The organism is Staphylococcus sp. HMSC062A01 (assembly GCF_001836805.1).
GTDB classification, from domain to species: Bacteria; Bacillota; Bacilli; order Staphylococcales; family Staphylococcaceae; genus Staphylococcus; species Staphylococcus haemolyticus.
In genome coordinates this window covers 1-57076 of sequence record NZ_KV830607.1, presented here as the reverse complement: position 1 = coordinate 57076, position 57076 = coordinate 1, and the positions used below count along the sequence as shown (strand labels likewise).

The 57076-nt window shown below is 32.6% G+C and carries 64 protein-coding genes, 2 tRNA genes and 1 riboswitch (1 of these 67 cut by a window edge); of the genes, 60 read left to right on the top strand and 6 right to left on the bottom strand.

From position 1 onward, the window contains the following. Together HMPREF2715_RS03210 and HMPREF2715_RS03205 are read left to right on the top strand one after the other, a co-directional pair. Positions 1-631, top strand: the 3' portion of a protein-coding gene (locus tag HMPREF2715_RS03210) for an L-aspartate--L-methionine ligase LdmS (RefSeq protein WP_070580783.1). Its footprint begins 563 nt before the window's first position; the window shows 631 of its 1194 coding nt (coding positions 564-1194); its start codon lies beyond the left edge, outside the window; it ends in the stop codon at positions 629-631. Positions 632-883: 252 nt separating this feature from the next. Next, positions 884-1549 (top strand): DUF2750 domain-containing protein, encoded by a 666-nt coding sequence (locus tag HMPREF2715_RS03205; RefSeq protein WP_070580781.1) that lies wholly within the window; start codon positions 884-886, stop codon positions 1547-1549. Positions 1550-1884: 335 nt separating this feature from the next. Here the strand turns inward: HMPREF2715_RS03205 and coaW are convergent, their stop codons facing one another. Further along, on the bottom strand, positions 1885-2685 hold the full coding sequence (gene coaW, locus HMPREF2715_RS03200) for a type II pantothenate kinase (RefSeq protein ID WP_070580779.1): 801 nt from the start codon (positions 2683-2685) through the stop codon (positions 1885-1887). Positions 2686-2875: 190 nt separating this feature from the next. On the opposite strand from coaW, the gene HMPREF2715_RS03195 reads away from it, so the two are divergent. From HMPREF2715_RS03195 to HMPREF2715_RS03185, 3 genes are all read left to right on the top strand, one after another. Continuing rightward, positions 2876-3736 carry a GNAT family N-acetyltransferase gene (locus HMPREF2715_RS03195; protein ID WP_070839386.1) on the top strand — a complete coding sequence of 287 codons (861 nt, stop codon included), beginning with the start codon at positions 2876-2878 and terminating at the stop codon, positions 3734-3736. Positions 3737-3850: 114 nt separating this feature from the next. Beyond that, positions 3851-4369 (top strand): DNA-directed RNA polymerase subunit delta, encoded by a 519-nt coding sequence (gene rpoE / locus HMPREF2715_RS03190; RefSeq protein WP_053025303.1) that lies wholly within the window; start codon positions 3851-3853, stop codon positions 4367-4369. A 214-nt stretch (positions 4370-4583) separates the two neighbouring features. Beyond that, the gene (locus HMPREF2715_RS03185) at positions 4584-6191 is read left to right on the top strand and encodes a CTP synthase (RefSeq protein WP_070839383.1); all 1608 of its coding nucleotides are present in this window, start codon (positions 4584-4586) and stop codon (positions 6189-6191) included. Positions 6192-6255: 64 nt separating this feature from the next. On the opposite strand, the gene HMPREF2715_RS03180 is transcribed toward HMPREF2715_RS03185, so the two are convergent. Further along, complete coding sequence (locus HMPREF2715_RS03180; protein WP_037551919.1) at positions 6256-6777, bottom strand: DUF2529 family protein; 522 nt, start codon at positions 6775-6777, stop codon at positions 6256-6258. Positions 6778-6977: 200 nt separating this feature from the next. Between HMPREF2715_RS03180 and fdaB the strand changes: the two genes are divergently transcribed. The 27 genes from fdaB to fabZ all read left to right on the top strand — a co-directional run bounded on the left by fdaB (position 6978) and on the right by fabZ (position 30513). After that, positions 6978-7835: a class IIb fructose-bisphosphate aldolase FdaB gene (gene fdaB, locus HMPREF2715_RS03175; RefSeq protein ID WP_011275221.1), complete on the top strand. Its 858-nt coding sequence runs from the start codon at positions 6978-6980 to the stop codon at positions 7833-7835. Positions 7836-8117: 282 nt separating this feature from the next. Beyond that, positions 8118-9389, top strand: a complete 1272-nt coding sequence (locus tag HMPREF2715_RS03170) for a UDP-N-acetylglucosamine 1-carboxyvinyltransferase (protein WP_070580776.1) — start codon at positions 8118-8120, stop codon at positions 9387-9389. Between the two features lie 186 nt (positions 9390-9575). Beyond that, positions 9576-9911 (top strand): winged helix-turn-helix transcriptional regulator, encoded by a 336-nt coding sequence (locus HMPREF2715_RS03165; RefSeq protein ID WP_011275223.1) that lies wholly within the window; start codon positions 9576-9578, stop codon positions 9909-9911. 168 nt (positions 9912-10079) lie between these two features. Beyond that, the gene (locus HMPREF2715_RS03160) at positions 10080-11507 is read left to right on the top strand and encodes an aldehyde dehydrogenase family protein (protein WP_053025300.1); all 1428 of its coding nucleotides are present in this window, start codon (positions 10080-10082) and stop codon (positions 11505-11507) included. Positions 11508-11773: 266 nt separating this feature from the next. Beyond that, complete coding sequence (gene rho, locus HMPREF2715_RS03155) at positions 11774-13090, top strand: transcription termination factor Rho (protein WP_053015856.1); 1317 nt, start codon at positions 11774-11776, stop codon at positions 13088-13090. 119 nt (positions 13091-13209) lie between these two features. Further along, positions 13210-13467, top strand: a complete 258-nt coding sequence (locus HMPREF2715_RS03150; RefSeq protein WP_070839381.1) for a type B 50S ribosomal protein L31 — start codon at positions 13210-13212, stop codon at positions 13465-13467. 150 nt (positions 13468-13617) lie between these two features. Further along, positions 13618-14217 carry a thymidine kinase gene (locus HMPREF2715_RS03145; RefSeq protein ID WP_011275227.1) on the top strand — a complete coding sequence of 200 codons (600 nt, stop codon included), beginning with the start codon at positions 13618-13620 and terminating at the stop codon, positions 14215-14217. Continuing rightward, positions 14217-15293: a peptide chain release factor 1 gene (prfA, locus tag HMPREF2715_RS03140; RefSeq protein ID WP_011275228.1), complete on the top strand. Its 1077-nt coding sequence runs from the start codon at positions 14217-14219 to the stop codon at positions 15291-15293. Before HMPREF2715_RS03145 ends, prfA begins: the two co-directional genes overlap by 1 nt. Then, the gene (prmC, locus tag HMPREF2715_RS03135) at positions 15280-16116 is read left to right on the top strand and encodes a peptide chain release factor N(5)-glutamine methyltransferase (protein ID WP_070580772.1); all 837 of its coding nucleotides are present in this window, start codon (positions 15280-15282) and stop codon (positions 16114-16116) included. Before prfA ends, prmC begins: the two co-directional genes overlap by 14 nt. Positions 16117-16199: 83 nt before the next feature. Beyond that, a complete protein-coding gene (locus HMPREF2715_RS03130; protein ID WP_070580769.1) occupies positions 16200-17243 on the top strand; it encodes an L-threonylcarbamoyladenylate synthase in 1044 nt (347 codons plus the stop codon). Next, positions 17240-17656, top strand: a complete 417-nt coding sequence (locus HMPREF2715_RS03125; protein ID WP_070580767.1) for a low molecular weight protein arginine phosphatase — start codon at positions 17240-17242, stop codon at positions 17654-17656. The genes HMPREF2715_RS03130 and HMPREF2715_RS03125 overlap by 4 nt, the downstream gene beginning before the upstream one ends. Before the next feature lie 110 nt (positions 17657-17766). Beyond that, the gene (locus HMPREF2715_RS03120) at positions 17767-18291 is read left to right on the top strand and encodes a TIGR01440 family protein (RefSeq protein WP_070580765.1); all 525 of its coding nucleotides are present in this window, start codon (positions 17767-17769) and stop codon (positions 18289-18291) included. 26 nt (positions 18292-18317) lie between these two features. After that, the gene (gene glyA, locus HMPREF2715_RS03115) at positions 18318-19556 is read left to right on the top strand and encodes a serine hydroxymethyltransferase (RefSeq protein WP_070580763.1); all 1239 of its coding nucleotides are present in this window, start codon (positions 18318-18320) and stop codon (positions 19554-19556) included. Between the two features lie 26 nt (positions 19557-19582). Continuing rightward, positions 19583-20212 (top strand): uracil phosphoribosyltransferase, encoded by a 630-nt coding sequence (gene upp / locus HMPREF2715_RS03110; RefSeq protein ID WP_037551932.1) that lies wholly within the window; start codon positions 19583-19585, stop codon positions 20210-20212. Between the two features lie 18 nt (positions 20213-20230). Continuing rightward, positions 20231-21364 (top strand): non-hydrolyzing UDP-N-acetylglucosamine 2-epimerase, encoded by a 1134-nt coding sequence (gene wecB, locus HMPREF2715_RS03105; protein WP_070839380.1) that lies wholly within the window; start codon positions 20231-20233, stop codon positions 21362-21364. A 154-nt stretch (positions 21365-21518) separates the two neighbouring features. Continuing rightward, positions 21519-21869, top strand: coding sequence for an ATP synthase subunit I (locus tag HMPREF2715_RS03100; RefSeq protein ID WP_037551936.1), 351 nt, complete (start codon positions 21519-21521; stop codon positions 21867-21869). Between the two features lie 27 nt (positions 21870-21896). Beyond that, positions 21897-22622 (top strand): F0F1 ATP synthase subunit A, encoded by a 726-nt coding sequence (gene atpB / locus HMPREF2715_RS03095; RefSeq protein WP_011275237.1) that lies wholly within the window; start codon positions 21897-21899, stop codon positions 22620-22622. A 32-nt stretch (positions 22623-22654) separates the two neighbouring features. Next, a complete protein-coding gene (gene atpE / locus HMPREF2715_RS03090) occupies positions 22655-22867 on the top strand; it encodes a F0F1 ATP synthase subunit C (RefSeq protein WP_011275238.1) in 213 nt (70 codons plus the stop codon). Between the two features lie 85 nt (positions 22868-22952). Beyond that, positions 22953-23483, top strand: coding sequence for a F0F1 ATP synthase subunit B (locus HMPREF2715_RS03085; RefSeq protein ID WP_070839378.1), 531 nt, complete (start codon positions 22953-22955; stop codon positions 23481-23483). Then, positions 23483-24022: a F0F1 ATP synthase subunit delta gene (locus HMPREF2715_RS03080; RefSeq protein WP_070580756.1), complete on the top strand. Its 540-nt coding sequence runs from the start codon at positions 23483-23485 to the stop codon at positions 24020-24022. Before HMPREF2715_RS03085 ends, HMPREF2715_RS03080 begins: the two co-directional genes overlap by 1 nt. A 20-nt stretch (positions 24023-24042) precedes the next feature. Further along, positions 24043-25551, top strand: coding sequence for a F0F1 ATP synthase subunit alpha (gene atpA, locus HMPREF2715_RS03075; RefSeq protein WP_070440357.1), 1509 nt, complete (start codon positions 24043-24045; stop codon positions 25549-25551). 31 nt (positions 25552-25582) lie between these two features. Further along, a complete protein-coding gene (gene atpG / locus HMPREF2715_RS03070; RefSeq protein WP_070440358.1) occupies positions 25583-26449 on the top strand; it encodes an ATP synthase F1 subunit gamma in 867 nt (288 codons plus the stop codon). A 21-nt stretch (positions 26450-26470) separates the two neighbouring features. Beyond that, entirely contained in the window at positions 26471-27883 is a 1413-nt protein-coding gene (gene atpD / locus HMPREF2715_RS03065) for a F0F1 ATP synthase subunit beta (protein ID WP_070580752.1), read from the top strand. A 20-nt stretch (positions 27884-27903) separates the two neighbouring features. Beyond that, positions 27904-28305, top strand: a complete 402-nt coding sequence (locus tag HMPREF2715_RS03060; RefSeq protein WP_011275244.1) for a F0F1 ATP synthase subunit epsilon — start codon at positions 27904-27906, stop codon at positions 28303-28305. A 127-nt stretch (positions 28306-28432) separates the two neighbouring features. Continuing rightward, on the top strand, positions 28433-28666 hold the full coding sequence (locus HMPREF2715_RS03055) for a DUF1146 family protein (RefSeq protein ID WP_053026877.1): 234 nt from the start codon (positions 28433-28435) through the stop codon (positions 28664-28666). Between the two features lie 104 nt (positions 28667-28770). Further along, a complete protein-coding gene (gene murA, locus HMPREF2715_RS03050) occupies positions 28771-30036 on the top strand; it encodes a UDP-N-acetylglucosamine 1-carboxyvinyltransferase (protein WP_070839376.1) in 1266 nt (421 codons plus the stop codon). 39 nt (positions 30037-30075) lie between these two features. Then, the gene (gene fabZ, locus HMPREF2715_RS03045; protein WP_016931213.1) at positions 30076-30513 is read left to right on the top strand and encodes a 3-hydroxyacyl-ACP dehydratase FabZ; all 438 of its coding nucleotides are present in this window, start codon (positions 30076-30078) and stop codon (positions 30511-30513) included. 49 nt (positions 30514-30562) lie between these two features. Here the strand turns inward: fabZ and HMPREF2715_RS03040 are convergent, their stop codons facing one another. After that, positions 30563-31006, bottom strand: coding sequence for a YwpF-like family protein (locus HMPREF2715_RS03040; protein ID WP_011275248.1), 444 nt, complete (start codon positions 31004-31006; stop codon positions 30563-30565). Positions 31007-31194: 188 nt separating this feature from the next. On the opposite strand from HMPREF2715_RS03040, the gene HMPREF2715_RS03035 reads away from it, so the two are divergent. The 7 genes from HMPREF2715_RS03035 (at position 31195) to yidC (ending at position 36812) form a co-directional block, all read left to right on the top strand. Beyond that, a complete protein-coding gene (locus tag HMPREF2715_RS03035; RefSeq protein WP_070580750.1) occupies positions 31195-31593 on the top strand; it encodes a single-stranded DNA-binding protein in 399 nt (132 codons plus the stop codon). A gap of 337 nt (positions 31594-31930) precedes the next feature. Then, positions 31931-32638 (top strand): transglycosylase family protein, encoded by a 708-nt coding sequence (locus HMPREF2715_RS03030; protein WP_070839374.1) that lies wholly within the window; start codon positions 31931-31933, stop codon positions 32636-32638. A 104-nt stretch (positions 32639-32742) separates the two neighbouring features. After that, positions 32743-32845, top strand: a riboswitch (TPP riboswitch). A 75-nt stretch (positions 32846-32920) separates the two neighbouring features. Further along, complete coding sequence (gene tenA / locus HMPREF2715_RS03025; RefSeq protein WP_070580748.1) at positions 32921-33610, top strand: thiaminase II; 690 nt, start codon at positions 32921-32923, stop codon at positions 33608-33610. Then, positions 33603-34424 (top strand): bifunctional hydroxymethylpyrimidine kinase/phosphomethylpyrimidine kinase, encoded by an 822-nt coding sequence (thiD, locus tag HMPREF2715_RS03020; protein ID WP_070580746.1) that lies wholly within the window; start codon positions 33603-33605, stop codon positions 34422-34424. Before tenA ends, thiD begins: the two co-directional genes overlap by 8 nt. Then, entirely contained in the window at positions 34417-35208 is a 792-nt protein-coding gene (gene thiM, locus HMPREF2715_RS03015) for a hydroxyethylthiazole kinase (protein ID WP_070580744.1), read from the top strand. The genes thiD and thiM overlap by 8 nt, the downstream gene beginning before the upstream one ends. 1 nt (position 35209) lies before the next feature. Further along, entirely contained in the window at positions 35210-35848 is a 639-nt protein-coding gene (thiE, locus tag HMPREF2715_RS03010; protein WP_070580742.1) for a thiamine phosphate synthase, read from the top strand. Positions 35849-35936: 88 nt separating this feature from the next. Further along, the gene (yidC, locus tag HMPREF2715_RS03005; protein WP_070580741.1) at positions 35937-36812 is read left to right on the top strand and encodes a membrane protein insertase YidC; all 876 of its coding nucleotides are present in this window, start codon (positions 35937-35939) and stop codon (positions 36810-36812) included. Positions 36813-36875: 63 nt separating this feature from the next. On the opposite strand, the gene HMPREF2715_RS03000 is transcribed toward yidC, so the two are convergent. Both HMPREF2715_RS03000 and cls read right to left on the bottom strand, forming a co-directional pair. Beyond that, positions 36876-37517 carry an HD domain-containing protein gene (locus HMPREF2715_RS03000; protein ID WP_070580739.1) on the bottom strand — a complete coding sequence of 214 codons (642 nt, stop codon included), beginning with the start codon at positions 37515-37517 and terminating at the stop codon, positions 36876-36878. Positions 37518-37616: 99 nt separating this feature from the next. After that, positions 37617-39101: a cardiolipin synthase gene (gene cls / locus HMPREF2715_RS02995; protein WP_070678228.1), complete on the bottom strand. Its 1485-nt coding sequence runs from the start codon at positions 39099-39101 to the stop codon at positions 37617-37619. A gap of 228 nt (positions 39102-39329) precedes the next feature. On the opposite strand from cls, the gene HMPREF2715_RS02990 reads away from it, so the two are divergent. From HMPREF2715_RS02990 to HMPREF2715_RS11820, 3 genes are all read left to right on the top strand, one after another. Further along, entirely contained in the window at positions 39330-39581 is a 252-nt protein-coding gene (locus HMPREF2715_RS02990; RefSeq protein ID WP_370591104.1) for a metal-sensitive transcriptional regulator, read from the top strand. A gap of 11 nt (positions 39582-39592) precedes the next feature. Beyond that, positions 39593-39799: a putative copper chaperone CsoZ gene (locus tag HMPREF2715_RS02985; protein WP_011275259.1), complete on the top strand. Its 207-nt coding sequence runs from the start codon at positions 39593-39595 to the stop codon at positions 39797-39799. Positions 39800-39906: 107 nt separating this feature from the next. Next, positions 39907-40044, top strand: a complete 138-nt coding sequence (locus HMPREF2715_RS11820; protein WP_141751058.1) for an Lmo0850 family protein — start codon at positions 39907-39909, stop codon at positions 40042-40044. Between the two features lie 48 nt (positions 40045-40092). On the opposite strand, the gene HMPREF2715_RS02980 is transcribed toward HMPREF2715_RS11820, so the two are convergent. Next, positions 40093-41283, bottom strand: coding sequence for an FtsW/RodA/SpoVE family cell cycle protein (locus tag HMPREF2715_RS02980; protein ID WP_070580735.1), 1191 nt, complete (start codon positions 41281-41283; stop codon positions 40093-40095). A gap of 417 nt (positions 41284-41700) precedes the next feature. Between HMPREF2715_RS02980 and HMPREF2715_RS02975 the strand changes: the two genes are divergently transcribed. From HMPREF2715_RS02975 to HMPREF2715_RS02890, 18 genes are all read left to right on the top strand, one after another. Next, positions 41701-42771 carry a D-alanine--D-alanine ligase gene (locus HMPREF2715_RS02975; RefSeq protein ID WP_070580733.1) on the top strand — a complete coding sequence of 357 codons (1071 nt, stop codon included), beginning with the start codon at positions 41701-41703 and terminating at the stop codon, positions 42769-42771. Between the two features lie 15 nt (positions 42772-42786). Then, positions 42787-44142, top strand: a complete 1356-nt coding sequence (gene murF, locus HMPREF2715_RS02970) for a UDP-N-acetylmuramoyl-tripeptide--D-alanyl-D-alanine ligase (RefSeq protein ID WP_070580731.1) — start codon at positions 42787-42789, stop codon at positions 44140-44142. 270 nt (positions 44143-44412) lie between these two features. Then, entirely contained in the window at positions 44413-45924 is a 1512-nt protein-coding gene (locus HMPREF2715_RS02965; RefSeq protein WP_037538771.1) for a degradosome RNA helicase CshA, read from the top strand. 164 nt (positions 45925-46088) lie between these two features. After that, positions 46089-46568 (top strand): PH domain-containing protein, encoded by a 480-nt coding sequence (locus HMPREF2715_RS02960; protein ID WP_070580730.1) that lies wholly within the window; start codon positions 46089-46091, stop codon positions 46566-46568. Next, complete coding sequence (locus tag HMPREF2715_RS02955; protein ID WP_070580729.1) at positions 46561-48084, top strand: PH domain-containing protein; 1524 nt, start codon at positions 46561-46563, stop codon at positions 48082-48084. Before HMPREF2715_RS02960 ends, HMPREF2715_RS02955 begins: the two co-directional genes overlap by 8 nt. Then, on the top strand, positions 48077-48604 hold the full coding sequence (locus HMPREF2715_RS02950) for a PH domain-containing protein (RefSeq protein ID WP_070580727.1): 528 nt from the start codon (positions 48077-48079) through the stop codon (positions 48602-48604). Before HMPREF2715_RS02955 ends, HMPREF2715_RS02950 begins: the two co-directional genes overlap by 8 nt. 9 nt (positions 48605-48613) lie before the next feature. Further along, the gene (acpS, locus tag HMPREF2715_RS02945) at positions 48614-48973 is read left to right on the top strand and encodes a holo-ACP synthase (RefSeq protein ID WP_070580725.1); all 360 of its coding nucleotides are present in this window, start codon (positions 48614-48616) and stop codon (positions 48971-48973) included. 95 nt (positions 48974-49068) lie between these two features. Then, positions 49069-50217 (top strand): alanine racemase, encoded by a 1149-nt coding sequence (alr, locus tag HMPREF2715_RS02940; protein ID WP_049426543.1) that lies wholly within the window; start codon positions 49069-49071, stop codon positions 50215-50217. Between the two features lie 85 nt (positions 50218-50302). Beyond that, positions 50303-50473, top strand: a complete 171-nt coding sequence (mazE, locus tag HMPREF2715_RS02935; RefSeq protein ID WP_049426542.1) for a type II toxin-antitoxin system antitoxin MazE — start codon at positions 50303-50305, stop codon at positions 50471-50473. Beyond that, the gene (locus HMPREF2715_RS02930; protein WP_011275272.1) at positions 50470-50835 is read left to right on the top strand and encodes a type II toxin-antitoxin system PemK/MazF family toxin; all 366 of its coding nucleotides are present in this window, start codon (positions 50470-50472) and stop codon (positions 50833-50835) included. Before mazE ends, HMPREF2715_RS02930 begins: the two co-directional genes overlap by 4 nt. Positions 50836-51142: 307 nt before the next feature. Then, positions 51143-52144, top strand: coding sequence for a SpoIIE family protein phosphatase (locus HMPREF2715_RS02925; protein ID WP_053020219.1), 1002 nt, complete (start codon positions 51143-51145; stop codon positions 52142-52144). A 98-nt stretch (positions 52145-52242) separates the two neighbouring features. Beyond that, on the top strand, positions 52243-52569 hold the full coding sequence (locus HMPREF2715_RS02920; RefSeq protein ID WP_049426540.1) for an anti-sigma factor antagonist: 327 nt from the start codon (positions 52243-52245) through the stop codon (positions 52567-52569). Between the two features lie 28 nt (positions 52570-52597). Then, positions 52598-53050: an anti-sigma B factor RsbW gene (gene rsbW / locus HMPREF2715_RS02915; RefSeq protein WP_049426550.1), complete on the top strand. Its 453-nt coding sequence runs from the start codon at positions 52598-52600 to the stop codon at positions 53048-53050. Next, complete coding sequence (gene sigB, locus HMPREF2715_RS02910) at positions 53025-53795, top strand: RNA polymerase sigma factor SigB (RefSeq protein WP_011275276.1); 771 nt, start codon at positions 53025-53027, stop codon at positions 53793-53795. The genes rsbW and sigB overlap by 26 nt, the downstream gene beginning before the upstream one ends. A gap of 249 nt (positions 53796-54044) precedes the next feature. Further along, positions 54045-56192, top strand: a complete 2148-nt coding sequence (locus tag HMPREF2715_RS02905; protein ID WP_053025512.1) for a Tex family protein — start codon at positions 54045-54047, stop codon at positions 56190-56192. Continuing rightward, positions 56185-56640 (top strand): SprT family protein, encoded by a 456-nt coding sequence (locus HMPREF2715_RS02900; protein ID WP_070440793.1) that lies wholly within the window; start codon positions 56185-56187, stop codon positions 56638-56640. The genes HMPREF2715_RS02905 and HMPREF2715_RS02900 overlap by 8 nt, the downstream gene beginning before the upstream one ends. A gap of 254 nt (positions 56641-56894) precedes the next feature. Then, a tRNA-Leu gene (locus tag HMPREF2715_RS02895) sits at positions 56895-56980 on the top strand. 21 nt (positions 56981-57001) lie between these two features. Then, positions 57002-57075: transfer RNA gene (locus HMPREF2715_RS02890), tRNA-Gly, on the top strand. The last annotated feature ends 1 nt before the right edge of the window (position 57076 follow it).

Below are 57076 nucleotides of genomic sequence, written 5' to 3'. Positions count from 1 at the left end.
TTGCTATAATGAAGAAGACTTAGCTAAAGCAACACAACGTATTTTAGAAGCAAGTGATGCTACGGATAATTTAATTATTGAACAAAAAATTGAAGCGGTAAAGAATTATTGTGTTCAGTATGCTTATTCTGAAGAAATAGGTGTGACTTATTTAGGGACTACACATCAAATCACTGATAAATATGGATTTTATGCTGGAAATGAAAATGTTCATGATGTTCCTCAACAAGTTATTGATGCAGGAAGAGAAATTATGGAAAATGGTGTAAAGTTGGGTTTCTTCGGTGTAGCTGGATTTGATTTACTATTAGATAAAAACGATGATGTTTTTGCCATCGATTTAAACTTTAGACAAAATGGCTCAACAAGCATGTTATTATTACAAGAAGAATTAAATTCATCATATCAGAAATTCTATAGTTACTTCTCTAATGGTGATAATGAACATTTCTTTAATACAATTTTAAAATATGTCAAAAAGGGCGTATTATATCCATTATCTTATTATGATGGTGATTGGTTTGGAAAGAATGCAGTTAATTCTCGTTTTGGTTGTATATGGACTGGAGATTCAAAAGAAGCCATAGAGAAAATTGAAAAATCCTTTTTAGTTGAATTAGATAAAAATTAAATTACCCTAATCAATATCCATTGATAGGTATATAGCAATAATTTTAAAAAGCATAATTTCAATTCTTAGCATTTAAATGAATCAAAAGATAATAATTCAATATAGTTATAGCTCTATGCGTCAATTTGGGAGCAAGACATGGCATTCATCAAGAATACAGTCTTGGTCCTTTTTTTAGAATAGAAATTTGACGATATAAGTATTGTCGTTTAGTATTTTAATAGTTGCAAATTAGAAATGGAGGGTTATGCATTGTCTTATAAGAATGAGGCGTACTTTAAAGATGTACTGATTAATGAAGTGTTTTATGTTGCTAACAAAAATAAAAAACTGGTCAGACTAAATAGTAATAACCAAGATTATGTTGGCGTTTGGACTCAAGAAGGACAAGCGGAAGACTATTTAAAACATGCGTCAATCGATTATGACCGTGTGCTAAAAATTGATATTGATACATTCGTTACATATGAATTGGATGACTTATTTGATGAGGATGATCAAGTTATCATTAATCAAACATTACAAGAAACTGGTCAAATTGTAAAAGTCGTTAAAATGACTGATGAATTAATGTCAGAGTTGGATAAAATTCGTATTAAAGAATTTGTAAAGGATGTTGCCAAAGAAGACCAAGTATTTGGTTTATCAAAACATGGCGAAAATCACTTTATATTGATTAGTGATGATAGTGAAGACAAACCTCAAATCATGCCGGTTTGGAGCTTGAAAAATAGAGCACTCAAAGTTCGTGATGAAGATTTTGAGGAATGTGAATTAATTGAAATTGAAGGTAGTGTATTTAGTGATTGGTTAGATAAGTTGCGTGATAATGACCAAGCTGTCGCAATTGATTTGAAACCTGGTGTGGTAGGAACAGTCATTTCTGCACAAAAATTATCAAATGAATTAACTTTTTAATTTGAAGCACGTAACATTTAGTGAAATCTTGTCTTTATATATACATTAATAAATAGTCGATGTTAAATATGTCGATGCAGTTAAGAATTAGATAAATTGTAGAGGGAGCAGACAGAATTAATATTTTTCAAAATTTATTTGTTGTATCCCTAGCTAGCTTAGCTTGTAGAATTTCTTAAAGAAATTCTCTTTGCTGGAGCCCGTCTGCCATGCAAGGTTACTAGAATTAAAAAGCTTGTTACAAGTACGCTTTTTAATTCAGTCAACTACTGCCAATATATATTTGTAGCCTGAGGCATTGAATTATGTCCCAGGCTCTTTTCAATAATAAGTATTTAATTTAAATAAATTGCGCCAAGTGCTCCTGAAAAAGCACCATTCTCAATGTAATATGGTTTGAAACCACGTAATACCGTATAATCTTCAATTACTTCACGTAAAAGTGGATTATTGTTGAAAGAAGACCCGATATATACAACATTCTCAGTTTTATTTTCACGAGCAACGGTTATGGCCATAGTAGTTATTACTTCACCAACAACTCCAACCACTGATGCTAATTTATTAGCAGGTGAAAAATCTACGTCTAAATTATGTAAGACGTTTCCAAAGTTAGCAGCTGTTAATTCACCTGGAATAGGTGGTTCGGTATCTTTGTAAATATGCTTAACTTTAAGATCAATCGTATCTCTATCTCCAGACTGAGCTAGATTTGTAAGTGCTTCATAATCTGTAATTTGTGATAATAAGTATCCCAGTCCTTGAATCATACCTCCACCAGTACCTACACCGCCTACACGACGTTGTTGTTTGCCATCGAAATAATGTAACGAAGTGCCTGTACCGACATTAGCGAATATATATTCGTCAATATGATGACCTTGCTCTTTAAGAAGCATACCTAAACCTTTAGATGATGCATCGAATTCAACAAATATAGTTGCATCCACATTTAAACTTTCAGCTATAACGCCTGCATTTCCGCCAGTAAGACTGATTGATTCAAAAGTGTTTGCGTTTAACCATGCAATTACTTCTGAAATGTTTGTAGTAAGTTTTGTTTCATACGAACGTTCTTGTTGAGATTCTTGGACGATTTTTATTAGCGTACCACCGGCATCTATACCGACTTTCATTCTAGTTCACCTCGTGATTTTATATGTCATATTTATAGTAAAGCAAATTAGCTAAATTTCAATAGATTATTTTTAAATTGTAAAAATTTAAAACAATTGTACCTAATTAAAGTGGATTTTATTTTGATAAGTGTAAAAAAACAATTATAATAAAATTGATTAATTAAAAGAGGCATAGGGGTTAGTGGTTATGACTATAAAAAAGCAGTTTGAAAATATAACGATTCAAGAATTTGAAGAAAAGTATAGACAGGATGTAGTTAACTTTGAATTAAGTGAGAGACAACAAATATACTCATCCTTACCGAAATCAGTTCTAGATGATGCTCTTTCAGATTCAAATAGAGTGGCCAATATAGCTATTAATGAGTTTGGTGATGTTGTTGGTTTCTTTGTATTACATCAATATTATCAACATGAAGGGTATGATACACCTGAGAATGTTGTATATGTAAGATCATTATCAATTAATGAGAAGTTTCAAGGAAATGGCTATGGAACTACGATGATGATGTATTTACCTCAATATGTACAAGATTTATTCCCTGATTTCAATCACTTGTATCTGGTTGTCGATGCTGAAAATAAAGGGGCTTGGAATGTGTATGAACGTGCTGGTTTTATGCACACTGCTACTAAAGAAGAAGGTCCTATTGGTAAAGAACGCTTATATTATTTGGACTTAGATTCAAAACATGCGTCTTCACTACGATTAACTGAAAATGAAGCATCAAGTATTTCATCTTATAGTGTTGTTGATTTACTAAAAGATAACCAAAAGGTAGGTTTTATAGCACTTGAACAAACGGATAATCGAATTGATATTGTGGCTATTGAAGTGTATAAAGAACAACGAAAAGAAGGTATCGCTGAAAGTGCATTAAGACAAATTCCTACATATGTACGAAAGCATTTCAAACAAGCTAAAACGATTATGATTACGTTATTTGGTGAAAACAATGAATTAAAATCATTATGTGTAAATAGTGGTTTCGTAGAAATTGATCAGTCAGATGATTTAGTTATTTTCAAGAAATATGTAAATTACTGAGATAATCGTAATTGCGAAATCGTGTATTGTCATTTATAATTTATTTTTGTTACTATTAATTAATGAAATCTAACGACATAATTAAAAAATTCTTCGAAAGGAAGATTAGCTATAATGAAAATCCAAGATTATACTAAAGAAATGGTTGATGAAAAGTCATTTATAGATATGGCTTATACGTTATTAAATGATAAAGGTGCAACGATGAATTTATACGATATCATCGATGAATTCAAAGATTTAGGTGGTTATGAATTTGAAGAGATTGAAAATCGTGTAGTTCAGTTCTATACAGACTTAAATACAGATGGACGTTTCTTAAACATTGGTGAAAATCAATGGGGATTACGTGATTGGTATTCTGTAGACGATATTGAAGAAAAAATCGCACCTACAATTCAAAAATTCGATATTCTTGATGATGAAGATGAAGAAGATAAAAATCTTAAATTATTGGGTGATGACGAAATGGATGACGACGATGACATTCCTGCCCAAACGGATGATCAAGAAACTTTAGACGACCCTGAAGATGAACAAGTAGAAGACGAGATTAGTGAATCAGATTTAGTAATTGAAGATGACGAAGATGATGAACTCGACGAAGAAGACGAGGACGAATTCGAAGATTAAGAAGACTTTAAAACTAAATTTTAGTTTTAATTGACTTTTACTAAAAAAATGATAGAATTTTATTCGGGCTCCTTTAAATAGGACACGTGTATAAATCATATACGCTCCCCTTACAGATATGTGAGAGGGAGCGATTTTTTATTTTTCAAAAGTGATTATTTAAAAAGAATAAATAGGTAAGGAAGCATCCCTTTATAAATTAGGAGGTCAGGAAATGACAAGATTTATTTTTGTAACGGGCGGAGTAGTATCATCATTAGGAAAAGGTATCACAGCCGCTTCTCTAGGTAGATTGTTAAAAGATAGAGGCTTAAAAGTAACAATTCAAAAATTTGATCCATATTTAAATGTTGACCCAGGAACTATGAGTCCGTATCAACATGGAGAAGTATTTGTTACAGATGATGGTGCTGAAACTGACTTAGATTTAGGACACTATGAGCGTTTTATTGATATTAATTTAAATAAATATTCAAATGTTACAGCTGGGAAAGTTTATTCACATGTACTCAAGAAAGAACGTCGTGGTGATTATTTAGGTGGAACAGTTCAAGTTATTCCACATATTACTAATGAAATTAAAGAACGTTTACTACTTGCTGGTGAGAGTACAAACGCAGATGTAGTTATTACTGAAATCGGTGGTACAACTGGTGACATTGAATCACTTCCATTTATCGAAGCAATTAGACAGATTAGAAGTGATTTAGGTCGTGAAAACGTAATGTATGTACATTGTACATTGCTTCCATACATTAAAGCTGCTGGTGAAATGAAAACAAAACCAACACAACACAGTGTTAAGGAACTACGTGGTTTAGGTATTCAGCCAGATTTAATTGTAGTGCGTACAGAATATGAAATGACACAAGATTTAAAAGATAAAATTGCATTATTCTGTGATATTAATAAAGAGAGCGTTATAGAATGTAGAGACGCATCATCTTTATATGAAATTCCATTACAATTAAGTGCACAGGATATGGATGACATTGTCATCAAGCGATTAGATTTAGATGCTAAATATGAAACGCAATTAGATGAATGGCAATATTTACTTGATACCGTTAATTCACTTGATGGTACAATCACGATTGGATTAGTAGGTAAATATGTTAGCTTACAAGATGCATACTTATCTGTTGTAGAGTCATTGAAACATGCTGGCTACCCATTGAAGAAAGACGTTGTAGTTAAGTGGATTGATTCTGGCGAAGTTAATGATAATAATGTTGAAGACTATTTAAAAGATGTAGATGGCATTCTTGTACCAGGTGGATTTGGATTTAGAGCAAGCGAGGGTAAAATTGCTGCAATTAAATACGCTCGTGAAAATAATGTTCCATACTTTGGTATTTGCTTAGGTATGCAATTAGCGACTGTTGAGTTTGCACGTAATGTACTAGGTTTAGAGGGAGCACACTCAGCAGAACTTGATCCTAGCACACCTTATCCAATTATTGATTTATTACCTGAGCAAAAGGATATTGAAGATTTAGGTGGCACGTTACGTTTAGGATTATATCCATGTAAAATTAAAGAAAACACATTGGCACATCAAATTTATGACGCAATAAATATTGAAGAAAGACACCGCCATAGATATGAATTTAATAATGAATTTAGAGAACAATTAGAAGCCAATGGTATGGTGTTCTCTGGTACTAGTCCAGATGGTCGATTAGTAGAAATGGTAGAAATTCCAGAGAATGACTTCTATATCGCATGTCAATTCCATCCTGAATTCTTATCAAGACCTAACAGACCTCAACCTATTTTCAAATCGTTTGTAGAAGCGGCTTATAAACATCAAAATAAATAATATAATAAATCAACCCTTACGTACTGAAATGGTGACGTAAGGGTTGATTTTATAATGAATGACATCACAACTCTAAATCTCGTGTCATTTCAATCATTTGAGTGTAAATTTCATAATATATGTAATTAAAAGATATCGTGTGAGGTTGAACAACTTTATCATAATCCTCAGTATAAACAATTGGTCTAGGGGTAGCTAGATTGATGAAATGTATAAAGTGTTCTGGTATTTCTGAATCTTTGGGTCGATTACAAATTAAGACAACATCTATATCGTTATCTACTAATGTTTGTAAATCTTTAGCTACTTCTTCAGTGTAAAATGGTGAAAAGAGTAACACGCGATCTGTTGAATCTATATCATCAAATGTTGTGAGCGTGGATAATAATTTACTAGATTTAAGGTGCTCTTCACTTTCTATAACGAAAGGCTCGAAAAATTTCAAATCGCCATAGCCTTTAATGTATACATAACCTTCGCCACCGATTGCTTGTATTAGACATTGAGCAGCCATTTGAATATCTAAAGCTTGATCTTCTAACCGATTAAATATACCCGTTAATTGAGTTTGTAATATTTTAGACATGTTGTTCCTCCGTTTCATATGTATTGTAAATAAACTCAAACTTATGTGCAATAAAACCGTTCATATATTGAATTATTAATAATTTAGTATTTAATAGTAAATGTTTATTTTAAATCAAGCATGCATTCACATGCAATTCAAAAAAATATCTGATATAATGATTTTAAAAATTGTGCAGTTGCACACAAGGAGGAACTTTCATGCCATTAGTTTCAATGAAAGAAATGTTAATCGATGCGAAAGAAAATGGTTATGCGGTTGGTCAATACAACTTAAATAACTTAGAATTTACACAAGCTATTTTAGAAGCTTCACAAGAAGAGAACGCGCCAGTTATCTTAGGTGTTTCAGAAGGTGCTGCACGTTATATGAGTGGTTTCTATACAGTAGTTAAAATGGTTGAAGGTTTAATTCATGACTTAAATATTACTGTACCTGTAGCTATTCACTTAGACCATGGTTCAAGCTTTGAAAAATGTAAAGAAGCGATTGATGCTGGATTCACTTCAGTAATGATCGATGCTTCTCATAGTCCTTTTGAAGAAAATATCGAAATTACTTCAAAAGTTGTAGAGTATGCTCATCAACATGGTGTATCAGTAGAAGCTGAATTAGGAACAGTTGGTGGACAAGAAGATGATGTTGTAGGTGGCATTATTTATGCTGATCCTAAAGAATGCCAAGAATTAGTTGAAAGAACTGGCATTGATACTTTAGCTCCAGCATTAGGTTCAGTTCACGGGCCATATAAAGGTGAACCTAAATTAGGATTCAAAGAAATGGAAGAAATTGGTGCATCAACTGGTTTACCATTAGTTTTACATGGTGGTACTGGTATCCCAACTAAAGACATTCAAAAAGCAATCCCTTATGGTACTGCTAAAATTAATGTTAATACTGAAAACCAAATTGCTTCAGCTAAAGCAGTAAGAGAAGTTTTAAATAATGATCAAGATGTTTATGATCCACGTAAATATTTAGGACCTGCTCGTGAAGCGATTAAAGAAACAGTTAAAGGTAAAATTAGAGAATTTGGTACATCTAATCGTGCTAAATAAATAATTTAATTGAAGATGTTTTGAAATAGGAGTGAAACGTTAAGTCGTTTCACTCTTTTTCTTTATAATTTGAGTATTCATATTTAAATGTTTTTCAAAAATGATTTATAATATTTGTATATATAATTCTCGAATTAGTTCTATAAATTTTGAATCGATAATTTTAAAAATTGCAATTATCAATAATTCGTAATAATTTATGTTTTACAAATAAAGAATATGTATTTTATAATGTTACTAATGTATTATTTTAAATAAATGAGAAACAAAGGAGATAAACTTATGACTCAAGAGGTAATAAAAATTCGCGGTGGTCAAACACTAAAGGGAGACGTTACGATAAGTGGTGCCAAAAATAGTGCGGTAGCAATTATCCCAGCAACATTATTAGCTCAAGGCCAAGTTAAATTAGATGGCTTACCACAAATTTCCGATGTAGAGACGCTAGTTAGTTTATTGGAAGATTTAAATATTAAAGCCCATTTAAATGGAAAAACTTTAGAAGTAGATACTTCAGAAATTGAAAATGCACCACTGCCTAACAATAAAGTTGAATCTCTTAGAGCATCTTATTACATGATGGGAGCAATGTTAGGGCGTTTTAAAAAATGTGTAATAGGTTTACCTGGTGGTTGTCCATTAGGACCACGTCCAATTGATCAACATATTAAAGGTTTTAAAGCATTAGGAGCAGAAATAGATGAATCAAATGATACATCTATTAAAATAGAAGCTAAAGAACTACATGGTGCTAATATCTTCTTAGATATGGTTAGTGTAGGCGCAACAATCAACATTATGTTGGCAGCTGTTCATGCAACTGGTCAAACAGTCATTGAAAATGCAGCTAAAGAACCTGAAGTTGTAGATGTTGCTAATTTCTTGAATAGTCTTGGCGCAGATATTAAAGGGGCAGGGACAAGTACGTTAAAAATTAATGGTGTTGATAGCTTACATGGTTCTGAATACCAAATTATCCCTGATCGTATTGAAGCAGGGACGTACATGTGTATAGCGGCAGCAGTTGGAGAAGAAATTACTATTAATAATATTGTTCCAAAACATGTTGAAGCACTTACTGTTAAATTAAAAGAACTTGGTGTAGACATCCAAGTAGATGGTGATGCTGAAAAAGCAATCATAAAACGCAAATCATCTTATAAAAATGTAGATATTAAAACTTTAGTATACCCTGGGTTTGCAACAGATTTACAACAACCAATCACGCCTTTATTATTTATGGCAGATGGCCCTTCATTTGTAACAGAAACAATATATCCTGCACGTTTTAAACATGTCGATGAGTTAAAAAACATGGGTGCTAATATTGAAGCCGATATGGAAACTGGAACTGCTACAATTAAACCATCATCACTTAATGGTGCTAAAGTATATGCAAGTGATTTGCGTGCAGGTGCATGTTTAATTATTGCAGGTCTTTTAGCTGAAGGCGTTACTACAATTTATAACGTTAGACATATTTATAGAGGCTATACTGACATTGTTAAGCATTTAAAAGAATTAGGTGCAAATATTTGGAGTGAAGAAGTCTAAAGGTATTGATAAGTTAATATTGACAGTTTCAACTCTCGACATATTAGCTTTTTCTGGTATAATAATTATATTAGATACTAATAAGATTTTGGTTTATAGATATCATTAAAGCCTATATAATGTTTATATTTATAAGCTATTTTTAGTACCTACAATCTAAAGAAGTTTTGAATAGAGGTGAAGACAATGGAAATCTGTCCATATCTTGAAGAAACCTTTAAAATTGTTGGTAGAAGTTGGAACGGTTTAATCATTAATTATCTATCACGATGCACTGATTATACTGCGCACTTTTCCGATATGAAAAGGGATTTAAAGACCATTACACCACGTGCATTAAGTATTAAATTAACTGATTTAGGTGAATGGGGATTAGTTGAAAAGAAAGTAGTCTCAACTAGTCCAGTTTCAATCATTTATGAATTGACTGATAAAGGTAAAGCTTTAGCAGAAGCTTTAAAACCCATTGAAAAATGGGCTCAAGAACATGTAACACTTGAAGAAGAAGTTAAATCTAAATAATATAATAAAGAGTTTTGTGCTTTATATTGAATGAATAATCACTTTTATAATTGTTCATCATTGCTAGGTGCAAAACTCTTTTGTTATTTCATACTAAGACGGTATGTTTAATTTTCAATGAAAAAAGGTATACAAATGACGTAATGATTCTTAAGGAGTGAAGAATTTATGAGAAATTATACTCAACAATATATAAATGGCGAATGGATTGATAGCGATAGTAATGAAACAATTGAAGTAATCAATCCAGCAACTGAAGAAGTTATTGGTAAAGTAGCTAAAGGTAATGCAAATGATGTGGAAAAAGCAGTAGAAGCTGCAAATAACGTTTATTTAGAATTTCGTCATAGTTCAGTGAAAGAAAGAAAAGAACTATTAGATAAAATTGTAGAAGAATATAAAAATAGAAAACAAGATATTGTAGAAGCCATAACGGATGAATTAGGTGCACCTTTAACAGTATCTGAGAATGTCCACTACCAAATGGGGCTAAATCATTTTGAAGAGGCAAGTAGAGCACTAGATTCATTCGAATTTGAAGAAAGACGTGGAGATGCATTAGTTATTAAAGAAGCAATTGGTGTTTCAGGCCTAGTAACACCTTGGAATTTCCCAACTAATCAAACTTCATTGAAATTAGCAGCCGCTTTTGCAGCAGGTAGTCCTGTTGTTCTAAAACCTTCAGAAGAAACACCATTTGCTGCAGTCATTTTAGCTGAAATATTTGATAAAGTAGGCGTACCAAAAGGTGTATTTAATCTTGTTAATGGTGACGGTGAAGGTGTAGGTAATCCACTAAGTGAACATCCAAAAGTTAGAATGATGTCATTTACTGGTTCAGGACGCACAGGTTCAAAAATAATGGAAAAAGCTTCTAAGGATTTCAAAAAAGTATCACTTGAATTAGGTGGTAAATCGCCTTATATCGTATTAGATGATGTTGATGTTAAAGAAGCAGCGAAAGCAACTACTGGCAAAGTAGTTAATAACACAGGTCAAGTATGTACTGCAGGTACTCGTATTTTAATTCCTGAAAGCAAAAAAGAAGACTTATTAACTGCACTTAAAGAAGAATTTAGTAAAGTTAAAGTTGGAGATCCACGAGAAGAAGGTACTCAAGTTGGACCGATTATTAGTAAGAAACAATTTGATACAGTCCAATCATATATTGATAAAGGTATTGAAGAAGGTGCAGAATTATTCTACGGTGGTCCTGGTAAACCTGAAGGATTAAATACTGGTTATTTCGCGAGACCAACTATTTTTATCAATGTAGACAATGACATGACAATTGCTCAAGAAGAAATCTTTGGACCAGTTGCTTCTGTAATCACATATAATGATTTAGATGAAGCAATCAAAATTGCTAATGATACTAAATATGGATTAGCAGGATATGTAATAGGTAAAGATAAAGAAACACTTCAAAAAGTAGCTCGTTCAATTGAAGCAGGTAGAATTGAAATCAATGAAGCTGGAAACCAACCAGATTTACCATTTGGTGGATATAAACAATCTGGAATTGGTCGTGAGTGGGGCGATTATGGTATAGAAGAGTTCTTAGAAGTGAAATCAATTGCTGGTTATTTCAGTTAATTTAAAAAATTAATTTATATATTATTTGTATCAGTTCATGGAATATTTTTAGTTCCATGAGCTGTTTTATTTTTGGAAATTTAATAAAATCGTTTTGTATTTAAATTGAAAATTTGCTATATTAATTCTAGTATTCAAGACTTTAAATATTATTTTATGAGATATCCTAAATAGACTTAGTGAGTTCTTGAAATGAAACTATTTAAAATATCTCTTTTCTAATCAAATTGAAGTCTTTATAAATATATAAGAAATGGGTGCAATTTATGCCTGAAAAAGTACGTACATCTCCACAGTATGAGTCGTTTCATGAATTGTATAAAAATTACACAACGAAAGAATTAACACAAAAAGCAAAAACATTAAAACTTACTAATTATAGTAAATTGAATAAGAGTGAATTAGTTTTAGCTATCATGGAAGCCCAAATGGAAAAAGATGGTAACTATTACATGGAGGGTGTCTTAGATGATATCCAGCCTGATGGTTATGGGTTCCTAAGAACAGTCAACTATTCAAAAGGTGAAAAAGATATTTATATATCTGCAAGTCAAATACGACGTTTCGAAATTAAACGTGGTGATAAAGTAACCGGAAAAGTTCGTAAACCTAAAGATAATGAAAAATATTATGGTTTATTGCAAGTTGACTTTGTTAATGATGAGAATGCTGAAGTTGTAAAAAAACGCCCTCACTTTCAAGCTTTAACGCCTCTCTATCCTGAGGAAAGGATCGTTTTAGAAACAGATCCCCAAAATTATTCAACACGTATAATGGATTTAGTTACGCCTATTGGTCTAGGTCAACGTGGACTTATTGTTGCACCTCCTAAAGCGGGTAAAACGTCTTTATTAAAAGAAATTGCAAATGCGATTAGTAAAAATAAACCTGATGCAAAATTATTTATTTTATTAGTTGGGGAACGTCCAGAAGAAGTAACTGATATTGAAAGATCCGTTGAATCTGCTGAAGTAGTGCACTCGACTTTTGATGAGCCACCAGAACACCATGTTAAAGTAGCTGAATTATTACTAGAACGTGCTAAACGATTAGTTGAGATTGGTCAAGATGTTATTATTCTGATGGACTCAATTACTCGATTGGCAAGAGCGTATAACTTAGTTATACCACCAAGTGGAAGAACGTTATCAGGTGGTCTTGATCCTGCTTCATTACACAAACCTAAAGCATTCTTTGGTGCTGCGCGTAACATTGAAGCAGGAGGAAGTTTAACGATATTAGCCACTGCATTAGTTGAAACTGGATCACGCATGGATGATATGATTTATGAAGAATTCAAAGGAACAGGAAATATGGAACTTCATCTTGATCGTAAATTATCTGAACGTCGAATTTTCCCTGCGATTGATATTGGAAGAAGTTCTACGCGTAAAGAAGAATTACTAATTAGTAATTCTGAACTTGATTCACTATGGCAGTTAAGAAACATGTTTACAGACTCTACAGATTTCACAGAAAGATTTATTAGAAAATTAAAACGCTCTAAAAGTAATAAAGAATTTTTCCAACAGTTGCAAAAGGCTGCTGAAGAAAGTACAAAAACAGGAAAACCGATTATTTAACGAATGTCTGTTTGAGGCTTGCGTTTTAATCTAATAACTATTATAATTACCAAGTATTGGGTAAAAAACTCACAAATAACTCTGTTCCAGATGGTTCAGGGCAAAGGAGCTGAAAATTAATGAGACAAGGAATCCATCCTGATTATCACAAAGTTATCTTTTTAGATACAACTACTAACTTTAAATTTTTAAGTGGTTCAACTAAAACATCTTCAGAAACAATGGAATGGGAAGATGGTAATGAATACCCAGTTATTCGTTTAGATGTATCTTCTGATTCACACCCATTCTACACAGGACGTCAAAAATTCGCTGCTGCGGATGGTCGTGTGGAACGTTTCAACAAAAAGTTTGGTTTCAAATCAAACAACAACTAATTATAAGTTTAAACTGTCTGCCTAATCTATTTTATATAGAAATGCGTAGACAGTTTTTTTAAATTTAAGTAGTATTTAAAGTGATATTTATAATACATAGAAATATGATATAATTAAGCGATTATGTTTTTGTAAAAGGTGGAACTTATAATGTATGAAACTTACCATTCCGGTTGGATTGAATGCATTACTGGAAGTATGTTTAGCGGTAAGTCAGAAGAACTAATTCGTAGACTAAGACGAGGGATATACGCTAAACAAAAAGTAGTAGTGTTTAAACCAGCTATTGATGATCGTTATCATAAAGAAAAAGTTGTTTCTCATGACGGTAATGAATTAGAAGCAATTAATATTTCTACTTCAAGAGATATATTATTACAGGATTTGTCTCATGTTGATGTCATTGGTATTGATGAGATTCAATTTTTCGATAAAGAAATTGTAAATATAGTGGAGAAGCTTGCTGAAAATGGCCATCGAGTAGTGGTTGCAGGCTTAGATATGGATTTCAGAGGGGAACCATTCGAACCCATGCCACAAATTATGGCGGTAAGTGAACAAGTTACTAAATTACAGGCTGTATGTGCAGTATGTGGTTCATCATCAAGTAGAACACAACGCTTAATCGATGGACAGCCAGCTAAAGTAGATGATCCTATCATTTTAGTTGGGGCAAATGAAAGTTATGAACCGAGATGTCGTGCACATCATATCGTAGCACCAAGTACAAGTGACGAGGAGGAAATGTAGTGTTTGATCAATTAGATATCGTTGAAGAAAGATATGAACAACTCAATGAAATGTTAAGTGACCCTGAGATTGTTAATGATTCAGATAAGTTACGTAAATATTCAAAAGAACAAGCTGATTTACAAAAAACAGTTGATGTATATAGAGATTATAAAAGTAAAAAAGAAGAAATTGCTGAAATTGATGAAATGTTAAATGAAACAGAAGATAAAGAAGAAATTGAAATGTTGAAAGAGGAAAGTGCTAGTTTGAAAAGTGCGATTCCTGAGTTGGAAGAACAACTTAAATTTTTATTAATTCCAAAAGATCCTAATGATGAGAAAGACGTTATCGTTGAAATCAGAGCAGCAGCAGGTGGGGATGAAGCGGCAATCTTCGCTGGCGATTTACTAAGAATGTATAGTAAGTATGCAGAATCTCAAAACTTTAAAACTGAAATTGTTGAAGCGGCTGAAAGTGACCATGGTGGTTATAAAGAAATTAGTTTCTCAGTTTCAGGTAGCGGTGCTTATAGTAAATTAAAATTTGAAAATGGTGCACACCGAGTTCAACGTGTACCTGAAACAGAATCAGGTGGACGAATTCATACTTCAACAGCGACAGTTGCTGTTCTTCCTGAAGTTGAAGATGTTGAGATTGAAATCCGAAATGAAGATTTGAAAATAGACACCTATCGCTCAAGTGGTGCTGGCGGTCAGCACGTTAATACAACTGACTCAGCTGTTCGTATCACTCACTTACCTACTGGTGTTATTGCAACTTCTTCTGAAAAATCTCAAATTCAAAACCGTGAAAAAGCGTTGAAAGTTTTAAAAGCACGTTTATATGATATGAAATTACAGGAAGAACAACAAAAATATGCAGCACAACGTAAATCAGCAGTGGGTACAGGAGATAGGTCTGAAAGAGTTAGAACATATAATTATCCACAAAGCCGTGTAACTGACCATAGAATAGGATTAACTTTACAAAAGTTAGATCAAATTATGGAAGGTAAATTAGATGAAATTATTGATGCATTAACTTTATCTGAACAAACTGAGAAATTGAAAGAACTAAACAATGGTGAACTTTAAAGAACAATTAGATTATGCGATTCAACAAGCTGTAGATAAGGGTTATGAACAATCGAGAGCAGAATGGTTGATGCTTGATTTGTTTGGGTGGTCAAGAACTGATTATTTAATTCACATGTATGATGACATGTCAAAAGCAGAAGAAATCAAGTTTTCACTTGCGACTGAACGGATGCTTTTAGGTGAACCTATACAATATATTGTTGGTTTTCAATCTTTCTATGGCTATCAATTTCAAGTTAATGAACATTGTTTAATTCCACGTCCTGAAACGGAGGAAGTGATGTTGCATTTTCTTGAAAATTGTAAATCAAGTGCTACAATCGCTGATATTGGAACTGGTAGTGGTGTTTTAGCTGTTACTTTAAAAAAGTTAAATAAAGATTTTACTGTTTATGCAACAGACATTCTCCAAGAGACCTTAGAAGTTGCATCAGATAATGCGCATTATCACGAGGCAGCGGTAACTTTTTTTAAAGGCAATGCATTGAAACCTTTCATACAAAAGAATATAAAATTGGATGGTATTGTTTCTAATCCACCATATATTGATGTAGATGAGATAGAAATGATGGAGAACACAGTTGTTAAGTATGAACCTCATATAGCATTGTTTGCAGAGAATGAGGGTTTCGCTATTTATGAATTAATCCTTAATGATTTGCCTAAAGTTTTAAATAAAGATGCTTTTGTCACCTTTGAAATTGGTTATAACCAGGGTGAAAGGTTAAAAAATATTATTTTAGAAAAGTATCCAAAACTTGATGTTAAAGTTGTTAAAGATATAAATGGTAATGAAAGAATAGTGTCATTTAAATGGTAAAACTCAAAGTTACTTATCTGATAAAATTTAGATGAGTAACTTTTCATATATATGAATAATACAATAATGAAGGAGTGAGCTTGATGAAAACTGAGATATGGGATATGCGTGATTATCAAGAATCGCCATTGGATTATCCAGAATTGGAAAATATAAAACAGGTATATAATGATGGTGGGTTAATTGCAATTCCAACAGAGACTGTTTACGGATTGGGTGCAGATGCTCGAAACCAACAGGCAGTTTCAAACATATATCAAGCCAAAGGACGTCCTTCTGACAATCCATTAATTGTCCATATACATGATAAATCTCAGCTTGATCAAATTATTTCTCATTTGCCTGAAGAAGCCAAATGTTTGATGGATGAATTTTGGCCTGGACCTATTTCATTTATTTTACCTTTAAGACAGGGGTATCTTTGTGAGAAAGTAACAGGTGGCTTACAATCAATCGCGGTAAGAATGCCAAGTCATCCAATAGGAAGAGCTATACTTCAATACATTGATATGCCTATCGCTGCCCCTAGTGCTAATGTAAGTGGGCGACCTTCTCCTACAATTTTTCAACACGTTTTTAATGATTTAAATGGCAAAATTGACGGTATAGTCAATGGTGATCAAAGTGAAGAAGGATTAGAAAGCACCGTGCTAGATTGTACACAGTTTCCTTTCAGAATAGCAAGACCAGGATCAATAACGCAAGCAATGCTCAATGATGTTTTACCAGGAAGTGTTGAGGATTATCATTATGACGCCAGTAGCCAACCAATAGCACCTGGAATGAAGTATAAACACTATGCCCCTGATATACCAGTAACGATGCTAACGCATCTTAGTGAACCTATTAAAACAATTAAAGAATGGAGTAATACAGCTTTTATTTTACCGGAAACTTTGAAGCAGTATGCCCCAAGTGATGCACTATTCATTAAACTTTGTAAAGATGAAAAAGATATAAGACAAGCTAATCATAATTTGTATCAAATACTTCATAGTATTGATGAAAATCCATCAATAGATCAAGCATATATTTATGCTTTTGATAAAACAGATGAATCTGAAGCAATTATGAATCGGATTATTAAAGCTACAGGTAATCACATTGTTAGAGGTGAGAACTTATGAGAATAACATTTGTATGTACTGGAAACACTTGCCGAAGTCCAATAGCCGAAAGTATCGCGAAGAAAATGCTTGTAGATGACACAATTAATTCTAGAGGACTGTTCGCGATTGATGGCCAATCCGTATCACTAGAGTCATTAGAAGTCATTATGGAGCATAATTTTCCTGAACCAACTGTAGCTAAGCAATTTAGTGAGAATGATTTGAATAGTGACTTAATTTTAACGATGACAGATATGCATAAACAACAACTGGTTTTTCATTATGGTGACAATGGTCGTATTTATCAACTCAGTGAATATGTTGGAGAAATAGGTGACATTGTTGATCCTTTTGGTGGTAACATAGATACTTACCGTCAAACGTTTGAACAACTTTTGTATTTGATAGGTAAGTTACGTACAAATTCATAATCCAAATATTATACAATTAGTATATGTTAAGCTTTAAATAAGTTATAATGAAGAAGTATAGCTAGTTTGCTATGCTTCTTTTTAATTATGTATTTAAGGTGGAGATTTCAATGCAAAAACTTAAAACTTTGCTTGATGAACTTAAATCGCAATCATTTTTCAATGAAAATGAAATTTGTGTGATAGGATGTTCGACTTCTGAAGTTATAGGACAGAAGATTGGTTCTGTAGGGTCAATGGAAGTTGCTGAAACGATCTTTAATGCATTAGAAGAAGTGAAACAAGATATTGGTGTTTCTTTTGCATTCCAAGGTTGTGAACACATTAATAGAGCAGTCACAATTGAACGTGAAGATTTCAACCCTCTAACTATGGAAGAAGTCACTGTTGTTCCCGATGTTCACGCAGGAGGTAGTCTTGCTACATATGCTTATAAGCATATGAATGACCCAATCGTAGTTGAACATATTTCAGTACCTAAAGGTATTGATATAGGTCAAACATTAATTGGAATGCATATTAAACACGTTTGTGTACCGGTTAGGACAAGTGTCAAACAGGTTGGTGAAGCAATTGTAACGATTGCAACCTCAAGACCTAAGAAAATCGGTGGTGAACGAGCTAAATACGAATAAGCTTGAAAGCGTAGGAGGGGATTTTTATGTCTTATATCCAAAATCAAGATAAAGCTGTCTATGAAGCGATTCAAAATGAATACAATAGACAAAATAACAACATTGAATTAATAGCATCTGAAAATTTTGTATCTGAAGCGGTAATGGAAGCACAAGGTTCTGTAATGACTAATAAATATGCTGAAGGCTATCCTGGTCGTCGCTATTATGGTGGTTGTGATTATGTAGACGTTACAGAAACAATTGCTATCGAACGAGCTAAAGCATTATTTGGTGCTGAACATGTAAATGTGCAACCACATTCAGGTTCTCAAGCAAACATGGCAGTTTATCTTGTCGCTCTAGAGATGGGTGATACTGTTTTAGGAATGAATTTAAGTCATGGTGGTCACTTAACACACGGGTCACCAGTTAATTTTAGTGGTAAATTCTATAATTTTGTTGACTATGGTGTAGATAAGGAAACTGAAAAAATTGACTATGAAGTGGTGCGTCAATTAGCACATGAACATAAACCTAAATTGATAGTTGCAGGTACATCAGCATATTCAAGACAACTGGATTTTAAAAAGTTTAAAGAAATCGCTGATGAAGTTGGTGCTAAATTAATGGTTGATATGGCCCATATCGCTGGTTTAGTAGCAGCAGGTTTACATCCAAATCCTGTTGAACATGCAGACTTTGTAACTACAACTACTCATAAAACTTTACGTGGCCCACGTGGAGGCTTAATTCTTTGTAAAGAAGAGTATAAGAAAGATATTGATAAAACAATATTCCCTGGAATTCAAGGTGGCCCTTTAGAGCATGTCATTGCAGCTAAAGCTGTTGCGTTTGGTGAAGCGCTTGAGCAAGATTTTAAAGTTTATCAAGAACAAGTAATTAAAAACGCTAAAGTACTTTCACAAACATTGCAAGAAGAAGGCTTTAGAATTGTTTCAGGAGGAACTGATAATCATTTACTTTCTGTAGATGTTAAAAATTCAGTTAATGTTACTGGTAAAGAAGCTGAAGCGACTTTAGATTCTATTGGAATAACATGTAATAAAAATACAATCCCATTTGATCAAGAAAAAGCATTCGTAACAAGTGGTATACGTTTAGGTACACCTGCAGCGACTACGAGAGGCTTTGATGAGGAAGCGTTTAAAGAAGTAGGTCGTATTATTAGCTTAGCACTAAAAAATCCTAATAATGATACTAAATTAAAAGAAGCAAGAGAAAGAGTAAGTCGTTTAACTGATAAATATCCGCTATATGAATAATTTATAAAATTTTGGAGGAAATATAAATGAGTAAAGTACATGTATTTGATCACCCACTAATTCAACACAAATTAAGTTACATCCGTGATATGAATACGGGAACTAAAGAATTTAGAGAACTTGTTGATGAAGTAGGCATGTTAATGGCGTATGAAGTTACTAGAGATTTAGAACTACAAGATGTAGAAATTAAAACGCCAGTAACAACAATGACTGCAAAAAGATTAGCTGGTAAAAAATTAGCGATCGTTCCAATACTTAGAGCTGGTTTAGGTATGACAGATGGTGTGTTAAATCTAGTACCAGCGGCTAGAGTAGGTCATATTGGTCTATATCGTGATCCTAACACATTAAAAGCAGTAGAATACTTTGCTAAACTTCCACAAGATATTGATGAGAGACAAATCATTGTTGTAGATCCAATGCTAGCAACTGGAGCATCAGCAATTGAAGCCATCAATTCATTAAAGAAACGCGGTGCAAAAAATATTAGATTCATGTGTTTAATTGCAGCACCAGAAGGTGTAGAAAAGATGCAAGAGGCGCATGATGATGTAGATATTTATATTGCAGCATTAGATGAAAAATTAAATGACAAAGCATACATTACGCCTGGTTTAGGTGATGCTGGGGACAGATTATTTGGTACAAAATAGTATTTAGGAGCTTAAAGTATGAAAAAAATTATGACAGTCTTTGGTACTAGACCAGAAGCGATTAAGATGGCACCTTTAGTAAAGGCACTCGAATATGATGCTGAGTTAGAACCAATGATTGTTGTAACTGCTCAGCATCGTGAGATGTTAGATTCAGTATTACATACTTTTAACATTACGCCACATTATGATTTAAATATTATGAAGGAAGGTCAAACACTTTCCGACATTACCTCAAGAGCTATGACGAAACTTGAAGATGTTATAAAAAAAGAGAAACCAGATATGGTATTAGTTCATGGCGACACAACTACAACATTTTCTGGTGCTCTTGCTGCTTTTTATAATAAAGTTGCTATTGGTCATGTTGAAGCAGGTTTAAGAACGCGACATAAATATGCGCCATTTCCAGAAGAAGTGAATAGGCAAATGGTAAGTAATTTAGCCGATATACATTTTGCACCTACTAAAGGGGCGGCTAATAATCTACTTCAAGAAAACAAGAGTCCTGATTCAATTATTATTACTGGAAATACTGCTATCGACACACTCGAACTAACAATTCAAAAAGAATATAATTCAGATATTATAAGAAAACATCAAGGTAAACGTATTATATTATTAACTGTCCATAGACGAGAAAATGTCGGACAGCCAATGATTGATATTTACAAAGCGATGCGCAAAATTGTGGATGAATATGAAGATATCGTTATTGTGTCTCCTTTACATTTAAATCCTAAAGTAAGAGAACTAGCTTACGAGTATTTAGGAGAACATGAACGTATAGAATTAATTGAACCACTCGATGTTGTAGATTTTCATAATTTTGCAAATAAAGCATATTTAATTTTGACTGATTCAGGGGGGATTCAAGAAGAAGCCCCTTCATTAAATAAACCTGTTCTTGTTCTAAGAGATGTAACTGAAAGACCAGAAGGTGTAACAGCAGGTACTTTAAAGGTTGTAGGCACTGATTTTGATAATGTTTTTAAATCAACAACAGAAATCTTAGAAAATCAAATGATTTATGATCAAATGGCGCTAACTCAAAATCCTTATGGTGATGGCAATGCATCTTTGAGAATATGTGAGAGTATAAAATATTATTTCGGTTTAACTTCAAAAATGCCAAAGTCTCTCAATTCATAAAATAATCTTAATTGTGAACATTTTTTGACAAATAAATAGTTAATTTTTACAACAATTTGAATAGAATTGACACAATATTTACCCTATATTATTATTAAATTTGTATGAGTGGAACGGTTTGCATGGTTGACATAAGTTAATTTGGAGGAAAAAAATGAGGCGTTTCAGCATCATATTTAAACAATTCATTCAATATTATATTTATTTTCTAATTTTATTGGGTGTATTGTATATCATTATTCCAAAACCTTTTATTCTTGGATTGATAATCGGCACAGTTGGATCTTTAATAAATACCTATATTTTCGAATTATATTTATCTCGGGCAAAACAACCAGATAATATACATATTTCTACAGGCAATACTTGGAGGTACTTAGTCGCTATCATTGCGTGCGTAATATGGTTTTTATTAAAAGTTTATGTCAATATTATTGGAATAATGATAGGTCTTATGTTTTCTTATGTTTTAATCATACTACGCCCTCTACTGCTAAAGAGTTAAAATTTTAAGAACGAAAGAGGTGAGTACATGGATCACAAAAACCCGCTCGTGAGTTGGAATGTGTTTGGTTTTGATCTCGTTTTCAATTTAGCAAGCATCATGATGTTAGTTATTACAGCAATCATTGTTTTTCTTATAGCAATTATTTGTACACGTAATTTAAAGAAAAGACCATCAGGTAAACAGAATTTTATTGAATGGATCTTTGACTTTGTGAGAAGCATCATTGAGAGTAATATGGCTTGGAAAAAAGGTGGTCAGTTTCACTTCTTAGCTGTAACATTGATATTATTTATCTTTGTTGCAAACATGTTAGGATTACCATTTGCTATAGTGACTAAAGATCATTATCTATGGTGGAAATCTCCAACAGCAGATGCAACAGTCACATTGACATTGTCAACTATGATGATATTACTTACACACTATTATGGTGTGAAAATGCGTGGTACTAAGGCATACATAGGTAATTACTTCAAACCATTCTGGCCTTTAGCAATTATCAATGTTTTTGAAGAATTCTCTTCAACATTAACACTTGGACTACGTTTATACGGTAATATTTTTGCCGGTGAATTATTACTTTCATTATTAGCCGGTTTAGTTGTAAGTAGTGCTTGGGGTTGGATTATAGGTATTCCAGGTTTAATCGTATGGCAAGGATTCTCAATCTTTGTTGGCTCAATCCAGGCATATATATTTATCATGCTTTCAATGGTTTACATGTCCCACAAAGTAGCGGACACACATTAACTTAAACAAACATTTTAGGAGGAATTATTAATATGGGTTTAATCGCAGCAGCAATTGCAATTGGTTTATCAGCACTAGGCGCAGGTATCGGTAACGGTCTTATCGTTTCAAGAACAGTAGAAGGTGTAGCTCGTCAACCAGAAGCACGTGGACAATTAATGAGTATCATGTTCATCGGTATTGGTTTAGTTGAGGCATTACCTATCATCGGTGTTGTAATCGCATTCATGACTCTTTTCCAATAAGAAAATTTCATGGCGAAGTCACTTGGATCTTCGCCGTTCGTTTTATTTAATGGCAAGTGGTGATTAATTATGAAAGGAGTGTCAAATGCCAGTGAATGCATTAACTAATTCATTCGTTCTAGGTGCAGCAGGTGGTGGAGTTGAATGGGGTACTGTCATTGTAACAGTTATCACATTTGCTATATTACTAGCACTACTTAAGAAATTTGCTTGGGGTCCATTAAAAGAAGTAATGGATAAACGTGAACGTGACATCAATAGAGACATTGATGAAGCCGAAGAAACAAAATTAAATGCACAAAAACTTGAAGAAGAAAACAAAAAGACACTAAAACAAACTCAAGATGAAGTTCAACGTATTTTAGAAGATGCTAGAATTCAAGCACGTAAACAACACGAAGAAATCATTCATGAAGCAAATATTCGTGCAAACGGTATGATTGAAACTGCTCAAAGTGAAATCAATAGCGAGAAAGAACGTGCATTAGCGGATATTAATAATCAAGTGTCTGAATTATCAGTATTAATTGCTTCTAAAGTACTTCAAAAAGAAATTTCAGAACAAGATCAAAAAGACCTTGTTGATAAGTATTTAAAAGAGGCAGGCGATAAATAATGGCAGATGTAGCAAATAAATACGCTAAAGCATTATTTGACGTCGCTATTGATAAAGATAGATTAGATTTAATGTATGACGAATTGAGTGAAGTTAGTGAAGCTACGAGAAACTATGGTGAAGATTTTAGAGCAATTGACTCAAATCCTAACCAACCAGCTTCAGAAAGACGCAAATTTGTTGGTATCATTTTTGGAGATGCTAATTATTACTTGAAAAACATGCTAATGATATTAGCTAATAATCGTCATTTAGTACTTATCAATTCAATTTTTAAAGAATTCAAAAGTTTATATAATGAATATCATAATGAAGATTCAGCAATTGTTGAATCAGTTTATCAATTAAGTGATGAAGAACTTGATCGCATTAAAGACTTAATTTTAAAACAAACTAATTTATCTCAAGTACATATTACTACGAAAATAAATCCAGAATTAATTGGAGGATTTAGAGTTAAAGTTGGTACTACTGTGCTAGATGGCAGTGTTAAAAAAGATTTAGAACAAATCGAACGCAAATTTAGAAGAGTAAACTAAAATAAAGAGGAGTGACATAGATGGCCATAAAAGCTGAAGAAATCAGTGCATTACTTCGCTCACAAATTGAAAATTATGAGTCTGAAATGTCTGTAACTGATGTTGGTACGGTACTCCAAATTGGTGACGGTATCGCATTAATTCACGGATTAAATGACTGTATGGCTGGTGAGCTAGTAGAGTTCTCAAATGGTGTTCTTGGTTTAGCTCAAAACCTTGAAGAATCAAATGTGGGTGTAGTTATTTTAGGACCATATACTGAAATTACTGAAGGCGACGAAGTTAGACGTACTGGACGTATTATGGAAGTTCCAGTAGGGGAAGAACTTATGGGTCGTGTTGTTAACCCACTTGGTCAACCTATTGATGGGCAAGGTCCTATCAATACAACTAAAACACGTCCTGTTGAGCAAAAAGCTACAGGTGTAATGGCTCGTAAATCTGTTGACGAACCACTTCAAACTGGTATTAAAGCGATTGACGCATTAGTTCCAATTGGACGTGGTCAACGTGAGTTAATTATCGGAGATAGACAAACGGGTAAAACAACAATCGGTATTGATACAATCTTAAACCAAAAAGGTTTAGATACAATTTGCATTTACGTAGCAATTGGTCAAAAAGATTCAACTGTGCGTGCAAATGTAGAAAAATTGCGTCAAGCTGGTGCATTAGATTACACAATTGTTGTTTCAGCTTCAGCATCTGAACCTTCACCATTACTTTACATTGCACCTTACTCAGGTGTAACTATGGGTGAAGAGTTTATGTTCAATGGTAAACATGTATTAATCGTTTACGATGATTTAACTAAACAAGCTGCTGCTTATCGTGAGTTATCATTATTATTACGTAGACCACCAGGTCGTGAAGCGTATCCAGGTGACGTATTCTACCTGCATAGTAGATTATTAGAAAGAGCAGCTAAACTTAATGATGATTTAGGTGGCGGTTCAATAACTGCTTTACCAATCATTGAAACACAAGCAGGGGATATTTCTGCATACGTACCAACTAACGTAATTTCAATTACAGATGGACAAATTTTCTTACAATCTGATTTATTCTTCTCAGGTGTAAGACCAGCGATTAACGCAGGACAATCAGTTTCACGTGTAGGTGGATCTGCTCAAATTAAAGCAATGAAGAAAGTAGCAGGTACGCTACGTTTAGACTTAGCTTCATATAGAGAATTAGAATCATTTGCACAATTCGGTTCTGATTTAGATGAATTTACAGCTAGAAAACTTGAAAGAGGTAAACGTACGGTTGAAGTCTTGAAACAAGATCAAAACAAACCACTTCCTGTTGAAAATCAAGTTTTAATTATCTATGCATTAACAAAAGGTTACCTAGATGATATTCCTGTAGAAGACATCACACGTTTTGAAGATGAATTGAATAGTTGGACTAAATCAAATGGTTCAGACTTATTAAATGAAATTAGAGAAACTGGTGGCTTACCATCTGATGATAAATTTGAAGCAACTATTAATGAATTCAAGAAAAGCTTTAGCAAATCTGAATAATTAAACTTTAAATTGAAAGGGTGGTGAGATAATGGCTTCATTAAAAGAGATAGATGGTCGTATTAAATCGACGAAAAAAATGAAACAAATTACCAAAGCGATGAATATGGTATCAAGTTCAAAATTACGTCGAGCTGAAAAAAACACTAAACAATTTGAACCTTATATGGAGAAAATGCAAGATGCTATTACTGCAATTGCAGGTGCTAGTAAAAATTCTAGTCATCCTATGCTTAGACCTAGACAAGTTCAACGTAGTGGCTACCTAGTTATTACAAGTGATAAAGGCTTAGCAGGTGCTTATAGTTCAAATGTACTAAAACGACTTATTAATGATATTAAAGAAAAGCATTCTAGCAGTGACGAATATAGTATTATTGTATTGGGTCAATCTGGTGTTGATTTCCTTAAAAATAGAGGTTATGAAATTGAGAATTCACTTGTTGAAGTTCCTGATCAACCTTCATTTAAATCAATACAAGCAATTGCTAAACATGCGATTGACTTATTCAGTGAAGAACATATTGACGAATTAAAAATTTATTACAGTCACTATGTTAGTGTTCTTGAAAATAAACCAGCAACTAAACAAGTTTTACCATTATCTCGTGAAGATTCTAGCCAAGGTCAAGGCCAAATGTCTTCATATGAATTTGAGCCTGATAAAGAGTCTATCCTAAGTGTTATTCTTCCTCAATATGTTGAAAGTTTAATTTATGGAACGATTTTAGATGCTAAGGCTAGTGAACATGCAGCGAGAATGACTGCAATGAAAAATGCTTCTGATAATGCAACTGAACTTATTGATGACTTATCATTACAATATAATAGAGCTAGACAAGCTGAAATCACTCAACAAATCACAGAAATTGTTGGTGGTTCCGCAGCACTTGAATAATAATTTAAAGGAGGAAACAACATGAGTAATGGCCGTGTAACTCAGGTTATGGGTCCTGTTATTGACGTTCGTTTTGAACATAATGAAGTACCTGAAATTAATAACGCCTTAATCATCGAAGTTCCCAAAGAAGATGGTACTTTTGAATTAACGCTTGAAGTTGCATTACAACTAGGTGATGACGTTGTTCGTACAATTGCCATGGATTCAACAGATGGTGTTCAACGTGGTATGGAAGTTCAGAACACTGAAAAAGACATTTCAGTACCAGTTGGCGAAGTAACTTTAGGACGTGTATTTAACGTATTAGGTGACACAATTGATTTAGAAGATAAATTAGATGGTTCAGTAAGACGTGATCCAATTCATAGACAATCACCTAATTTTGACGAATTATCTACTGAAGTAGAAATTCTTGAAACTGGAATCAAAGTTGTAGACTTATTAGCACCATACATCAAAGGTGGTAAAATCGGTCTATTTGGTGGTGCCGGTGTCGGTAAAACCGTTTTAATCCAAGAATTGATTAATAATATCGCACAAGAACATGGTGGTATTTCAGTATTTGCTGGTGTAGGTGAACGTACACGTGAAGGTAACGACCTATATTATGAAATGAGAGATAGTGGCGTTATTGAGAAAACAGCAATGGTATTTGGTCAAATGAACGAGCCACCTGGTGCGCGTATGCGTGTGGCACTTTCTGCATTGACAATGGCTGAGTATTTCCGTGATGAACAAGGACAAGACGTTCTGTTATTCATCGATAACATTTTCAGATTTACTCAAGCAGGTTCAGAAGTATCAGCATTATTAGGACGTATGCCATCAGCTGTAGGTTATCAACCTACTTTAGCTACGGAAATGGGTCAATTACAAGAACGTATTACATCAACGAATAAAGGTTCAGTAACCTCAATTCAAGCTGTATTCGTACCAGCCGATGACTATACTGACCCAGCGCCAGCAACTGCATTCGCTCACTTAGATGCTACAACTAACTTAGAACGTAAATTAACTGAGATGGGTATCTATCCTGCCGTGGATCCTTTAGCATCTACATCAAGAGCGTTAGAACCAGCAATTGTTGGTCAAGAGCATTATGAAGTGGCACGAGATGTCCAATCAACACTTCAAAAATATAGAGAATTACAAGATATCATTGCTATTTTAGGTATGGATGAGTTATCAGAAGAAGATAAATTGACTGTAGAACGTGCACGTCGAATTCAATTCTTCTTGTCACAAAACTTCCATGTAGCAGAACAATTCACTGGTCAAAAAGGTTCATACGTTCCTGTTAAAACTACAGTAGCTGATTTTAAAGGCATTTTAGATGGTAAATATGACCATATTCCTGAAGATGCTTTCCGTTTAGTTGGAAGTATGGAAGATGTCGTTGCCAAAGCAAAAGATATGGGTGTTGAAGTCTAAACAATTAGGAGGTATAGATAATGAGTACAGTTAATCTTGATATTGTCACTCCTAATGGTTCAGTCTACGAAAAAGATGACGTTGAATTAGTTGTTTTTCAAACTACAGCTGGTGAAATGGGTGTCATGAGCGGGCATATTCCGACAGTTGCCGCATTAAAAACAGGCCATGTAAAAGTGAATTTTAGAAATGGTACTGAATATATAGCTGTTAGTGGTGGCTTTGTTGAAATTAGACAACATAAAGTATCTGTCATTGTTCAAACAGCTGAAACTGCAAGTGAAATTGATGTAGAACGAGCTAAATTAGCTCGTCAAAGAGCACAATCTCATTTAGAAGATCAGGATAACAGTGATATAAACAGAGCTAAAAGAGCGTTGGCAAGAGCTGAAAACCGCTTACGCGTAGCAGAATTAAAATAATTAAAAAGGTTTGGAAACTAAAGTTAGTTTTCAAACCTTTTTTATGTTGTATCATAGTCACGATTAGTACCATTCTGTGCTTATTTAATGTACAATATAGTACAGAAATCTAAAAGGAGAGAATGTCATGGATTATATTGGACAATTTGCAATAGTACACTTAATTTTACATGTTCTGTGTATTTGCGTAGCTTATTGGGCATTAAACTCTCTAAAATTAGATCAATTTTTTAAAAAAGGCTATGCTACTCAAGTACAAGTTTGTCTAATGTTTTTAGCAGTATTATTGGGTACAGCTGTCAGTAATTTTTTAATTGATTTATTACAATTCTCAACACAAGTGAAATTTTTATTTCAATAATGAGTTTATTGTAAATTCTTTTTAAAAATGGATATAATAAATAAATAATTGATTGAAAATCGGGAAATGATAATAGTAATAGGAGTTTAAAGTGGAGGATTATTATGGATAAAATAGTTATAAAAGGTGGCAATCGCCTAACTGGAGAAGTTAAAGTTGAAGGTGCTAAAAATGCAGTTTTACCAGTACTAACTGCATCACTGTTAGCGTCAGAAGGTCAAAGTAAACTTGTTAACGTTCCAGATCTAAGTGATGTTGTAACAATAAATAATGTGTTATCAACATTAAACGCTAATGTGGAGTATAACAAAGAAGAAGGTGCCGTATTAGTTGATGCATCTACAACATTAAAAGAAGAGGCACCTTATGAATATGTTAGTAAGATGCGTGCGAGCATATTGGTTATGGGTCCTTTACTAGCTCGATTAGGACATGCCATTGTCGCATTACCAGGTGGTTGTGCAATTGGTGCACGACCAATAGAGCAGCATATTAAAGGTTTTGAAGCTCTAGGTGCTGAAATTCACCTTGAAAATGGAAATATTTATGCTAGTACAAAAGATGGTTTAAAAGGTACAGATATTCATTTAGATTTCCCTAGTGTAGGTGCAACTCAAAACATTATTATGGCTGCTTCACTTGCAAAGGGTAAAACAGTAATTGAAAATGTTGCTAAAGAACCTGAAATTGTTGATTTAGCAAATTATATCAATGAAATGGGTGGTAAAGTTACCGGAGCTGGTACTGATACTATTACAATTCATGGTGTCGAAAAATTAAGAGGTGTTGAACATTCAATTATTCCAGATAGAATTGAAGCAGGTACCCTTATCATAGCTGCTGCAATTACACGTGGTGATGTATTTGTTCGAGACGCTGTGAAGGAACACATGACTAGTTTAATTTATAAACTGGAAGAAATGGGTGTTAATTTAGATTTCCAAGAAGATGGTGTAAGAGTCACTGCTGAGGATGAACTTAAACCAGTTGACGTTAAAACATTGCCACATCCTGGATTCCCAACAGATATGCAATCACAAATGATGGCGTTATTATTAACAGCTGAAGGTCATAAAGTGATAACTGAAACAGTCTTCGAAAATAGATTTATGCATGTTGCCGAATTTAGACGTATGAATGCAAATATTACTGTAGAAGGCAGAAGCGCTAAAATACAAGGTAAGAGTCAATTACAAGGTGCTCAAGTTAAAGCAACGGATTTACGTGCAGCTGCGGCATTAATATTAGCTGGTTTAGTAACTGAAGGTACAACTCAGGTTACTGAATTGAAACATTTAGACCGTGGTTACGTTAATTTCCATGAGAAATTAAAATCATTGGGTGCTAACATTGAAAGAGTAAATGATTAATAAGATATTTTTCGTATAAACTTCTGGAGGATTTACATTATGGAAACAATTTTCGATTATAATCAAATTAAACAAATCATTCCACATAGACAACCATTTTTACTAATAGACCGTGTAGTTGAATATGAAGAAGGCAAAAGATGTGTGGGCTTAAAACAAGTATCTGGTAATGAGCCTTTTTTCCAAGGACACTTTCCAGATTATGCTGTGATGCCTGGCGTACTAATTACTGAAGCTTTAGCTCAAACAGGAGCTGTTGCTATGCTAAACAGTGAAGAGAATAAAGGTAAAATTGCTTTATTTGCTGGTATTGATAAATGTAGATTCAAAAAGCAAGTAACTCCTGGTGATACTTTAATGTTAGAAGTAGAAATTACTAAAATTAAAGGTCCGATTGGAAAAGGTACAGCTAAAGCAACTGTTGATGGACAATTAGCTTGCAGTTGTGAACTAACTTTTGCAATTCAAGATGCTTAAATAATAAAAAATTGCCTCCTAACTTAATAAAGTGTTAGGAGGCAATTTTTTATTCTCTCTCAAATTTTTCTTCTTTAAGTTTTGGTTTTGATTGCATCATTCGATTGAATGTTATTTTTAACTCTTCACCAGAAAGACCTTCATCAATTAGCTGTTCTAATAAACTCTCTGCATATACTTGACGTAAAGTATAAATATGACAGTCAAATACTATTGACATTGTTGTTTCGAATTCAGAAATGCTTTTAATTGTGGCATCAAATAAAGCGGGATCATTTGAAGGACGCGTTATCACGACTCTAATGTCCAATAAAGTTTGATCATCATAATATTTTTTCATTGTCTCATAATGTGCATTTGAAATGACAACCTCTAAGAGCCAACCTGTGCCACTATTTTCTTTATTAATGATTACACCATCTTCTAACTCGAATTCAGTTATTCCACCATTTTCGTTAACGATTTGAAAACGTACAGCTTTAAATGTCTTCACTTCATCACATCCCCAAAAAATTTTAAAATTATGCAAAAAATGAAATTATTAATAATCTAATATGAGTTTTACAATTATTTTCTTTAAATATATCAAACTTTGTGTATTAAGAGGAATAAAAATATTAAAAATAGAATTTTGACGCCTAAATTATAAATGAATAATATAGTTATAGAAGGAGGTGACACATGCTAAATAAAATTGTGATAGTAGGTCGATTGACCAAAAAGGCACAAATATTTGAAAACGAGGAGGTGAAGATAGCTACGTTCTGTGTTGCAACTGAACGTAATTATAAAGATGAATATAATGAAATAGCTTGTGATTATATTTTTTGTAAGGCATTTGGTAAAACAGCAACAAATATAGAATCATATACAGACCAAGGCACTTTAGTTGGTATTACAGGACAAATGAGATCTCGTAAGTACGATAAAGATGGTCAAACGCACTTTGTGACTGAATTATATGTTGAAACAATTAAATTTATGTCCCCTAAATCTAAAAACGATAATAATCTTCCTAACACCTCATATGATGAAGACGCTTATTCCTTTGATCACCTTGAAGTGATTGATGTTAACTAATGTTCTAATAACTCCATCCCTATTTACTATAAAAACTTCTTTTAATTATACTCATGGCCTCTCTTATATAAAGAATTTATAAGGGAGGCTATTAAATTACCCGTTTAATTATCTGAAAGATTTCATAAATATTACAAAGAAAAGATGTTTATATACCTATTTAAAACTGTCATGATAGTTTGCAATTGAAATAATTATAGTTTTACTAATGTAATTTCTATGTAAAAAAGTCCTGTCTTTTTTAATTTCACTGTAACCTACTATGATTTTATGGATGTTAAAGTGATACTTGTAAAATTAATTAAGACACAAACATTCTTAGGAGGATATATATATTATGAAAAAGACAATTATTGCTTCATCATTAGCAGTAGGTTTAGGAGTAGTTGCTGGCAACGCTGGACACGCAGATGCGAGCGAAGCTCAAGTAAATAAAGCAGAATTAGCTCAATTAGCTCAATCAAATGATCAATCATTAAATGATAGCCCTATTCAAGAGGGTGCTTACAATGTAACTTTTGATTATGAAGGTTTCACTTATCATTTTGAATCAGATGGTACTAACTGGAGTTGGAACTATGCACAATCAGGTCAAGCTTCTCAACAACAAGATGTAAGTGTACAAGCTTCAACTGTTTCTAATCAAACTTCAGCTGAACAAGTTGGTTCTCAACAACAATCTAGTCAAGTTCAACCAACTCAAACTCAACAAGCACCTCAAACTGAACAAACACAACAACCACAAACTGAAGCTACAACTTCTAACTCAAGTTCTTCAAATAACAATGCTTCAAGTGGTTCTTCTGTAAATGTTAACAGTCATTTACAACTAATTGCACAACGTGAATCTGGTGGCGACATTACTGCTATCAACCCAAGTTCAGGTGCAGCAGGTAAATATCAATTCTTACAATCTACTTGGGATTCAGTAGCTCCTGATGAATATGTAGGTGTTTCACCAGCACAAGCTCCTGAACACGTACAAGATGCTGCAGCAGTTAAATTATATAACACTGCAGGCGCTTCACAATGGGTAACTGCATAATATAGTAATTTAATCATTTAAAGTAAGAGTGGAACAGTGAATTTTGTTCCACTCTTTTTTGTTTGATAAAAAGCAGTCATTTTGATATGGTTAAATTAATAAATTAATGCTACTAGGGGAGCTATAGTAAATGGCTGAGATGATTAATTCAGACCCTTATAACCTGATTTGGTTAGTACCAACGTAGGAAAGTAGTTATGTAAATGTTACGTTCTCTTTATTGAATGATAGCTACATTTCTACGTTGAAATGTAGCATTTTTTAAATTTAAGGAGGATTAATATGACATTTTCAACTGAGATTAAAGAGGCTGCGCAACCTATTATTGAAGAAATTTATAATGATGGTTTTATACAAGACCTATTAAAAGGGGATTTAGATGCTCAAGCAGTACGTCAATATTTAAGAGCAGATGCGTCATATTTGAAAGAATTTACAAATTTATATGCACTTCTTATCCCAAAAGCGCCATCAATGAAGGATGTCAAATTTTTAGTTGAACAAATTGAATTTATGCTTGATGGTGAGGTTGAGGCACATGAAATCCTAGCAGATTATATCAACGAACCTTATGAAGAAATTGTTAAAGAAAGAGTATGGCCACCTAGTGGAGATCATTACATTAAACATATGTATTATCACGCATATGCTCATGAAAATGCTGCGTATACTATAGCTGCAATGGCACCTTGTCCTTATGTATATGAAGTAGTAGCTAAAATGGCATTAGAGGATCAAAACCTAAATAGAGATTCTGTTACAGCAAAATGGTTTGATTTCTATAGTACAGAAATGCGATCATTAATTGAAGTATTTGATAATTTATTAGATAAATTAACAACAAATTGTACAGAACAAGAGAAGAAAGATATTAAAGAAAGTTTCTTACAAAGTACCATACATGAACGTAATTTCTTTAATATGGCTTATATTAATGAACAGTGGAACTTCGGAGGCGATAAAAATGCATAAACCCCAAATTGCTTTAACAATTGCAGGAACTGATCCATCAGGTGGCGCTGGTGTGATGGCCGATTTAAAATCATTTCATTCCTGTGGCGTCTACGGTATGGCAGCGATTACAAGTATCATTGCGCAAAACACTAAAGGCGTTCAACATATCCATAATCTTGAGACAAGTTGGGTACAAGAACAATTAGACAGTGTCTTTAATGATGAATTACCACATGCTATTAAGACAGGCATGATTGCAACTCATGAAACAATGGAGTTAATCCAACATTATTTGAAACAACACTCAGATATTCCATATGTTATTGATCCAGTTATGCTTGCTAAAAGTGGTGATTCACTCATGGATGATGATACTAAGAAACATTTACAGAATACATTACTACCTTTAGCAGATGTCGTCACGCCAAATATTCCTGAAGCAGAGGAAATTACAGATATCAAACTAGACACTGAAGAAAATATACGAAAAGCTGGTAACATATTTATTAACGAGATAGGTAGTAAAGGCGTCGTAATAAAAGGTGGGCATTCTACTGATTTAAACAATGCCAAAGATTTCTTGTTTACTAAGGATGATGTATATACTTTTGAAGATCAACGCTTTGATACAAAACATACTCACGGCACTGGATGTACATTTTCAGCGGTAATTACTGCAGAACTTGCAAAAGGTAAATCAATCTATGAAGCGGTAAAAAAAGCTAAGAAATTTATTTCATTAAGTATTCAATATACGCCAGAGATTGGTCAGGGTAGAGGGCCGGTAAACCATTTTGCTTATATGAAGAAAGTAGGTTTAGATGATGAATAACTTAGAACGTTTGAGACAAGAGAACCCTCTAGTTGTATGTTATACAAATGATGTCGTGAAGAATTTTACAGCCAATGGTTTACTCAGTATCGGCGCGAGCCCAGCAATGAGTGAAGCACCTGAAGAAGCGAGGGAATTTTATAAAGTCGCTGGTGCATTACTTATTAATATTGGCACGATGACTAAAGCAAATGAACAAGACATATTGGAAATTGGTAAAATTGCGAATCAAAAAGGAACACCGATTGTATTTGATCCAGTGGCAGTTGGTGCATCTTCATATCGTAAAGCATTTTGCCAAAAATTCTTATCAGAAGTGAAAGTATCAGTAATTAAAGGAAATGCCTCAGAAATTTTAACGTTAGTAGATGCGACTACAACGATGAAAGGTACAGATGGTGAAACTGACTTAGATGTTGTTGAAATAGCTAAGAGAGCCCATGAGGAATTGAATACAGCCATCGTGTTAACAGGTAAAGATGATGTTGTTGTCCAAGGTGGCAAAGTTGTCAAGTTATATAATGGGTCACCTTTATTAGCTAAAATTACTGGTGCTGGATGTTTACTCGGTGGTATTGTAGCGAGTTTCTTATTTAGAGAAGAAAATCCAACACTACAAGTGTTAGAAGAAGCAGTGAGCATTTATAATATTGCTGCTGAAATTGCTGAAAAGGATCAACAAGTGAATGGACCAGGTACATTTTTACCCAAACTGTTAGATCAAATGTATAACATTGACTTTAATACTTACCAACACCAAGTCAAAAGACAAGAGGTTGAATAATATGTTTAATTCATCATTATTAAACGTTTATTTTATTTGCGGTACGCAAGATGTTCCAGAAGGAAAAGATATTAGAGTAATACTAAAGCAAGCTTTAGAAGCTGGAATTACTCTTTTTCAATTCCGTGAAAAGGGGCCAATATCATTAGATGGTGTTGCGAAAGAAGATTTAGCAATTGATTTATTAAAACTATGTCATGACTATCAAGTACCATTTATTGTAAATGACGATGTTGATTTAGCTGAAAAAATAAATGCAGACGGAATTCATGTAGGGCAAGATGATGAAAATGTGAAGTCTTTTGCTGAACGTTTTAGAGATAAAATCATTGGGCTTAGTATTGGAAATGAGAAAGAATATTATCATTCGGATTTAGAACATGTTGATTATATTGGAGTTGGACCTATGTTTGCAACAATCTCTAAAGATGATGCTAACGCACCAGTAGGTCCATCAATGATTGCTAAATTAAAGAACATCAATCCTTCGTTACCAATGGTAGCAATTGGAGGCATAACAGAAGACAATATTGAACCTATTGCTCAAAATGGTGCAGATGGTGTTTCAGTTATTTCAGCGATTGCACGTAGTCATAATATTGACAAGACTGTTACTAAAATGAAAAGTTATTTCAAATAAATAATAAAATTTTTCTTTTTTTGTTTTCCAGTACACGGTTACTATGATAAAATAATCTCTATGTGAATATATCAATAGAGGTGTAAAAATGAAGAAGAAAGCGTTACTACCTTTGTTATTAGGTGTAATGGTCTTTTTAGCCGGATGTGACTATTCTAAATCTAGTAATAGAGATGGATTTTTCTATAATACATTCGTAGAACCAATGTCTAAAGTATTACATTGGTTAGGCCATTCAGTATTTAACGATGACTACGGTATTGCAATTATCGTATTAGTTTTAGTAATACGTATTATCTTGTTACCATTCATGCTATCAAACTATAAAAATAGTCATTTGATGCGTGAAAAAATGAAAGTTGCCAAACCAGAAGTTGATGGCGTGCAAGAGAAAGTTAAACGTGCACGTACTCAAGAAGAGAAAATGGCAGCAAACCAAGAAATGATGGAAGTTTATAAGAAATACGATATTAATCCAATGAAGAGTGCATTAGGATGTTTACCTGTATTAATTCAAATGCCAGTTGTCATGGGATTATACTTTGTATTACGTTACCGTATTGGTGGCGGTATTGCAGAACATCCTCACTTCTTATGGTTTAATTTAATACATCCTGATATTTGGATTACTATTATTGCCGGTGTGCTTTACTTTATCCAAGCTTGGGTATCAAGTAAGCAAATGCCTCAAGAACAACGTCAAATGACATATATGATGATGATTGTATCACCAATCATGATTATTTGGATTTCATTAAGTTCGGCTTCAGCTTTAGGTTTATATTGGTCAGTCAGTGCGGCATTCTTGATTGTTCAAACTTACTTCGCCAATATGTACTATGAAAAAGTTGCTCGAAGAGAAGTTGCACCAATGATTGAAAAATTTGAGAAAAATAATAGTAACTCAAATAAAAAAGGAAAAAACACTCAAGTCGTTTCTAAGAATAATAAAAAGAAAAAATAAATTAGTTTAATTGAAACTAGTAAGTAAAAAGGCCGATATCCTTACGTAGGGTATCGACCTTTTTTATATATGCCATTCTTTATAAAATTGATTTAAAAACTGTTTCATAAACGCATGTCTTTCTCTAGCTAATTTTCTACCAGTTTCAGTATGCATTAAATCTTTTAATTTTAATAATTTATCATAAAAGTGACGTATAGCTGAAGGTTCTAAATTAGTAATCGTTTCAATATTAGGAATGTCTCTATGTGGTGATTCTGTCCACATTGGCTCATTAAAATGGCCTGAAAATTGAAATGCCCTAGCAATACCAATAGCACCAATCGCATCTAGTCGATCAGCATCCCTAACAATTTGTCCTTCAATAGGAAGGTCTACATGATTATTTTGTCCATTACTATAACTTAAATGCTGAATGATGTAAATAATCTTTTGTTGTTGATCAAAAGATACACGAATGTTCTTTAAAAATGTTTTTAAACGATCTAAAGCATTGGCTTTATTTGTTAACTTATCATCAATGACATCATGAAGTAATGCAGATAATGTGATAATTAAATATTCTCCTTGTTGCTCGCATTTAGAGATTGTTTGAGCTAGTGACGTTACACGTTCTACATGTGCAATATCATGACCAGAATAATCATTTTTATGAAAATTTTTCATATAACGATGCGCTAATTCTATTTGTCGTGTTACATTCATTTTAATCTCCTTATTGTTCAGATAAGTTCGGGACTAAAGTATTATTTTAAGTCTATAATATTTTCAATGTAATTTTTAAAACTACTATATCTAAATTATTTATAGAATAGGTGAAAGTAATTGAGATATACCTTCTTTAAATTTAATCCACAGGCTTCGTTTATTATATAAGTCTTCAGTGAGTCGGTAGGATACTTTCATATCTTGAATAAATGCTTCTTTTAGTTGAGTTGCAATTGTTTCATCATAGATAAATGCGTTTACTTCAAAGTTCAATGTAAAACTACGATTATCCATGTTGGCAGTACCTACTGAAGCAATTTCATCATCAATAATTAATGTTTTGGAGTGTAAGAAACCGTTATCATAATGATAGATTTTCACACCAGCTGATAATAGAGAAGCTGCGTTTTTTAAGGTAGCCCAATAAACAAAAGGATGATCAGGTTTATTAGGAATCATGATATTGACCTCTACACCACCTAAAGCTGCTATTTTAATTGCATCAATGAAGGCTTGATCAGGAATAAAATAGGGTGATTGAATATAAATAGATTGTTTAGCTGAAGAAATCATTTTCAAATAACCATATTTGATTTGCTCCCAATCTTCATCAGGACCACTTGAGGCAATTTGTACACCTATTGTTCCACCAGAGTCTACATCAGGAAAATAGCGATCTTCATATTCGATTGAATCACGGTTTGATTGTGAATTCCAATCTAATATAAATCTCAGTTCAAGTGCGTTTACAGAATCTCCTTCTACTCGCAAATGAGTGTCTCGCCAATATCCAAATTTTTTATCTTTACCTAAATATTCGTCGCCTACATTAAAACCACCAACATAACCAATTTTACCGTCAATAATAACTATTTTTCTATGGTTTCGGTTATTCATACGGAGGTTTATAAGCGGGAGTTTAGAAGGGAAGAAAGATTCAACATGTCCACCTTTTTGACGGAAGTGTTTTAAATCTTTTTTTCTTAAAGTTCTTGATCCCATATCATCGTATAACATTTTAACTTCTAAGCCCTCATCAAGTTTATCCTCAAGTGCTGAGAGAATTCGATGGCCTAATTCATCACTTTTGAAAATATAGTATTGAATATGTATATAATCCTTTGCATTTTTAATATCACTTAATAATGCATCAAATTTTGCATGGCCATCAGTATAAATCTTGATTTGATTATCAGTAGTTAGGAATGCAGCATTGTTAAAAAGTAACATGCGTACCATTTCTTTAAACTTAACAATTTGATGATTACCCTTTGAGAAATCGTCGCTTTCTAATGCTTCAATTTGTTCATCGACAATCATAGCAAGCCCTTTACGGTCTTCCTTTTTCAATTTAAAAATACGATTGCGTTGAATTTGGCGTCCTAATAGTAAATATAAAATAAACCCTATAATTGGTAAAAATACTAAAACAAGTAGCCAAGCCCATATTGAACCAGCACTACGGCGCTCCATAAAGATAATAACAAACGCAAAAATTAAGTTTAATATAAAGGCAGCAATTAAAATGATATTAATAATCAATGAGGAATGCGTGAAAGATATTGAATATATTTCTACCATAGTACGCCTCCTGTTTATTTTTTAATTCTTGCAAGAATAAGATAAGTCTAGTACTTTCTTAAACTTAATTGTATCATGGCATTAATTAAATAGCATGACCCTTTTTCATGAAAATAAGTTACAGTGTTTGACGAATATGAAGGTAAATTATACGATATGATAGTACTATTAGAAAGGGTGACGACCTTGAATAATCATGAAAATGCACATCATTCCGAGCAAATTAAAATGAATTTAAAATCAAGACTAAATCGTATTGAAGGGCAAGTTAGAGCGATTAATCGCATGATTGAAGAAGATGTATACTGTGATGACGTGCTAACTCAAATTAGAGCTACAAGATCTGCATTAAATAGTGTGGCCACTAAGTTGCTAGATCATCATATGAAAAGCTGTATCATGGATAAAGTGAATAACGGCGCTCAAGAAGAAGCGATGGAAGAATTGTTAGTGACATTTCAAAAATTAATGAAAGATTAGGGGTTAATTAAATGAACTTTAGTGAAATTAGAATTAGTGAATTAAATACTGAAGAGCAAGCTAATTCGCTCCAACATAGACTTGAGAAGATGATAGGTGTAGATGAAGTAATTGTAGAACTAAATGACCAATTAGTTAAAATTTCTTATGAAACACCAACGAATTTAAATAGTATTGAAAAAGAAATTTATGATGATGGTTATAAGGTATTAGGTTGATAAATTAAAATAATTTTATTAAATATCAATTTTATGCTGAATTAATGTAGTAAAACATCGATAATTGGGGTAGTATAACTTTGAAGTCATAAAACGAGGTGAAAGCCATGAGTAATTCGGATAAATTGCAAAATGTTGTTAGATTATTATCGTCATTAGGTGTGAATATTAAAAAAACTAAATCTCGTTTAGACATTATTAATACATTGCCAGCTACAACACCTGTGCGCCAAGAACTTAAGTAGTCTGCTAGCAATTGATAAAGGGAGAAGCGTAATCACTTTTAAATGTGATTACGCTTCTTTATTAGGCATTGTTTGTCTTTGATGGAAATGTATAGATAAGACGACACCTATGCCAACCATTAAACTCCATAGTGAACTACCACCGTAACTAATAAATGGTAATGGTATACCGGTAATAGGTAGTAATTGGATTGTCATACCTATATTTTGTAATATATGGAAAACAAGTAGTGATACATAGCCTATGATAAATATTTTGCTGAATGGAGATTCAACTTTCGTAGCAAGTCGAATTAAATGAAAAATCAATGCTAAAAAGATGAGTAGCAAAACTACAGCGCCTATAAATCCCATTTCTTCTCCAACTACTGAGAATATAAAATCTGTATGATTTTCAGGAATGTAAACCTCACCATGATTAAATCCTTTACCGAATAATTGACCAGACCCAATCGCTTTTAAAGATTCTGTTAAGTGATAACCGTCTCCAGCACTATATGAATATGGATCCAACCAAGAATTAATTCGCCCCATTTGATACATTTTCACACCTAGAAGGCTCTCAATTAACGTTGGTTTATAAATGATAGCTAATATAATAGTTCCTCCAAAAACAAAAGCGGCTATAAATAATGGTGATAAGATTCTCCATGTAATACCACTAACTAACATTATTCCTATAATAATAGCGCAAATCACAAGCGTTGTACCTAAGTCATTTTGTAATAAGATTAAAGCCATTGGTACTATTGAAATTCCTATGATTTTAAAGAACAAGACCAAATCAGTTTGAAAAGATTTATTAAAAGTAAAACGATTATGGTTAGAAACGCTCTTTGCTAATGCTAGAATTAAGATGACCTTCATAAATTCTGAGGGTTGAATACTTACTGGTCCAAATGAATACCAACTTTTAGCACCATTAATGATTGGTGTAATAGATGTTTCAGGTATTATGAGTAAACCGATAAGTAGTACACAAAAAATGAAATAAAGAATATATGTATTATTTCTAATCTTTTTAGGTGAAATAAGCATAATAACTAATGCGATAATAGTACCTAATATGTAATATATGATTTGGCGAATACTAAAGTTTGCACTATATTGTCCTCCACCCATAGCTGAACTAATCGTAGTAACACTTATAATGGCAAGTATGGTTAATAATGCTACAAGTATCCAGTCTATCTTACGTAGCCAATGCTTTGAAGGCTGTTGACGGGATGAATATTTCATGAGAAAACTCCTTAAATTCTTATAATCGAACGATTAATATTATATACAAATTTTACATGACTTTATATTAATTTGCTAGAAAATAACAGGCTGAATATAGAAAACTAAAAATTCTATCTAAAATTGTGTTTGAATTATGATTGGTAAATTATTCTAATAAAAACCAAAAAAATTATTTAAACATAATTACATTTAAGTTGATAAATGCAAAATCACTTTAGACTGTGATAATATTGATTTTTAGAAAGCATAGTTTAAACTAAATAAAATTTATAAAATATTGATAGTTAACTAAAAAGAAAAAGTAAAAATGAATTGAAAGAGATATAGACATTTGTAAGAAGTTGAAATAACGTAATAGTTTAATACTTCTCATAAATGATTGGGTTATGATCTTTCTAAATGGAGGAACTACTTATGGTGAAAGAAAACATTTGTATCGTATATGGTGGTAAAAGTGCTGAACATGATGTTTCTAAATTGACTGCGCAAAATGTTCTTAATGCAATTGATAAAGAAAGATATTTAGTGGATATCATTTATATTACGAATGATGGCTTATGGAAGAAAAAAGAAAATATCACTGAGGAAATTAAAGAAATTGAATCCCTAAATATGACAGATATAGAAGCGGGCGAAATCACTATTTTGCTTAAAGAAAGTAGCGATGGTAAACCTTATAATGCAATATTCCCATTACTTCATGGCCCTAATGGTGAAGATGGCACAATTCAAGGGTTATTTGAAGTTCTTGATTTACCATATGTTGGGAATGGTGTACTAGCTGCATCAAGTTCAATGGATAAACTTGTCATGAAACAATTATTTGAACATAGAGGATTGCCTCAATTACCTTACATTAGTTTCTTAAGAAGTGAATATGAAAAATATGAGGGTAACATTATTAAACTCGTTAAAGATAAACTTACATATCCAGTATTCGTAAAACCTGCAAATCTTGGTTCAAGTGTAGGTATTAGTAAATGTAATAATGAGGATGAATTAAAATCAGGTATTGAGGAAGCTTTCCAATTTGATCGTAAACTTGTTATTGAACAAGGTATTAATGCTCGTGAAGTTGAAGTAGCTGTATTAGGTAATGACTATCCTGAAACAACATGGCCAGGAGAAGTTATCAAAGATGTTGCATTCTATGATTACAAATCAAAATATAAAGACGGTAAAATCAGTTTACAAATTCCTGCAGAATTAGATGAAGAAGTACAAATGACATTAAGAAACATGGCATTAGAAGCATTTAAAGCTACAGATTGTTCGGGATTAGTACGTGCGGATTTCTTTGTTACTGAAGACAATCAAATTTTTATTAATGAAACAAATGCAATGCCTGGATTCACAGCATTTAGTATGTATCCAAGTTTATGGGAGAATATGGGCTTATCTTATTCTGACCTAATCACAAAATTAATTGACCTAGCTAAAGAACGTCACGAGGATAAAAAGAAAAACAAATACACAATTGACTAAGAGAGGGATTCATAAATGATAGAAGTTTCTTTACAGCAAATTCAGGAATGGATACCTTGTGATATTGATTCACAATATTTACAACAAACCATCAAAGGTGTGACGATCGATTCACGTGCAATCAAAACTAATATGTTATTTATACCATTTAAAGGTGAGAACGTAGATGGTCATCGCTTTGTTTCACAGGCGTTAAAAGATGGCGCTGGGGCTTCTTTCTATGAAAAAGGCCATGACATTGATGATAATGTGGAAGGACCTATTATATGGGTAGACAATACATTAATTGCGTTACAACAATTAGCTAAAGCATATCTTAAACATGTGAACCCTAAAGTAATAGGTGTTACTGGTTCAAACGGTAAAACAACTACTAAAGATATGATTGAGAGTGTATTACACACTGAATTTAAAGTTAAAAAAACGCAAGGTAATTACAATAATGAAATAGGCTTACCGTTAACTATTTTAGAGCTTGATTTAGATACAGAGATTTCAATATTAGAAATGGGTATGTCTGGATTCCATGAAATAGAATTACTTTCTAATATAGCAGAACCAGATATTGCTGTTATTACAAATATTGGTGAATCACATATGCAAGATTTAGGTTCTCGTGAAGGCATTGCTAAAGCTAAATCTGAAATAACAATTGGACTTAAAAAAGAGGGAACATTCATCTATGATGGTGATGAACCATTGCTTGAACCACATGTTAAAGAACTTAAACATGCTAAATGTTTAAGTGTAGGTTTGAAACAAGATAATGCTTTAGTATGCGAAGTAGAACATAGTGAAAATGATGGCATTGCTTTCTCTATTAACGGTAATGAACATTATAAATTACCTATTCTTGGAATCCATAATATGAAAAATGCAGCTATCGCAATTGCTATTGGTCATGAACTAGGACTTAAATATGAGACTATTCAACATAACATTAATCATGTTCAACTCACTGGTATGCGAATGGAACGCCATATTACTGATGATAATATTACTATCATAAATGATGCTTATAATGCCAGTCCTACAAGTATGAAAGCCGCAATTGATACTTTGAGTCAAATGGAAGGTAGAAAAATTATTGTACTTGCTGACTCACTTGAATTAGGGGAAAATAGTCGTTCAATGCACGAAGAGGTAGGCGCATATTTAGAAGGTAAAAACATCCATACTTTATTAACATATGGCAAAGATGCAAAGTATATTAGTGATATAGGAGGTCAATTTGTTGACCACGTTGAATATTTTATTGATAAACAACAATTAACTCAATATTTAATAAATAACTTAGTTGCTAACGACAAAGTTCTTGTAAAAGGTTCAAGAGGAAATAAACTTGAAGAAGTTGTAAATAAATTGATTTAATTATTTTCAAAATTACTATCATGATAAGCAAGTCACTAATTAGGAATTTAAATCCTTTAGTGGCTTGTTTTTTTACTTTAAAAATTTAAATAATAAGTGAAAAATGTAAACGCTATTATATGAAAATAGATTTGCAAACGAGTTCATCTATAAAATTGCTTTATTGCGATATGTAATTTTAGGTGGTACTATATAGAAGTTGACGTAATAAGAGGACCTTATATACACAAACGTATATTGATAAATAAGAAAGTTAAAAGGAGAATTATATTGCAAAATTTTAAAGAACTAGGGATTTCGGATAAAACAGTTGAGACCCTTGAAGCAATGGGCTTTAAGGAACCCACACCTATCCAAAAAGATAGTATCCCTTATACATTAGAAGGAAAAGACATCCTTGGACAAGCTCAAACTGGTACTGGTAAAACGGGAGCGTTCGGGATTCCTTTAATAGAGAAAGTTGTAGGTCAATCAGGTGTGCAAGCTTTAATATTAGCACCTACAAGAGAATTAGCTATGCAAGTAGCTGAACAATTAAGAGAATTTAGCCGTGGTCAAAATGTACAAGTTGTAACGGTATTTGGTGGTATGCCAATCGATCGACAAATTAAAGCTTTAAAAAGAGGACCACAAATCGTTGTAGGTACACCAGGACGTGTCATTGACCACTTAAATAGACGTACATTAAAAACAAATGGTATTCATACATTGATTTTGGATGAAGCAGATGAAATGATGAACATGGGATTCATCGATGATATGAGATTCATTATGGATAAAATTCCAGCTGAGCAAAGACAAACAATGTTATTCTCAGCAACAATGCCTAAAGCAATCCAAACTTTAGTACAACAATTCATGAAATCTCCTCAAATCGTTAAGACAATGAACAACGAAATGTCAGACCCTCAAATTGATGAATATTATACAATTGTGAAAGAACTTGAAAAGTTCGATACATTTACTAATTTCTTAGATGTACACCAACCTGAATTAGCCATTGTCTTCGGTAGAACAAAACGTCGTGTGGATGAATTAACAAGTGCTTTATTATCTAAAGGTTACAAAGCAGAAGGCTTACATGGTGATATCACACAAGCTAAACGTTTAGAAGTATTGAAGAAATTTAAAAATGATCAAATCGATATATTAGTTGCTACAGACGTTGCAGCACGTGGTTTAGATATTTCAGGTGTAAGTCATGTATATAACTTTGACATTCCTCAAGATACTGAAAGCTATACACATAGAATCGGACGTACAGGAAGAGCTGGTAAAGAAGGCATCGCTGTTACATTCGTAAATCCAATTGAAATGGATTACATCCGTCAAATTGAAGATGCAAATGGAAGACGCATGAACGCTTTAAGACCACCTCACCGCAAAGAAGTATTAAAAGCGCGTGAAGATGATATTAAAGATAAAGTGAAAAATTGGATGTCACGAGAAAGTGAAGCACGTTTGAAACGTATCTCAAGCGAGTTATTAGAAGAATATGATAGTACTGAATTAGTTGCATCATTACTACAAGAATTAGTAGAAGCAAATGATGAAGTGGAAGTACAATTAACATTTGAAAAACCATTAGCACGTAAAAATCGCCAAGGTAAAGGTAATGGATCACGTCGTGGTGGAAAACGTAATAACAAGTTCGATAATAAAAACAAACGTTCAAAAGGTAACTTTAATAAGAAAAAAGGTAAAAAACCTGACCGTCGTGAAAGACAAGACAAAGGTAGATCTACGATGAAAGGTCGAACATTCGCAGATTTACAAAAATAAAATAATTCAATATTGAATTTTATAATCAAACCATCTCATGCTTTTGAGGTGGTTTTAAATTTGATTAAATAGTAGAAGTAATTTAACAATTTCGCATATTCAGCAAGGTCAGTAAGCCTAACATAAATATGATATAATAAAATAAAATTGCAAAGGAGTATATTATGAAGGTAGAAAGTTCATTTCATAAAAGTCCTAAGAATGCACTGAAATACCACTGGTTTAATAGTGGTATCTTATTTTTAATAGAACTAATTATCATTGCTGCACTATTCTCAATGTGGCGATATTTTAATTGGTACCACTTTATTGTCTACATACTTATCTTCTTAGTCTTCATTTCGGTTATTCGTTTGCTATTACAACCCATTATTAATTATAAATATCGTTTTTATAGGGTTAATGATAGAAATGTCGAAGTTAAAAAGTCTTTTATTTTTAAAAAACACCAAATGACTAAAATTGAACGGCTACAATTTTTAGAAATTAAAAGTAATCCTATTTTAAAGCTACTAAATTTAAATATTTTAATTTTTGTAACAGCAGGACATGAACTAAAATTACCAATTGTCTCAGAAGAAGAAATGAACCAATTATCAGAAGATATTTTTATAGCATTGCGAGGTGCTGATTCAGATGTTTAATCCTCAAAAATTGCATCCAATTTCATACATAACAGGGATAATAGATGTAATTAAACGAAATATTTTTACATTTATCATATTAGTTGGTTTTAATATATGGAATTTTGATTTTACAGAAATTCGTCATTATATTGGGCCATCAATCTTTTTGTTTATCTTTATTTTGACGTTTATACATCGATTTTTAGAAATTAAAGTTACAAGATATTGGATTGAAAACGACCAATTTATTGTTACATCTGGATGGTTAAATAAAAAAAGAAAAGAACTAAATCTAAGTAGAATTCAGTCATTAGATACAACACAGGGTTTGATTAACCAAATCGTTGGTGGCGTTAGTTTACAAATTAAAACGCCAAGTGATGGCATTGAATTGGCAACAATAACGAAGAAACAGAGTGAGTTCATTGAACAAACCATACGTATGAGACAAAAAGAATTAAATAATGAAACTCAAGAATATTTAATCAATGATGAATCGGATGAAAATGAACTAAAAACGGAGCAATATAAAGCATCGACAAGTGTAACAGAAAGTAATTCAGAACATGTGTTCAATATGTCCTTAACTTCATTAATTCTAATGGCCATGACGAGTGGGGCAATAGGTGTGGCCTTTGCTGCCGTTTCGCCAATAGTAGGTGCATTTCAAGATATTATCCCTTGGGATAAATGGACGTCTAGTCTATGGCATTGGGTAAATTCTGTATTTATTATTGTGCTGTTTGTTGTTGCATCAATTTTAATCATTAGTTATGTTTTAGGAACTATAATTACGATAATACGTTATTATAACTACAAAGTTGTACAACAGGGGAATCATCTTAAAATTAGTTATGGTCTTTTTAATGTGAAAAATCTAACAGTTCCAACTGATCGACTACAAGCAGTGTTAGAGAAACAATCTTTCTTAAGAAAAATATTTGGATATACCTCTATACACTTTATTATCACGAGTGATATGGATATAGAGTCTAATGATGATGCAAGTGACAATGGTAAAATTATGATATTACCATTTATCAAACAAAAAGAAGCATATGAAATTATTGGAAAGCTCGTACCAGAAATGAAGTTTAATAAGGTCGAAAACGTTATGCCATGGAGAGGATTTCATCGTCACTTCTTTATACCAAGTATTATCATTTTAATTTTAGCTAGTATCGGAACTTATTTTTGGAGTGCATGGAGCTTTTTAATCGCTTTGATGATAATTATTGTGATGATGTCTCATGCATATATCTACATTAAAAATGCTGGCTTAGTGATAGAGAATAATGAAATAACTTTGAAACGTGTAAGCACTTTTGGTTTTCAAACATATTACTTCAAAACGGATAAAATTATAGGTATAGAAACGAGCCAACATCCTTTTCTCGAAAGAAGTCATTTAGCAAATTTATATTTCCTTATTGCTAAGGGATCAATATTTGAGTTTATGGAATTAAAGTTCATAAAAGAAGATACATCGCAACGCTACGTTGATGCGTATTTAAGAGGTGAGTACGATGTCTAATTATAATTATATGAATAAAAACGGCCCTAAAGTGATGAGGATTGCTTCAATGATTACTACCATTATTTTTACAATTATAGTGATAATAGCAAGTATTTTATTTGATTTATACATTGATGAAATGAGTCGTGCATTACTTGTAAGTCTTGCGATAGCACTAATCATTTTATGTTGTGTTGTTTTTATAGTTATAACACCATTTTTAAAATATAAAAACTTTCGATATGGTTATTCAAACGATGAAATTTATATAAGAAGAGGCATTATTTTTATCAATACTAAAATTATTCCATTTTATCGAATTCAGAATATTGATATTGAAGAGGGTTTTTTAATGAGAAAATATAAGTTAGCATCAATGCATTTGTCGACTGCAGGAGGCGTTTCTCAAATAGATTTGATTGCAAAGAAAGATGCAATAAAACTTAAACAAATGATACAAAAAAAGAAAAATATTCAGCAAAATGATATTAGTGAAATGAATACGAAAATAGATCATTCAAATATACCTAGTGAGTGAGGGGTTAGCATGATACATGGAATAGGTATTGATTTAATTGAAATTGAAAGAATTAAAAAAGCTTTTGAGAAACAAAAAGACAAGTTAGTAAAGAGAATTTTAACACAAGAAGAGGAACATCAATTTCATTCATTTAAAAGTGAAAAGAGAAAACTTGAATATTTATCTGGTCGTTTCGCAACCAAAGAAGCTTTCAGTAAAGCATTAGGTACAGGCTTAGGAAAAACAGTGGCATTCAAAGACATTAATTGTTACAACGATATAAAAGGTAAACCATGTATAGATTACAATGGTTTTATCGTACATGTTTCAATAACTCATACAGAACATTATGCGATGAGTCAAGTTTTGTTAGAAAAGAGAGATTAACAGTATTATAATAAAAATAATTTCTACCTCGTATATTGAACGAGTTAAATCAATAATAAACAAGATTTTTTTACTAATTAAGAGGAGGATTACGTATGTCAGATAAATTCTATAGATCAACTTATTTAAACGTAGATTTATCAGCGATTTTAAATAACTATAATACTGTTAGAACGTTGCATAGCGATAAAACAGTTATACCAGTAGTAAAAGCTAATAGTTATGGTTTAGGTAGCGTTAAAATAGCACAACATTTAATGAAAAACGGTGCTGACTTTTTTGCAGTAGCAACTCTTGATGAAGCTATTGAATTACGTATGCATGGAATCAATGCTCAAATACTTATCCTAGGTGTCATTCCTCTTGAAGATATAAATAAAGCTATTCAACACAGAGTTGCTTTGACTGTACCATCATTACAATGGATACAACATGCAATAGAATTAATTACTGATGATAATGAAAAGAATTTGTGGCTACATGTGAAACTCGACACAGGTATGGGCAGACTTGGAATTAAATCACTGGAAGAATATAAAGAAGTCATTGACTTAATTCAAAGTCATTCTCATTTAGTATTCGAAGGTGTATATACGCACTTTGCTAATGCTGATGAACCTGGCGACTCAATGGATCATCAATATGAACAATTTGAAACCTTAGTAACTCAAGCTGAGAAACCTAAATTCATACATTCTCAAAATTCAGCTGGTTCTTTATTGAGAAACTTTGAATTATGTAACGCAGTTAGACTTGGTATTTCACTTTATGGTTATTATCCGTCAGAGTACGTAAAAGAAAAAGTTGAAACTGAGTTACAACCAAGTGCGCAATTATTAACACAAGTTGTCCAAACTAAGTATTTAAAAGTTGGAGAATCGGTAAGTTATGGCAGTACATATACAGCAACTGAAGATATTAAGATCGCGATTTTGCCAATTGGATATGCAGATGGATACTTACGTTCAATGCAAGGGGCATTTGTTAATGTCAAAGGCCATCAATGTGAAGTCATAGGTCGAGTATGTATGGATCAAATGATAATTAAAGTCCCAGATGATGTAAAAGAGGGGGACACTGTGACACTTCTAGATAATACTTATGATTCACCTCAATCAGCTGAAACTTTAGCTCAAAAACAAGACACGATTAGCTATGAAGTTTTATGTAATTTAGGTAGACGTTTACCTAGAATCTATCAAGTTGATGACCAGATGCATGTAACTAATGAATTATTAAAATAGTATAGTCACTTGAAATGAAATTTGTTATTATAAAATTAATTAAAGTTTATAATGTCTTATTTGGTATCAAGTGGAGGTTCATATTATGCTTACTTTCAATCAAAATAGAAGTCACAGTCTTGAACAATCTTTAAAAGAAGGCTATTCACAAATGGCTGAATTAAATCTCTCCCTAGCGACAGAAGCTTTTCCTCTAGAATGCGAAGCTTGTGATTGCAACGAAACGTACATTATTTCTAATTATAAAAGTGAATGATTAGAAGAGGCGATGTATATTTAGCTGATTTGTCACCAGTACAGGGCTCAGAACAAGGGGGAGTCAGACCTGTAGTTATCATTCAAAACGATACTGGCAACAAATATAGTCCTACCGTAATCGTTGCTGCGATTACGGGAAGGATTAATAAAGCGAAAATACCCACACATGTTGAAATCGAGAAAAAGAAATACAGACTTGATAAAGATTCAGTAATTCTACTCGAGCAAATTAGAACATTAGATAAAAAACGACTAAAAGAAAAATTAACATATCTATCTGATGAGAAAATGCAAGAAGTAGATGAAGCACTAGACATTAGTCTAGGACTGCATGATGAAGTTAAAACGCAAAACACATAACTTAATTTATGTATAATTCAAAAGTATTTCATTTTAACTATTAAAGACAATATTTTAAATTCAGTTATTCGAATTTTCGTACTTTAATTTCCATGTACTTAATACATATTAGTCCTATTTGAAGATAAGTACTAGATTAATTGATAGTCTTTAGTTGTTGACTTTAGGTAATTCCTAAAGTCTTTTTTAAATATAAAGTATATTATTTAATATTATGGTTTTAACAATAATGAATTTTATTAATAAATATCAAATGCATATAAAAAAGTTCTAAGTGTTAGATATATTGAAGCGAGGAGGCAGATTTGTGGAAGAATGTAAGCAGCATTATAAGCAACTTATTGATGAAAGTTTAGTTACGCAAAATAAACAACAATTTCTAGAAAAGTGTAATGATTTTACAGATGAAGTAATTAAAAAAGATATTCTACCTGAAGATATTGTGAATATACACAAATCATATGTAACCTCCTTAAATTTAAATAAACAACAAATTTTTGATACATTAGATGTGTTACAAGAGGTTGTAAAAGGGTTTGGATATAGTTATCGTGACTACCAAAAGTTAGTTGATAAAATGCAATTCCACGATAAAGAAATTGATTTAGCTTCTAGGCTTCAACAGACAATGTTAAAAACTGATATCCCTCAATTTGATAGTATACAGATTGGTGTGATTTCTGTTGCTGCTCAAAAAGTGAGTGGCGACTATTTTAATTTAATTGATCATAGAGATGGAACGATGAGTTTCGCTATTGCTGATGTTATAGGTAAAGGAATTCCAGCTGCATTAGCTATGAGTATGATTAAATTCGGAATGGACTCCTATGGGCATTCCCAATTACCAAGTGATGGATTGAAACGTCTTAATCGTGTTGTGGAGAAAAACGTAAATCAAAATATGTTTGTGACCATGTTTTACGGATTATATGAAGAAATGAACCATCTACTTTATTGTAGTTCTGCAGGTCATGAACCTGGATATATATATAGAGCGGAAACTGAAACATTTGAAGAAATTGAAGTTAGAGGAAGAGTCTTAGGTGTAAGTCAGCACACTCGTTATAGTCAACAAGAAATTCCCATTCATTTAGATGATTTAGTTATCATATTTACTGATGGTGTTACAGAAGCAAGATACACAGATGGCGAATTCATAGCTAAAGACACATTGTTGAACCTCATACGTAAGTATAAGCATATGCATCCACAAGATATAGTACAAATATTATATGAAGCTATATTAAAAATACAAAACCCTAACAAACGTGACGATATGACTATTATGATTATAAAACGTGTAAATTAAATATTAAATTTTTAGATTATATAAATCTAACTATGGGTATACTTACTAAAGTATACATATTATTAGTAACAAAAGACTAAACTAGGAGTGTAAGAACTATGAACCTTAACATTGAGACGATAACACATGATGAATATTATGAAGTCATTGTGGCTGGGGAATTAGATGTTTATACAGTACCTGAATTAGAAGAAGTTTTGATGCCAATGCGTCAAGAAGGTACTCATGATATTCACGTGAATGTGACAAACGTTAGTTATATGGATTCTACAGGATTAGGTTTATTTGTAGGAACATTAAAAGCTTTGAATCAAAATGATAAAGAATTATATATTTTAGGTGTATCAGATAGAATCGGAAGATTATTTGATATTACTGGCCTTAAGGACTTAATGCATGTCAATGAAGGAACGGAGGTAGAGTAACTTGCCTATTAAAAATGATTATATCGAGATGAAATTACCTGCCTCTGCTGAGTATGTGAGTTTAATTCGTTTAACTCTATCAGGTGTATTCTCAAGAGCAGGCGCATCTTACGACGATATAGAAGATTCTAAAATTGCAGTAAGTGAAGCCGTTACTAACGCAGTGAAGCATGCTTATAAAAATGATGAAATAAATGGTATGATTAATTTATGTTTTGAGTTATTTGATGATAAAATAAAAATAGTTATCTCTGATCAAGGTGAAAGTTTTGATTATGAAACGACTAAATCACAGCTAGGACCTTACGATGAGAATGAAAATATCGATTTCTTACGTGAAGGCGGACTTGGTTTATTCTTAATTGAATCCTTGATGGATGAAGTGAAAGTCTTTAAAGAATCTGGTGTAACAATCAGCATGATTAAGTATATAAAAAAAGAGCAGGTGCCAAATAATGACGAAAGAGTCGAAATCAGTTAATGATGTATCACCTGAGCAAATTAACCAATGGATTAAAGAACATCAAGATAACGCTAATACAGAAGCTCAAGATAGATTAGTTAATCATTATCGAAAATTAATTGAATCTTTAGCCTATAAGTATTCTAAAGGACAATCACATCATGAAGATTTAGTTCAAGTTGGTATGGTTGGTTTAATAGGTGCTATTAACAGATTTGATTTGTCTTTTGATCGCAAATTTGAAGCATTCTTAGTACCGACCGTTATTGGTGAGATTAAGAGATATTTAAGGGATAAAACTTGGAGTGTTCATGTTCCTAGAAGAATAAAAGAAATAGGCCCACGTATCAAAAAAGTAAGCGATGAACTAACAAATGAGTTGGAAAGATCTCCATCAATTGCAGAAATTGCTGACCGTTTAGAAGTTTCAGAAGAAGAAGTGTTAGAAGCTATGGAAATGGGTCAAAGCTATAACGCGCTTAGTGTTGATCATTCAATTGAGGCAGATAAAGATGGTTCAACAGTAACTCTATTAGATATCATGGGGCAAAAAGATGATAATTATGACTTAACTGAAAAACGTATGATTCTTGAACGTATTTTGCCTATTCTCTCAGATAGAGAAAGAGAAATTATTCAATGCACGTTCATAGAAGGATTAAGCCAGAAAGAAACTGGGGAACGTATTGGATTAAGTCAAATGCATGTATCACGCTTACAAAGAACTGCAATTAAGAAATTGCAACAAGCTGCTAAACAATAAAATATTACATTTAGAGTCTAGAACATTAATTATATAAAACTATAGTGGACAGTCGCAATTGTTGCACGTATTGATAAGAAGTTCAACTAGTAGTTTTTCAGTTCTAGTCATCTATGTGGGGGTGGGACAATGAATTCACTATGAATTCTATCCGACTCCTTTTTTACTTTTGAATTAAAAAAGCAATGCTTAAAATTAAATATTGTATACTTAGAGAAATAAGAATTTTTGAAAAGTGTGGTTATATAAATGGATCAAATGTTAATGAATGAAATAGTTTCTAAATATCAATTTTCTGAAAAACAAGTAAAATCCGTATTAGAATTGCTAGAAGAAAATAATACTGTTCCTTTTATAGCAAGATATCGTAAAGAAGCAACGGGTGGTTTGGATGAAGTTCAAATCAAACAAATTTCTGACGAATATCAATATGTTGCAAATTTACAGAAAAGAAAAGATGAAGTTATACATAATATTGAACAACAGGGTTTATTAACAAATGAATTAAAAGAAGATATTCTTAAACAAACCAAATTGCAGCGTGTCGAGGATCTTTATAGACCTTTTAAACAAAAAAAGAAAACAAGAGCAACTGAAGCTAAGCGAAAAGGACTTGAAAGTTTAGCCCAATGGATTAGTGATGGTCAACAGGGTGAATTGAGTCAACAAGCTGAGGCGTATATTAATGATGAAGTAGCTACTGTTGACGAGGCAATTCAAGGAGCTTTAGATATCATTGCTGAACACGTTTCAGATAATCCTAAGTATCGCAGTCGTATATTGAAAGATATTTATAGGCAAGGAAATATTGTAACGGCTAAGAAGAAAAAAGCGGATGATGAAAAAGAAACATTTGCAATGTATTATGATTATGTGGAACCTATTAAGAACGTTGCTAATCATAGAGTGCTAGCTATGAATCGTGGTGAAAAAGAAAAAGTGCTTTCAGTCAAAGTAGAATTTGATACTCAACAAGTAGCAAGTGCTATTGAAAAAAATGAGGTTAAAAATAATAATCCACATGGAGATTATATAAAATTAGCAATTGAAGACAGCTTAAAAAGATTAATAATGCCTTCGATTGAAAGAGAAATACGCGCTGATTTAACTGAGAAAGCCGAACAACATGCTATTGAGGTCTTTAGTGAAAATTTAAATCACTTATTGTTGCAACCGCCTATGAAAGGTAAGCAAATATTAGGAGTTGACCCAGCATTTAGAACAGGATGTAAACTAGCAGTCATTAATCCTTATGGGACTTTTGTTGATAAAAGTGTAATTTATCCACATCCACCTAAATCTAAAGTAGAAGCATCTGAAAAAGAAATTGTCCGAATGATTAAAGAAAATAATATAGAACTTATTGCAATTGGTAATGGTACAGCAAGTCGTGAAACTGAACATTTCGTTGCTGATGTTATCAAAAAATATAATTTAGATATTAAATTTATTATTGTCAATGAAGCGGGGGCCTCAGTGTATTCTGCTTCAGAAATTGCTAGATCTGAGTTTCCTAATTTTCAAGTTGAAGAACGAAGTGCTGTTTCAATAGGAAGACGAGTTCAAGACCCATTAAGTGAATTAGTTAAAATAGATCCTAAATCTATTGGTGTGGGTCAATATCAACATGACGTAAATCAGAAAGAACTTGAAAGTGCATTAACATTTGTTGTTGAAACAGCCGTAAACCAAGTCGGTGTAGATGTAAATACAGCATCCAAATCTCTATTACAGTATGTTTCTGGTCTATCTAGCGCAATAGCTCAAAACATTATTGATTACCGTGAAGAAAATGGAGCAATCAAGCACAATAAAGAAATAAGTAAAGTGAAACGATTAGGTGCTAAAACATTCGAACAAAGTATAGGATTTTTGCGTATTGTAGATGGCTCTGAACCACTTGATAATACATCAATTCACCCTGAGAGTTATGATGTGACATATGAATTATTGACTGTTTTAAATTTTGATATCAATGATTTAGGTACTGACAAGTTAAAAAATGAATTATCCAAAATAAACACAAATCAAATAGCTGAACAATTAAATGTTGGAGTACCAACCTTAGAGGATATTATTAAATCTCTAACGGCACCTAATCGAGATCCTCGTGATGAGTTTGAAACACCTATCCTAAAATCTGATGTACTATCTATTGAAGATTTAAAAGAAGGTATGAAATTAAGTGGAACAGTAAGAAATGTTGTTGATTTCGGAGCATTTGTAGATATAGGTGTGAAACAAGACGGATTAGTACACGTATCTAAATTATCAAAAAAATTCGTCAAAAATCCTATGGATATAGTTAGTGTTGGAGATATAGTAGAAGTTTGGATTCTTGATATTGATCAAAATAAAGAAAAAGTTTCTCTAACAATGATTGATCCACATGAATAATAATGAACTTCAAAATATGGTTGAAAGCATTTCAAACCGATATTTTAATGAATCTTTTCGTCATAATGCTTTGTTTAATAATAAGCTACGTACTACAGGTGGACGTTATATTTTAGATTCACATAACATTGAAATTAATCCTAAACAATATCAATATTATGGTAAAAATGCATTAATCGATATAATTAAACATGAATTATGTCACTATCATCTGCATTTAGGTGGAAAAGGTTATAAACATAAAGATCCAGACTTTAAAATGTTGAGTAAGCAAGTCGGTGCTCCGAGATTTTGTAAACCTATTCAATCATATGAAGCCCGTGCTAATTATTTATATAAATGTCAATCATGTGGTTGCAAATATTTAAGGATAAGGAAAGTAGATGTTCGGAAGATGAGGTGTGGAATTTGCAATGGAAAGTTGTCACTAATCGAACATTTAACTTAGCTACTAAGTAACTAAAATTGAAATTCAGGTCTACTTTTACATTAATTGTAGATCTGAATATTTTTGTTTATTAAATGTTGACATTAATTATAAAAAAATGTATAGTGTATATCGTTGCTTTATTAAAAGAGTTAAACATTAATTGATTGTAAAACGTATTTAAAAATATGTTAAAAAGTTATTGACATTTCATTACAAAACATTTACAATAATTTATGTTCTCGATAGTTAATAGTAATTATTGCGTTTTGCCAGCGGTCGTGGCGGAATGGCAGACGCGCTAGGTTGAGGGCCTAGTGGGAGAAATCCCGTGGAGGTTCAAGTCCTCTCGGCCGCACCAAATAAACTTTTAATTTAATATGCGGGTGTAGTTTAATGGCAAAACCTCAGCCTTCCAAGCTGATGTTGTGGGTTCGATTCCCATCACCCGCTCCAT

What these genes read in the sequence shown, in the direction of transcription:
- coaW (WP_070580779.1), bottom strand. Translation starts at nt 2,685, where the DNA reads ATGAAAGTCGGTATAGATGCCGGTGGTACGCTAATAAAAATCGTCCAA.
- HMPREF2715_RS03195 (WP_070839386.1), top strand. Translation starts at nt 2,876, where the DNA reads ATGACTATAAAAAAGCAGTTTGAAAATATAACGATTCAAGAATTTGAA.
- rpoE (WP_053025303.1), top strand. Translation starts at nt 3,851, where the DNA reads ATGAAAATCCAAGATTATACTAAAGAAATGGTTGATGAAAAGTCATTT.
- HMPREF2715_RS03185 (WP_070839383.1), top strand. Translation starts at nt 4,584, where the DNA reads ATGACAAGATTTATTTTTGTAACGGGCGGAGTAGTATCATCATTAGGA.
- HMPREF2715_RS03180 (WP_037551919.1), bottom strand. Translation starts at nt 6,777, where the DNA reads ATGTCTAAAATATTACAAACTCAATTAACGGGTATATTTAATCGGTTA.
- fdaB (WP_011275221.1), top strand. Translation starts at nt 6,978, where the DNA reads ATGCCATTAGTTTCAATGAAAGAAATGTTAATCGATGCGAAAGAAAAT.
- HMPREF2715_RS03170 (WP_070580776.1), top strand. Translation starts at nt 8,118, where the DNA reads ATGACTCAAGAGGTAATAAAAATTCGCGGTGGTCAAACACTAAAGGGA.
- HMPREF2715_RS03165 (WP_011275223.1), top strand. Translation starts at nt 9,576, where the DNA reads ATGGAAATCTGTCCATATCTTGAAGAAACCTTTAAAATTGTTGGTAGA.
- HMPREF2715_RS03160 (WP_053025300.1), top strand. Translation starts at nt 10,080, where the DNA reads ATGAGAAATTATACTCAACAATATATAAATGGCGAATGGATTGATAGC.
- rho (WP_053015856.1), top strand. Translation starts at nt 11,774, where the DNA reads ATGCCTGAAAAAGTACGTACATCTCCACAGTATGAGTCGTTTCATGAA.
- HMPREF2715_RS03150 (WP_070839381.1), top strand. Translation starts at nt 13,210, where the DNA reads ATGAGACAAGGAATCCATCCTGATTATCACAAAGTTATCTTTTTAGAT.
- HMPREF2715_RS03145 (WP_011275227.1), top strand. Translation starts at nt 13,618, where the DNA reads ATGTATGAAACTTACCATTCCGGTTGGATTGAATGCATTACTGGAAGT.
- prmC (WP_070580772.1), top strand. Translation starts at nt 15,280, where the DNA reads ATGGTGAACTTTAAAGAACAATTAGATTATGCGATTCAACAAGCTGTA.
- HMPREF2715_RS03130 (WP_070580769.1), top strand. Translation starts at nt 16,200, where the DNA reads ATGAAAACTGAGATATGGGATATGCGTGATTATCAAGAATCGCCATTG.
- HMPREF2715_RS03125 (WP_070580767.1), top strand. Translation starts at nt 17,240, where the DNA reads ATGAGAATAACATTTGTATGTACTGGAAACACTTGCCGAAGTCCAATA.
- HMPREF2715_RS03120 (WP_070580765.1), top strand. Translation starts at nt 17,767, where the DNA reads ATGCAAAAACTTAAAACTTTGCTTGATGAACTTAAATCGCAATCATTT.
- glyA (WP_070580763.1), top strand. Translation starts at nt 18,318, where the DNA reads ATGTCTTATATCCAAAATCAAGATAAAGCTGTCTATGAAGCGATTCAA.
- upp (WP_037551932.1), top strand. Translation starts at nt 19,583, where the DNA reads ATGAGTAAAGTACATGTATTTGATCACCCACTAATTCAACACAAATTA.
- wecB (WP_070839380.1), top strand. Translation starts at nt 20,231, where the DNA reads ATGAAAAAAATTATGACAGTCTTTGGTACTAGACCAGAAGCGATTAAG.
- HMPREF2715_RS03100 (WP_037551936.1), top strand. Translation starts at nt 21,519, where the DNA reads ATGAGGCGTTTCAGCATCATATTTAAACAATTCATTCAATATTATATT.
- atpB (WP_011275237.1), top strand. Translation starts at nt 21,897, where the DNA reads ATGGATCACAAAAACCCGCTCGTGAGTTGGAATGTGTTTGGTTTTGAT.
- atpE (WP_011275238.1), top strand. Translation starts at nt 22,655, where the DNA reads ATGGGTTTAATCGCAGCAGCAATTGCAATTGGTTTATCAGCACTAGGC.
- HMPREF2715_RS03085 (WP_070839378.1), top strand. Translation starts at nt 22,953, where the DNA reads ATGCCAGTGAATGCATTAACTAATTCATTCGTTCTAGGTGCAGCAGGT.
- HMPREF2715_RS03080 (WP_070580756.1), top strand. Translation starts at nt 23,483, where the DNA reads ATGGCAGATGTAGCAAATAAATACGCTAAAGCATTATTTGACGTCGCT.
- atpA (WP_070440357.1), top strand. Translation starts at nt 24,043, where the DNA reads ATGGCCATAAAAGCTGAAGAAATCAGTGCATTACTTCGCTCACAAATT.
- atpG (WP_070440358.1), top strand. Translation starts at nt 25,583, where the DNA reads ATGGCTTCATTAAAAGAGATAGATGGTCGTATTAAATCGACGAAAAAA.
- atpD (WP_070580752.1), top strand. Translation starts at nt 26,471, where the DNA reads ATGAGTAATGGCCGTGTAACTCAGGTTATGGGTCCTGTTATTGACGTT.
- HMPREF2715_RS03060 (WP_011275244.1), top strand. Translation starts at nt 27,904, where the DNA reads ATGAGTACAGTTAATCTTGATATTGTCACTCCTAATGGTTCAGTCTAC.
- HMPREF2715_RS03055 (WP_053026877.1), top strand. Translation starts at nt 28,433, where the DNA reads ATGGATTATATTGGACAATTTGCAATAGTACACTTAATTTTACATGTT.
- murA (WP_070839376.1), top strand. Translation starts at nt 28,771, where the DNA reads ATGGATAAAATAGTTATAAAAGGTGGCAATCGCCTAACTGGAGAAGTT.
- fabZ (WP_016931213.1), top strand. Translation starts at nt 30,076, where the DNA reads ATGGAAACAATTTTCGATTATAATCAAATTAAACAAATCATTCCACAT.
- HMPREF2715_RS03035 (WP_070580750.1), top strand. Translation starts at nt 31,195, where the DNA reads ATGCTAAATAAAATTGTGATAGTAGGTCGATTGACCAAAAAGGCACAA.
- HMPREF2715_RS03030 (WP_070839374.1), top strand. Translation starts at nt 31,931, where the DNA reads ATGAAAAAGACAATTATTGCTTCATCATTAGCAGTAGGTTTAGGAGTA.
- tenA (WP_070580748.1), top strand. Translation starts at nt 32,921, where the DNA reads ATGACATTTTCAACTGAGATTAAAGAGGCTGCGCAACCTATTATTGAA.
- thiD (WP_070580746.1), top strand. Translation starts at nt 33,603, where the DNA reads ATGCATAAACCCCAAATTGCTTTAACAATTGCAGGAACTGATCCATCA.
- thiM (WP_070580744.1), top strand. Translation starts at nt 34,417, where the DNA reads ATGAATAACTTAGAACGTTTGAGACAAGAGAACCCTCTAGTTGTATGT.
- thiE (WP_070580742.1), top strand. Translation starts at nt 35,210, where the DNA reads ATGTTTAATTCATCATTATTAAACGTTTATTTTATTTGCGGTACGCAA.
- yidC (WP_070580741.1), top strand. Translation starts at nt 35,937, where the DNA reads ATGAAGAAGAAAGCGTTACTACCTTTGTTATTAGGTGTAATGGTCTTT.
- HMPREF2715_RS03000 (WP_070580739.1), bottom strand. Translation starts at nt 37,517, where the DNA reads ATGAATGTAACACGACAAATAGAATTAGCGCATCGTTATATGAAAAAT.
- cls (WP_070678228.1), bottom strand. Translation starts at nt 39,101, where the DNA reads ATGGTAGAAATATATTCAATATCTTTCACGCATTCCTCATTGATTATT.
- HMPREF2715_RS02990 (WP_370591104.1), top strand. Translation starts at nt 39,330, where the DNA reads ATGAATTTAAAATCAAGACTAAATCGTATTGAAGGGCAAGTTAGAGCG.
- HMPREF2715_RS02985 (WP_011275259.1), top strand. Translation starts at nt 39,593, where the DNA reads ATGAACTTTAGTGAAATTAGAATTAGTGAATTAAATACTGAAGAGCAA.
- HMPREF2715_RS11820 (WP_141751058.1), top strand. Translation starts at nt 39,907, where the DNA reads ATGAGTAATTCGGATAAATTGCAAAATGTTGTTAGATTATTATCGTCA.
- HMPREF2715_RS02980 (WP_070580735.1), bottom strand. Translation starts at nt 41,283, where the DNA reads ATGAAATATTCATCCCGTCAACAGCCTTCAAAGCATTGGCTACGTAAG.
- HMPREF2715_RS02975 (WP_070580733.1), top strand. Translation starts at nt 41,701, where the DNA reads ATGGTGAAAGAAAACATTTGTATCGTATATGGTGGTAAAAGTGCTGAA.
- murF (WP_070580731.1), top strand. Translation starts at nt 42,787, where the DNA reads ATGATAGAAGTTTCTTTACAGCAAATTCAGGAATGGATACCTTGTGAT.
- HMPREF2715_RS02960 (WP_070580730.1), top strand. Translation starts at nt 46,089, where the DNA reads ATGAAGGTAGAAAGTTCATTTCATAAAAGTCCTAAGAATGCACTGAAA.
- HMPREF2715_RS02955 (WP_070580729.1), top strand. Translation starts at nt 46,561, where the DNA reads ATGTTTAATCCTCAAAAATTGCATCCAATTTCATACATAACAGGGATA.
- HMPREF2715_RS02950 (WP_070580727.1), top strand. Translation starts at nt 48,077, where the DNA reads ATGTCTAATTATAATTATATGAATAAAAACGGCCCTAAAGTGATGAGG.
- acpS (WP_070580725.1), top strand. Translation starts at nt 48,614, where the DNA reads ATGATACATGGAATAGGTATTGATTTAATTGAAATTGAAAGAATTAAA.
- alr (WP_049426543.1), top strand. Translation starts at nt 49,069, where the DNA reads ATGTCAGATAAATTCTATAGATCAACTTATTTAAACGTAGATTTATCA.
- mazE (WP_049426542.1), top strand. Translation starts at nt 50,303, where the DNA reads ATGCTTACTTTCAATCAAAATAGAAGTCACAGTCTTGAACAATCTTTA.
- HMPREF2715_RS02930 (WP_011275272.1), top strand. Translation starts at nt 50,470, where the DNA reads ATGATTAGAAGAGGCGATGTATATTTAGCTGATTTGTCACCAGTACAG.
- HMPREF2715_RS02920 (WP_049426540.1), top strand. Translation starts at nt 52,243, where the DNA reads ATGAACCTTAACATTGAGACGATAACACATGATGAATATTATGAAGTC.
- rsbW (WP_049426550.1), top strand. Translation starts at nt 52,598, where the DNA reads ATGAAATTACCTGCCTCTGCTGAGTATGTGAGTTTAATTCGTTTAACT.
- sigB (WP_011275276.1), top strand. Translation starts at nt 53,025, where the DNA reads ATGACGAAAGAGTCGAAATCAGTTAATGATGTATCACCTGAGCAAATT.
- HMPREF2715_RS02905 (WP_053025512.1), top strand. Translation starts at nt 54,045, where the DNA reads ATGGATCAAATGTTAATGAATGAAATAGTTTCTAAATATCAATTTTCT.
- HMPREF2715_RS02900 (WP_070440793.1), top strand. Translation starts at nt 56,185, where the DNA reads ATGAATAATAATGAACTTCAAAATATGGTTGAAAGCATTTCAAACCGA.